Origin of the sequence: Exiguobacterium alkaliphilum (assembly GCF_018138125.1) — a bacterium.
Classification (GTDB): Bacteria; Bacillota; Bacilli; order Exiguobacteriales; family Exiguobacteriaceae; genus Exiguobacterium; species Exiguobacterium alkaliphilum.
Window position 1 is genome coordinate 1,674,494 of sequence record NZ_CP073101.1, and the last position, 56,543, is coordinate 1,731,036.

Here is a 56,543-nt window from a genome sequence, read left to right on the forward strand (position 1 = left end):
GAACGCGGCATACGGCCGTATCGTAAACGTCGCCTCGACACGGGCACTCCAGAACGAACCGGATTGGGAAGCGTATGGCGCATCGAAAGGGGGCATCGTCGCGCTAACGCATTCAATGGCCGTCTCGCTCGCGGGACGGCCCGTCACGGTGAATGCGATTAGTCCCGGGTGGATTCACACGTCGGACGAGGCGCTACGTGATATCGACCATCGCCAGCATCCGTCTGGGCGGGTCGGGACACCGACCGATATCGTCCGAGCCGTCACCTATTTGATTGACCGTGACAACGATTTCGTGAACGGGCACAACTTGATCGTCGACGGGGGCATGACGAAAAAGATGATTTATGAACCTTGATGTATTAGGACTATTACCCTAACTTTTAAAGCGCTGCATGCGTGAATATACCTAACGACGGGTATGTTACGGATGAAGCGCTTTTTCTAATACGAGGAGGGGTCCCGATGCATCGATTGGTTGAGGAGGCACTCAAATTCGCGGCCGCGCGACATGACGGTCAATTTCGTAAAGGATCACGTATCCCATATGTGACACATCCGGTCGCGGTGGCGATGATCTTGACCGAAGACCACCAACCGGTACCGGTCGTCGCGGCAGCGTTACTGCATGATGTGCTCGAAGACACGTTCACGACGAAAGATGAGCTCCATGAACAGTTTGGACCGGAAGTCGCACGGCTTGTCGAAGCCGTCTCTGAGCCGGATAAGAGCCTGCCTTGGGAGCAGCGGAAGCAGGCGATGCTCGAACGTATCCCTTCGCTCGAGTACGATGAGATCGCCTTACTCGTGGCGGACAAGTTACATAACCTCCGCTCGATTCGGCTCGATATCGATGTAGTCGGAAAAGGGGTTTGGTCGCGGTTTCGCCGGCCGCTACGTGACCAGTCATGGTACTATCATGAACTGTTAGAGGCGCTCCGACCGTTCCAATCGACGTCAGGACTCATCGAAGTGTACGAACAAGAGTTGAATCGTTTGTTTTACGGGACAGAAACGGAGCGCGTGCTTAAACTTCAAAAATTGTCTACCGTCGTCACGAACGGCTTCCAAGAAGAGGATTGGGTGCAAGAGGCTCCGACGCTCTATCAGACCGCTTTCGAGTTGGACGAGACGATGAGCGTTACTGAACGAAGTGACAGAAGTGGCGGTGATGACTCCATTTTGAAAGGGTTGACCGAGCTCTCGTATCGGACGGCATTGACGAGCGAAGACATCGTGAGATTGACGAAGTGAAACGATTGTCATCCGGGACGAAAAGTGCTATAGTCGGGTTGAACATAAGAAGGGGAGTAGCGACCACGTTCGTGGTCGGTGGGTCGTCATTACAGTGCAACGCACTCGGTCCATCGAGCTTCTTTTAGTCCGCAAGACCTTTTTATGGATGCTTTTTTGGCGTCCGTAAAAAGGTCTTTTTTGACGTTTAAAATCGAGGGGAGAAAACGCAATGGTATTTGTTTATTTTTTACTCGCGGCCGCCATCACGGTGTATGCAGCGATCAAACTGTCGACGTATGCAGACGTCATCAGTGAGAAGTCATCGATGGGAGGCGTCCTCGTCGGAACGCTTTTACTCGCAGGCGCGACGTCGCTACCTGAAGTGACGACGAGTATCTCGGCGGTCATGATCAACAACCCGGATATCGCCGTCGGGAATATGCTCGGCTCAAACTTGTTCAACATCTTCATCTTGGCGATGTTCGACCTGTATTTCCGTCAAAAACGCCTGTTCAACGAGGCGAGCCGCGACCACTTGTATACGGCTGGGCTCGGTCTCTTATTGACGGTGCTGACGATGATCGCCCTCGTCGTCCGTATCGATTTGACGTTTATCGGCATCGGGGTCGACGCCTTGTTGATCGCCGCCTTGTACGGGATTGGGATTTATTATATCGGCAAGCGGCCAAAAGCGCCGACGGCGACACCTGAAGTCGAACAAGAAGTCGTCGTCAGCACGACCGAGTCGATTACCGTGAAACGGGCCGTTATCGGTTTTGCCGTCGCCGCCCTCGTCATCATGGCGGCAGGAACGGCGCTTTCCATCTCCGGTGACCGAATCGCAGTCGTGACCGGCCTCGGCTCGAGCTTTGTCGGCAGCTTCTTGATCGCCGCCTCGACTTCGCTACCGGAAGCGGTCGCCGTGTTCGTCGCTTTGAAACTTCGAAACGTGAACTTGGCGTTCGGGTCAATTTTAGGGAGCAACATTTTCAACATGGTCATCATCGCCATGTCGGACGTGTTCTATCAGAATGGATCGATTTTGGCGGATGTCTCGGCGTCGCACTTGGTCACAGCCGTCGGCATCACGATTTTGTCAATCTTGGTCATGTATAGCGTGCTTCGCAAAGACGTCACGTCGAAAGTTCGTTATATCGTCCCGTCTGTGCTCGTCGTTCTCGTCTACTTCGTCTCGTCTTACCTGATTTTCATTGGTTGATGGCACGGTCGCTCTTGCGGCCGTGTTTTTTTTCATTGAGGCGTGACCGGGCATTTACGTGGGTATAGTAGGAGGGAAGGAGGGGTGACGATGCAAATGCATTCCGTTGAGCGGTTGAGTGAATACGTCCTCTTGATTCCCGCTTATAATCCCGATCAGGCACTAGTTGAATTGGTGCATGCGTTGAAACAGGAAGGTTTCCTCCACATCGTCGTCGTCAATGACGGGAGTGCGGAAACGTGCCTACCTGTGTTTGAGGCCATTGAGCCGCACGTATCTCGGCTTCTTGAGCATGAAAAGAACGCAGGAAAAGGTGCGGCCTTGAAGACCGGCATACGGTACATCGTCGACCGCTACCCAGAGACGTTAGGCGCCATCACGGTCGATGCCGACGGCCAGCATTTACCGTCCGACGTCCACCACGTCTACAGCGAAGGCGTCCTCTGGCCGCATCATCTGATTATGGGGTGTCGCGATTTTTCAGGGGAAGCGATTCCGTTTCGAAGCCGGTTCGGTAATCAAGTGACACGCCTCGTCATGACGATTGGGAGCGGACTTCGTTTGAAAGACACCCAGACCGGCCTTCGGGCCATCCCGGTCCGCTATGCGAGACAGTTGCTCGACGTCCCTGGCAACCGTTACGAGTTCGAGATGAACATGTTGACGTTCACGAAGCGGATGCACGTCCCGATTCATCAGACACCGATTCAGACCGTCTATGTGGACGAGAACGCCTCGTCGCATTTTCGTCCGGTCATCGACTCAATCTTGATTTATCGTATGTTTCTCGCTTATTCGTTATCATCTGTTGCATCGTTTTTAATGGACATCGGCGTGTACGCGCTATTGATTTTCCTATTGAATCCTTGGTTCGATACGGCGCACGTCATCGTCGCGACCGTCGTCGGTCGAGTCGTCTCGTCCTTATTCAACTATTTCGTCAACCGGAAAGTCGTCTTCAAATCGAAAGCGAGACGGGCGATGGTCAAGTATTTTGGCCTCGTCGGGGCACAGATGGCGGTCTCCGCTGCCCTCGTCTATGCGCTCTTCTTCGTCATTCGAGACGGCGAGGTCATCTTGAAAGTCGTCGTCGACAGCTTCTTGTTTATCGCCAGTTACTATGTACAAAAACGCTGGATTTTCAAACGATAAAGGCCCGACAGTTGTCGGGCCTTTATCAGTAGGCGAGCTTTCCGATTTTAACGGACGTATAGCGATGAAGCTCGCGCGGGTCGGCGATGCCGGTCTTCATCATCATGTCGCGCATGAGGAGCGCACAAACCCGTGCGTCCTCGGCAGCGTTATGATGCAGGAACGGCTCGTTCAAATACTCGGCCATCGTGTTCAGCTTATGGTTCGGGAGCTGGGGGTACAACTTACGGGACAACTTGACCGTACAGCCATACTCGATGCTCGGGAATGTATATAGGTCATATTTGGCGATCGCTTTTTTCAAAGCGCCCATATCGAACGAGGCGTTGTGGGCCATGACGAGATCGACCTTTTGGAGCGTCGGATAGAGCAGTTCGAGCACCTCGGGCAGTGTCGGGGCATCCCAGACATCGCTCGGCCGAATGCCATGGACACGGATATTCCCTTGGTCGAAGTCTTCTTCCGGGTTGACGAGAAGCTGGTTCGTCTCGACGACCTCGCCGGCGTAAAGCAAGCTCCAGCCGACCGAACAGATGCTTCGGCTGTCACGGTTGGCGGTCTCGACGTCGATGGCTAAAATAGAATGTGACATAATCGTTCCTTTCTTCTTACGAATTGAATCCACAAAAAAAGTCTAACATAACGTTAGACTGAAAAGTGATTAAGCGGCTGCTAAATTGCGGCATGCTTCGGCACAGCGGAGGCATGCCTCGGCGCATTGTTGGCAGTGGTCCATCTGATGGCGACCACATTCGACGGCGCACGTGTCACACACTTGCGCACAGAGGGCACCGATTGGTTTCGCGAACGCCGAATCGGTCTCGAGTGCGTTCAAGGCGAGGGCGCAGACGTCGGCGCATTCGCGCGTCAAGCGAATGCATTCTTTCACCATCAATACGTCTTCTTCTTGTAAACTTTTTGAAAAACAATGATTGCTCGTCCGCATGCAGTCGATAATCGCTGAAATCGTCTCTTCAATTGATTCCCGGTCCATGATAAGTCCCCCTTAGCAGAATAATGTATCTTTAAATCATTACCCGATACCGTATCGCTTAAACCGCGCCGGGACGACAAAAAAAGTCACTTCACGAAAGTGAAGTGACCTAGTAATGGAGCATAGCGGGCTCGAACCGCTGACCTCCACGCTGCCAGCGTGGCGCTCTCCCAGCTGAGCTAATGCCCCGTTCGAAAATTATTATATCATCCTAGTAAAACGTTTGGCAATGCCCTTTTTCAAAAAAGATTCAAAAGTTTAAACCGTTGACGCAATGGGAAAATCAACGATGATGTTATATTACGAAAGCAGGTGAATCATATGGGCATGATTTTATTGGCATTGCTTCCGGCACTCATGTGGGGGAGTATCCCGCTCATCGTATCGAAAGTCGGCGGGAAGCCGATTCAGCAGTTAATCGGGACGACGATGGGTGCGATGGTCATGGCGTTCGTCATCTTTCTCGTCTTCAATCCGGAGTTCACGACCCTTGCCGTCGTCACCGGATTCATCTCCGGAATCTTTTGGGCGCTCGGACAGTATCTTCAGTTCCAATCGTTCCAAATCTTGAGCGTCTCGAAAGCGATGCCGATCAGTACCGGGATGCAGCTCGTCGGAACGTCGCTCTTCGGGGTCATTGTGCTCGGGGACTGGGAGACGTCGACCGAGCTCTGGCTCGGATTTTCAGCGCTCGTCTTGATTATCATCGGGGCGACGATGACGTCGTATCAACAGAAGAAAGACTCGGATAGCGCCGGGGCGTTGAAGAAAGGTCTCCTCGTCCTCCTCGTCTCGAGTCTCGGGTATGTGACGTACGCCGTATTGACGAACTACTTTGAAGTCGACGGCATCACGGCGATCGTCCCGCAATCGGTCGGGATGTTCATCGCGGCGCTTCTCTTCAGTCTTCGTGAGAAGGACGTGAAACGGTTCGATCCGAAGACGTTCAAGAACATCTTGGCCGGGATCGCCTGGGGGATCGGGAACTTCGGTCTCTTCGTCTCGAGTGGAGAGGTCGGGGTCGCCACGTCGTTCGCCTTGTCGCAACTGAACGTCGTCGTCGCGACGCTCGGCGGGATTTATCTATTGAAAGAAGAGAAGACGTCGAAAGAGCGCGTCTTCGTCTTTATGGGCATCGGGCTCATCGTCGTCGCCGGCTTCATGCTCGGGATTGCGAAAAGTTAAAAGACGGGCGATTGCCCGTCTTTTATGATTGCCAAGCCACGTCGATGAACGCGTCTCGTCCAGATTTCTTCCGGTCTGCTTTATAGTGGTCCGGATTTTTTTTGTGGAAATCCTGATGATACTCTTCGGCCGGATAGAACGTGTCGGCCGGTAAAATCTTTGTGACGATCGGATCCTTAAATCGTCCGCTCGCGGCGAGTTCGTCGCGACTCTGCTCTGCTTTCACGCGTTGTTCCTCCGAATGATAGAAAATGGCCGGCGCGTATTGGCTGCCGCGGTCTTGGAACTGGCCGCCGTCATCAGTCGGGTCGGTCTGAATCCAATAGAGTTCGAGCAAACGTTCATAAGCGAACAGCGACGGGTCGAACGTGATCTCGACGACCTCGTAATGCCCGGTCGTGCCGGTCTTCACTTGTTCATACGTCGGATCGTCGACGTGTCCGCCCGTATAGCCGGATACGATTGATTCGATTCCGGGCTGTTCCTCGAACGGGGTGACCATGCACCAAAAACAGCCGCCCGCGAATGTTGCTTTTTCCATAAAAAACTCCCCCTGTACACGTATTGTCCAAATAAAAACGCCCATGTCATCGACATGAGCGTTCTGTCATATCGTCCAAGGCAAACGCCTTGCTGGAAGTAGCACCTTGCCGAAGCAGGTTGCTGTGAAGTCATAGAGCCAGGTCTCTCGTTCACTCAAGATATCGATATGTAGTTGGTGAAAGCATCATACCATCTGTCCGAAAGTGTCGTCAACGATTAGGTTTTCGCCGAAGTTGCAGCAACGTGGCCCCGACAATCAAGACGACGAGGACGATGGAGAGCGGTAGCGTATACGGGGCCTCCCCGGCATAGAGCTGTAAGAAGAACAAGACAAAGACGGACAACAAGACGAGTACGTACGAACGGTTCATAGTAACCTCCCTTTTCTTTCAGTTTACCAAGTTACACATTCGTTGGCGAACGAAAACAGGAAATCAAGTGGAAATAGCGAATACGAACGAGTGAGCAAAGGAGGAATCAACATGACTGAACCAAACCCATTTTTCGAACTCGATATCGAGACCGCCCATCTCGGATATAAGGAAGGAACGTTCACCGCGCGTAACGTGACGGCCTATTATTTGACCCGAATCGCCGCATTGAACGACAAGCTGAGAGCGGTCATTCAAGTGAACCCGGACGCTCTGTTCGAGGCCGAGGCGGCCGACCGGGCGTTCCGACGTGGTGATCGCTTGCCGCTGCTCGGCATTCCGGTACTGATTAAAGACAACGTCGAGACGGCCGGTCAGATGAAGACGACGGCTGGGGCCGTCGCCCTCGCGCATCACTTCGCCGGCCGAGACGCCCACCTCGTTCAAAGTTTACGCGCGAGCGGGGCCATCATCCTCGGGAAAGCGAACTTGTCCGAGTGGGCCAACTTTTTGACCGAGGGGATGCCGAACGGTTGGAGCGGGGTCGGGGGCCAGACGCTCAATCCATATGGGGACAAGCTCGATGTCGGCGGGTCGAGTTCAGGTTCGGCGTCCGCGGTCGCGGCGAACATGACGCTTCTCGCCGTCGGCAGCGAGACGAGCGGCTCGATTATCCATCCGAGCGTCCATAACGGCATCGTCGGCATCAAGCCGACCGTCGGTTTGATTAGCCGGAGCGGCATCATTCCGATCTCTCGGTCGCAGGACACGGCCGGCCCGATGGCACGAACGCTCCGGGATGCGGTGCTTGCCCTTGAGGCGATGGTCGGGGAAGACCCGGCTGACCCGGCGACGACGCACCTTCCGGCCGGTCCGCCGTATCGGACGTGTCTCGATGAACGCCAAGCGGTCGGGATGCGCGTCGGGATCGTCAAGATTGATCTGTCGGAAGAAGAACAGGCGCTCTATGATGAGGCGATCGCCTTGCTGAAACAGAGCGGCATCGAGGTCGTCACTGTCGAACTGCCGTCGACAACATCGCTCGACCAAGGCGATATCCTGTATCATGAGTTTAAGCTCGGAATCGAGGCGTATCTAGCCTCGACGACGCTCTCGTATAAGACGCTTTCGGATTTGATTAACTGGAACAGCAGTCATCCGGAGACGATTCCGCACGGACAGAAGACGTTCGAGAAAGCGGACGAACAATCGGGCCGCTTGATTGAGGCCACCTATCTGACACGTCGCCTCGACGACGTCCGTCACGCCAAGACGGACGGCATCGACCGACTGTTGGCCGAGCGGGCGCTCCATGCGCTCGTCTTACCGCATGACCACAATTATGACATGGCCGCGAAAGCCGGGCATCCGACGATTACGATTCCGTATGCCGTCAAACAGAGCGGCGCTCCGTTCGGGTTGTCGTTCACGGGGACGAGTTACGCGGAGCGCGATTTGATTCGCATCGCCTACGCGTTCGAACGTCATGTCACGCGGCCGCTTCCGCCGTTGTAAGAACGTTGCACCCTTCGACGCGGTCCGCTACAATGGGAATTATGCGGATTGAAGAAAGGACAGATTGCAATGAAACCATCTATATACGGGCTGACGTTTGATCAGCTGACGGACGTCTGTGTCGATTTTGGATACAGCGCCTACCATGCGAGACAGATTTGGGACTCGCTCTACATCGACCGGGTCAAGTCGATGGATGCCATCAACGTGCGTGAGGAAGTGAAAACAGCGCTCGCGGAGCGTTACGTCATCTCGACACAAGAGTTGTTCGTCAAACAAGAGGCGGGCGACGGGACGGTCAAATTCTTACTTAAACTCCACGACGGCCACTATATCGAGACGGTGCTCATGCGTCACAAATATGGTCGTTCGGTCTGTGTCACGACACAAGTCGGGTGCAATATCGGGTGCAGCTTCTGTGCGAGCGGTCTGTTGAAGAAGACACGTGATTTGACGGCAGGCGAAGTCGTCGAGCAGATCATGACCGTGCAACATTACTTGGACGAAGTCGGGGAAGGAGGCCGCGTCAGTCATATCGTCGTCATGGGAATCGGGGAGCCGTTCGACAACTTCGATCACTTAGTCGATTTCCTTCGTGTCGTCAAAGACGAGCGCGGTCTCGCCATCGCGCCGCGGAAAATCAACGTCTCGACGAGTGGGCTCGCCGATAAGATTTACAAGTTCGCCGACCTCGATTTGCGCATCAACTTGGCGCTATCGCTTCACGCGCCGAACGACGCGCTCCGGACACAGATCATGAAGATCAACCGGGCGTTCCCGCTCGACAAGCTCATGCCGGCCATCCGCTATTATGTCGAGAAGACGAACAAGCGAATCACGTTCGAGTACATTCTTCTCTCGAAAGTGAACGACTTGCCGGAACATGCCGAAGAGCTCGCCGACTTGATCGCGGACATCAAAGACAAGTCGTACGTCAACTTGATTCCATACAACCCGGTCAACGAGCATATCCAATATGAGCGCAGTACGTCGGAGGACATCATGGCGTTTTACGACATTTTGAAGAAACGTGGCGTCAACACGGGTGTCCGTCTCGAACATGGGACCGACATCGATGCGGCCTGCGGACAGCTCCGCAGCAAGCATATGAACGTGGAAGGTGCCAAATAAGTCGATTCTCCCGCTAACCTCAGCGGGAGTTTTTTTGTTGACGTCCGGACGCAGGACAGGATAAACAATTTTCAGAAATAGGACTAGAGACGTCCGGTCTAGGGAATAGTCTTTTGACATCACAGGAGAGAGTGGAGGCTATTTTATGGAGAACGTGAACGCGACATGTTGGATTCGAGTCAGAAATACGCTTGGGGAAGGGCCGTGTTGGGACGCTGAGTTGAAGCGATTCTACTGGGTCGACATAGAAGGGCACACGCTCTGGTGGTACGATGAGAAAGAAGATGAGCTCTCTTCAGCCGATATGGGCCAACAGATCGGCTTCGCCGTTCCGAAAGTGACGGACGGTGTCATCGTCGGATTGAAGGACGGTATCTATGAATGGGACGAGTCCTCAAAACAACTCGACAAGCTCGTCGAACTCGATGATGCGGACGGCGTGCTTCGATTCAACGACGGCAAGGCCGACCCGTATGGACGAATCTTTGCGGGAACGCTCCATTTGGAAGACGAGGAGAATGAGGCCACACTCTATCGGTTGGACCGCGACGGCACGACCGAAGAGATGCTCACAGGTCTGACCTTATCAAACGGTTTGACGTGGTCACCGGACCACAAATGGTTTTATCACATCGACACGCCGACCGAGACGGTTCGACGTTATCCATACGACTTGTCGTCCGGTACGTTTGGGGAAGGGGAGGTCGTCGTCGAATTTAAGGATGAGGACGGCTTCCCTGACGGCATGACCTCGGACGAAGAGGGTCATTTATGGATCGCCCACTTCGCCGGCGGTCGCGTCTCGCGCTGGAACCCCGAGACGGGCGAGAAAGTGCTCGAAGTCATGGTGCCGGCGCCGAACGTGACGTCATGCTGTTTCATCGGGGACGACTTGAAGCAACTCGCCATCACGACCGCGCGTGAAGGGATGGATGACGAGGCGCTCGAAACGTATCCGGATGCCGGGTCGGTGTTTAAAATCGATACGGAAGTGAAAGGGATGCCACTTTATCGTTTCGGACGTTAAGGAGGGAGAATCATGGTGAAACGCATGCTCGTTCGCGTAGGAATCGGTCTCGCGCTCGCGGCGGTGGCGCGAGTCGGGGTGAAGAAGTACCTCGACGACCGCGAGACGAACGATCATTCTTACCTCGAACCGAAATGGGACGAGACGCCGAGCGTCGACGCGGACAAAGATGAGGATGAGGTCGGCTTGACGCAGCTCGATTCGATTTATCGGGCCGAGTGGCAGGCGAACGCTTATCCACGCTCAGAGGCGGAACGGAAAGCACTCGAAGAATAGCCATGCCTGAAACACGCTCCTTGCGAGCGTGTTTTTTTGTTGACAAGATGGTCAATCCCGTTCATTATCTAAAAAGTAATGATTACTATTTGGGGGCTGTTAATGATGAAACGAATTCCAATCACCGTGTTGTCAGGCTATCTTGGGAGCGGCAAGACGACGTTAATGAACCATATTTTAAACAATCGCACCGGCAAGAAGTATGCCGTCATCGTCAATGATATGAGCGAATTGAATATCGATGAGCGTTTAATCGAACAAAGTGGATTTTCGCGGACCGATGAGAAGCTAGTCGAGCTGTCGAACGGTTGCATCTGTTGCACGCTCCGTGAAGACCTCCTCGAGGCGGTCCAAGAGCTCACGAACGACCGTGAGCTCGATGGGATCATCATCGAGTCGTCCGGCATCTCGGAACCGATTCCCGTCGCGCAGACGTTCACGTACGCCGATGATGCGCTCGGTATCGATTTGACGAGCCGTGTCTACATCGATGCGATGGTGACCGTCGTCGACGCTTACCGGTTCTTGAAAGATTTCAATTCCGGCGAGTCGCTCCATGAGCGGAAACAGGCGATCGATGAGACGGACGTCCGCGAAGTCGTCGACCTGCTCGTCGACCAGGTCGAGTTCGCCGATATCATCGTCCTGAACAAGGCAGACCGGGTATCCGAGACCGAGCTGAACGAGATGGCAGGTTTATTGAAGACGCTCAACCCGTCAGCAAAACTGTTGACGTCGGTCCATTCGAACGTCGATTTGACGGAACTGCTAGACGTCAACCTGTTCGATTTCGAGCAGGCGATGCATTCGGCCGGCTGGATCCAAGAGCTTGAGGCGGAAGAACACACGCCGGAGACCGAGAAATACGGCATCAGCTCGTTCGTCTATCGTCGGCGTCGCCCGTTCCACCCGGAGCGGCTCCACGCGTGGATTGAGCAGTTCCCAGAGGAAGTCGTCCGGGCGAAAGGGTTCCTTTGGATCGCCTCGCGCAACGACATCGCCTGCTTGTTCTCCCAGGCCGGATACGCCTCGACGCTCGAGCATGCCGGACGCTGGCTCGCGACGCTCCCGGAAGAGGAGCGGCGCTTGATGTTCGCGGCAGAACCGGAGCTCGCCGACGACTACATCGAACCGTACGGCGACCGCCAGACCGAGCTCGTCTTGATCGGGCAACGGATGGACCGCGCGACCGTCGAATCAGCGCTCGACGCCTGCTTGTTGACAGATGCCGAGATGGCGCTCGACTGGGCGACGCTCAAAGACACGCTCCCAGGGAACGGTGTCGTCACTTTCTCATAAACCGTTTACAAATCGAGAACGGTCGTCTATACTGTTCCTTGCATGACCAAACCGCATACATTGGACTACACTAGGGGTGCTTCGGCTGAGATGTGAGCATGGCTCCAATCCCTTATGACTCGATCCGGGTAATACCGGCGTGAGGAAGTGTGGCACTTTTTCTGATGGATTTTATTGGACGAGTGGCCGCATTCTCATGGATGCGGCTTTTTTGTGCATATAGAAAAAGGGGGAATACAACATGAACAACCAATGTGGAACGAGCCCGATCGTCGGGTTCCGCTTTACACTGAGCCCGATGACGTCCGATTTCGTCAGCGTCATCAAAGGGGCATTGAACGAGACGGACTTACAGAACGTCTGGCGTCACACCGACGACGTCTCGACGGTCATCCGGGGACGCAGTGAGCATGTGTTCGATGTGGCCAAAGCCGTCTTGTCGCATGCGACGAAGACAGGGACGCACGTCTCGATGAGCGGGACGTTCTCGGTCGGTTGCCCGGGTGACACGATGGGGGACAACTTGCTCGACGTGACGAGCGAGCCGGCGAACGGTAAGGTCGCGACCCAATACGTCTCCTCCCAGTTCGCACTTTATCCGCTCGGGGACCTGAATTATATGGACATCATCTATGAAGAGATCGATTTCGCGAAAGCGCGGGGCGTGTTCAACGAGTCGATGCATTACGCCTCCGGCATCCACGGCGACATCGAGCCGGTGTTCTCGTTTTATGAGGCGACGTTCGACCGGGTACGGGCGAAGATGAGCCACGTCGTCATGACGGTGACGTTCAGTGTGAACAGTCCGTCACATGAGGGACGACACGATGCTTAAATCGTGGAAGTTAAAAGAGATCGTCTTATTGTCAATTTTATCGGTCGTCTTCGCCGTCGTCTATTTGGCATTCGTCCACATCGGCAACTTGTGGGCCGGCCTGATTGGACCGATCGCCTATGAATGGATTTTCGGGATTTGGTTCATCGTCTCGATTATCGCGGCGTATATCATCCGAAAGCCCGGTGCGGCCTTTTTGTCTGAAGTGCTCGCGGCGACGATTGAGATGATGATCGGGAACGCCATCGGGCCACGCATCATTCTCGTCGGGATCATTCAAGGGCTCGGGGCCGAGGCGGCATTCGCCGTGACCGGCTACAAACGATACGACCTGTGGGTGCTCATGCTCGCCGGGTTCGGTGCGGCCGTGACGAGTTTCGCATATACATACGTCATGGGAGGCCTCGCAGCGCTCAGCCCGACGTACGTGGCGACGATGTTCGCCCTGCGCGCGACGAGCGGCATGCTCATCGCAGGTCTCGGTGGCAAAATCTTGAGTGACTTGTTGCTCAGGACGGGGGCGCTCGAAGGTTATGCACTCGCAAGGCAAGGACGCGTCCATGGTTGAGGCGGAGCAGTTGACGTTTCGTTATCCTGGCAAGTCGAAAGACGTGTTGGCAGACGTCACGCTCACGCTCCGGGATGGACGGACGCTCATCAGCGGGGCGAGCGGGTCGGGGAAATCGACACTGTTCGCCATGATGAACCGGCTCTATCCGGACAACTGTGACGGCATCGTGACCGGAAGGCTCGACTTGTTCGACCGGCCGTATGACACGTACGCGGCCGGCGAGGTGAATCGTCGGGTCGGCACCGTGTTCCAAGACCCCGACAGTCAGTTCGTCATGCAGACGGTCGAGGAAGAGCTGATCTTTACGCTCGAAAACTTTCACGTCCCCCGCGAGGAGATGATGGGGCGCGTCGAGATGATGTTACGGACGTTGCGGCTCGACAATTATCGACATCGCCACATCCATGACTTGTCTGGTGGCGAGAAGCAGCAAATCGCCGTCGCCTGTGCACTGATTGGCCGTCCGGAATGGCTCCTCCTTGATGAACCGCTCGCCCATCTCGACCCGGAGACCGCGGCTCGGTTCGTCCGTTGGCTCGACGGCGTCGCCCGTAGCGTCAACGTCGTCGTCATCGAACATCGCCCGTACGTGTGGGGCGATTTCTTCGACCGGCAAGTCGAACTTATGGAGGGGCGAATCGTCTACGATGGACCGTTCGAGATGCGCCCCGACTATACGTTCGCACCGATTACGAGCGAAAAAGGGGAACACAACTTATTTCACATACCGAATTTAAAACGAAAAGAATTCGAACTCGCAGCGAGTGACTTGACCGTCGCCGAGGGAGAGGTCGTCGCCATCCTCGGTCGTAACGGGAGCGGCAAATCGACATGGCTCAGGAGTCTCGCCCGGAACCATCGCGACGTCGGGCTCGTCCCGCAATCGCCGGCACACCTGTTCGTCACGAGCGAGGTGGCGCACGAGCTCGCGTACGGACACGATCACCCGATTGAAGACGTGTTGACGCGGCTCGGTCTCGAGCGATTACATGACGCCCATCCGCTCTCGCTCAGTCACGGACAAAAGCGCCGACTCGCGATTGGCGTGATGTTGCTCTCTGGGAAACGACTCATCGCGTTCGATGAACCGACCGCCGGACAAGACGAGGCGTCGCTCGGTGCGCTTTATGACTTGATGGAAGAACGGGCACGTGACGGTCAGGCCGTGCTGTTCGTGACGCACGACCTCAACTTCGCCCGGGCTGCGAATACGTATTATTTGATGCACGACGGGAAGTTGAACGGTCCGTATGACGCATCGCTTTGGGAGCAGCCGGAACTCCTTCAGGCTCATGGGTTATGGATGGAGGGGATGGGATGACGTTTCATGAGATGAACCCGACGCTCAAGTTTTTGACCGTGACGTGCCTCATGTTCGGTCTCGCCTTCATGTACAACCCATGGACCCCGCTGCTCGTCTTTACCGGCACGCTCCTCCTGCAAACACTGTTCGCCGACGTGAGCTGGCGGCGGTGGGGACTGTTCATGATCCCGTTTCTATTGACCGCGATCGGGACACTCTGGACGACGCTCGTCTTCGGAAGAGAGGCGGGTGGGGCGGTCGTGTTCACGCTGTTCGGCAACGACGTGACGGAAGAGAACGTGCGCCTTGCCGTGACGCTCGCCTTGCGCGTCTTGGCGTTCACGGCACTCTCACTGTTGTTTACGCTGACGACGGACCCGAAGCGTTTCGTCTACAGCTTGATGCAACAAGGCAAGCTATCACCGAAGATCGCCTATAGCGTCTTCGTCGGATTTCGGTTCTTTCCGATTTTAAAGAGCGAACTGATCCAGCTCTATGAGACGCACGCGCTCCGGGGCGTCCGGCTCGAGACGCGACTCGACCACGTCCGACATGTCCCGAAGCTATTGATTCCGCTCCTGGCCGGTTCGATCCGCCAAGCCGAACGGATCGCCTTCTCGATGGAGGCGCGCGGGTTCACGGGGGAACGCCGCAGCACGTACGAGGTCGTCCCCGTCACGCGGAACGATTTCGTCTTGGCCGCATGTTTAGTCCTCTTGTTCGTTGTGAGTATGTGGGTGGGGATCCGTTAAAAAAACAGGACGACTCACTCGGAGTCGTCCTGTTTCGTTTCTTTGACGATACGGAACTTCGGTTTGATTGATTCGTTGTTGAACGGCTCGAGCACGGTGTTCTCGTTAGCCATTCGAATCTGTTGCGGTTCACCTTTGGCGGTCGTCCCGATACAGAACATGTTCGCCTCGTGGTCGGCGAAGAGCGTCTTATACGCGGTCGCGTGATGCATGAGCCGACCGGGCGATCCCCAGCCGACGATGACCATGCCCATGCTCTGTTCGACCTCGTCGAGCGTCTCCTCGACGTAATGGAAGTTCGTCTCGTCGAGTTGAGACTCGACGTAAGGCAGATTGTCGTTTATGGCGAGCGTCGGGACGAGACTGATGACGCGCACTTCCCGAATCGGTTTGTCGAGATGGTTGCGCATGAGCATGTAAGCCCGTTGCGTCGTCGTCCCAGACAAGAACGCGTCACTCATTCGAGGGGAATAGATGATGACGGCGCAAATCACGCCATCGACGACATCGGTGAACTCATAGGAGCGCATATAGCGTTTCGTCTTGTCGTCATTGAAGACCGACTTGACTCGAATCGTCACTTCCTCGATTTGTGTATTCATATCGTTTCCTCACTTCAACTAAAGATCAACGGTCACGTCAGACTCGCGAACCATTCCAAGTAACGAATTGCGTAGCGTGCGACTTGCTGCTTCGTCGACTTCGCGTCACCGGGAAGGAGTGTGACTTCGTCTTGATACTGTTCATAGTAGGACATGACGTTGTCTACGTACTGTTCGCTGCGATTATACTCGAAGATGGCCGAACGGATCGATTCGGTCGAATCGGTCGATCGGCCGCCGTGTTCACTCAAGTAATACGCGGCCGCATGGGCCGAATCGATTAAGCTGTGTGGGTCGGCTTGTCCGTCATTGTTTCCGTCACGGCCGAGCCCGCCGTATTGCTCAATCAACGTCAAATCCGTCAAGTCGACCTCGTCCTCAGGGACGTCGCCTTTTTGATCGTCCGTGTCATATTGCCAACCGAGCCAAGTCCGGGGCATGAACTGGAACGGACCGATCGCACCGACCGATGACCGCATCGAGGCACTGTGTGAAAAAATCGTCTCGACGCGATGGACGGCGGCGAGTAGGCGCCAATCGACGTCATACGTGTCCGCGGCGTCTTCATAGACCGAGACATGATCCGACGGGACACCGTGATCTCCATAGTAGGCGCGGTAAAGGGCGTTGTTCACTTTGTCATCTTGACCGAACCAGCCGATTGCGACGAGGAACAACACTGTCACAAGCATGATACTGGTCAGTCGCAGCATCAATCGTTTCAAGATACCGCCTCCTAGCTTTCTAGACAATACCCGAATAGTGTAGCATATAGCTAACAGGAAGGACAGGAGTGGATATCGATGCTCGAACGAATCGTCTTTACCGTCATTCTCGCCTACTTATTGATCATTCAGCTGTTCAACGCCCGATTGATGAAATCGATGATCACGTCGCTCGGTCGGGGACGCGTCTACGAGGAGGCGATCAAGTCCGCATGGGGCTTGACGCTGTTGCTCGTCGCACTCGTGTTCTTGTTCAACGTGCCGGGTGATGCGGTTGGCCTTGCCTTCATGCCCGACGTGACCGATGCACGGGCGTGGAACTATTTCGTCTTTAGCTGTGTCCTCATGGGCGGCCTCTTCGTCTTCTATTTGTCCGTCTTGACGTCGGCGCGGCTTCGGGCACGGCTTCGTCCGCACTATGAGCTTGAGATTGAAAAAGTGTTGTTGCCACGGACAAAGGAAGAGGCACAGGCTTGGAAAGCCGTCTCGGTCACGGCCGGGATCACGGAAGAGTTTATCTTCCGCGGCGTCTTGATTTATACGCTCGCGCTCTATGTCGACCTCTCGGACGGATCGCTCGCCTTAGCGAGCGGCGCCTTGTTCGGTCTCGCCCATGCGTATCAAGGCGTCCGTGGTGTCATCGTGACCGGCGCCGTCGGCTTCGTGTTCGGCTACTTGTTCCTCGCGACAGGTTTACTTTGGCCGGTCATGGTCTTGCATGTGTTACTGGATCTGATTGCTGGCCCGATTCACGTCGCCGAGCCAAAAAATTCGTGACGGCGGCCTCGTAGGCGTCTCGGTCTTTTAAGATGCAGTTCGTATGCTCGGCATCGTGGATAAGCGCGAGCTCGTTGCGCCGGTTGAGGGCGTTCATTTCGATGGACATCCACGTCGGGACGAAATCGTCGCGCGTCCCGTGGACGAACAACACCGGGGCGCTCGTCTCGGCGAGCGAACGCTTCGGACTGACTTGGTGCATCAAAAACCCGGCTCGGCTCCAAAGGAAATAGTTGATTCCGGGGAGCAATAAGTCGCCTGGCAGCCGATGTAGGTTGTTCAATTGATGACGCATCAGTTGGCGCATGTCATCGAACGGACACTCGGCAATCAAGAAATCGACATCCGTGAGCGGTCCCGCCTGTAAGATGGTCGCCGCACCCATCGATACGCCGTGAAGGCCGACCTCATCGACCGTCTCATGGGTCCGGAGCCAATCGACCCAGTCGACGATATCGTGTTTCTCGTGATACCCGTACGAGGCGTAGACGCCCTCGGACTCCCCGTGTGATCGCAAGTCGACGGCGAGCAGGTTATACCCGAGCCGGTGGAACATGGCCAAGTGCGGTGCCATGAAACTGTGCGAAGCCGTGTAGCCGTGGACGAAGACGATCCATTTTTTTGCCTCGCCATTCCGGTAAACCCGGCCGTAAAGGCGATAGCCGTCCCGAGATTGGAGCGAGACGTGTTCGAACGGCACGTCGTGATAGAACGATTGATCTTCGGTCGTGTACGGGGCGAGCAGCATCTCCGGTGTCTTCCGTTTCCCTCGCGTCATCCGTTTGAAGGCGTAATAACTGATGGCATAGTAGCCGGTGAACAGTGTCGCGAGCCCGTATTTCCATTTAGCTTGCATGAACATCGCTCCTTTCTCCATCATTGTACCCGAAACGTGACGTTTCGTTCACGTACGAGTTGCGTCTCCGGGCACAAACGTGACGATTCCGCGACCGTTCCGGTAAAAGACGTTCATTGCACGCTGCACGGATGGGGATTATGCTTAGCCGGTAGAAGAAAAGGAGGGCTCAGTGTGACGCGTGAGGGGATGTATCGGCTGATTCAAGCGTGTGTGGAAGGGGACATCGACTATGTGACGGAGGAGGGCATCTCGATCATCCAGCGCGGCGAACATGGGACGAATCAGCTGTCACCCGTACTCGATGCCTTGATGGACCGATATTTGGACGGGGCAGGGCGCGACATGCAACTATCGGTCCGGTCGCTCGTCACCGCTTCGGGCGTGGGACCGGACGAGACGGTGCGTGCGCTTCTCGCCCTCACGGACGTGTATCTCGTTTCGAACCACATCGAAGAACGGCTGCTCACGGTTCGTCACATCGAGCTCGACTCGTCGAAAGGGATGACTGTGCACGTGACGCTCTGTGCCTGGTTGGCGTTTCATCTGGAGATGGTTCGAGAAGCGGCCCAGCTCCGGGTCGGTACATGACGAAAGGGAGTGGCGATGTTGCCACTCCCTTTTTAAACTGGATTCAACTGTCCGTCACGCAAGCGGAGGACGCGGTCGCACACGTCGAGCATCCGTTCGTCGTGCGTGATGACGATGACCCGTTTGTTGCGTTCATGAGCTGCGTCGGCCAGGCGTTCCATGACGAGACGGCCGTTCGGGTAGTCGAGGCTCGCCGTCGGTTCGTCGGCCAAGATGAGTTTCGGGTCGTTGATGAGGGCACGGGCGACGGCGACCCGTTGCCGCTCCCCTCCGGATAGCCGGTTCGGTAACTCGTTTGAGCGATGGCCTAACCCGAGGTCCATCAGGAGGGCCATCGCGTCGCCTTCGGTCTCGCTTTCGGCTTGGACGAGTTCAAGCTGCTCTCGTACCGTCAAATACGGGACGAGTTGCGCGTCCTGAAACACGAATCCGATCTCGTTCAACCGCAACTTCCGCCGGGTTTCCTCGTCGAGCGAGAAGACGTCGACCGTGTCGAACGACAGACTGCCCGCATCTGGACGCTTCAACAAGCCGAGGATTTGCAGCAACGTACTCTTGCCGCTGCCGCTCGGCCCGATAATCCCGATGCACTCACCCGGTGAGACGGTCAAGTCGACACCGGTTAAAATCGGTTGCACATAGGCGTGATGAATGTTGGTTAACTTCATTTGATGCGACCTCCTAACGCGTCGGCAGCATCGAGCCGACGAAGTGTCTGTAACGGTAACACCGTACCGAGTAACGAGATGATGAGGAAGAGGGTGCTATAAAATGCCACGTTCGACCATTCGAACTGGAACGGGACCGCTTCGGGTACGACACGCGTCATAAGCAAGGTCACAAACATCGCGATGGTACTCGCTGCTACGACCGTGACGAGCACTTGCCAGACAAGCGCCGCACCGATCGTCCGTGACCGAATCCCGATCGCTTTCAAGATGCCAAGTTGCGGTAGTTTCTGTAACGTCACCATATAAAAGAATGCGGTCAGGATGAACGCCCCGATGATGAGGAGGAACGCACGCATCATATCGAACGTCCCTTGCTCGGCGGAATAACCGGGCACAGATTCGATGATATCTTGTTTCGAATGACGAGTGAGCGATGTGACCTCGTCTCCGAGCCAAGCCGAGACGTAAGTCGGCCCGCCCGCGGTCTGTTGATACGCGTCCCACGTCTCCATCGTCGTCCAGACGACGGGGCCGTGGCTGAATCGTCCGTCTGTCACACCGATAATCGTGAAACGGTACCCACTGACGAAGTCCTCGACCGTATCGCCGACCGCATACGTCTGTAAAAAGCTAGGGTCGACGAGCACTTCTCCGACAGAAAGATCGAGTGTCGGCCCGATGGTCGAGTCTGTCGGCAAGGCGAACAACGTCGCATCTTGCTTCGTTCCGTTCACGAACGTGAGCGGTTTCACGGCGAGCGGGGTCACCGCGTCGATTGGCGTCTCTTCGATGAATGAACGCGTCAACTGTCCGTCCGCGTCGTCTGTCAGTTGGAACGTGTCAATGTCGAGTTCGCGCACGCTTGCCCCGTTGTCATAGGCGAGCCCGTCCGCGAGCCCGGTGATTAGTGTCGTCAACAAGACGATTGCGAGTGTGATCAGGAGGATGAGTCCGTACTGACCACGTTTTCGCCACATTTCTTTTAGTCCGAGTGTCATTATAAAAAGCCTCCTTCATGTCGATGAAGGAAGCATACCGAACGAATATGAACGGAACATGAACACGTCACAGTTGAATCGTGAACGTCGTCCCCGATCCGGGCGTGGACTCGACTTGAATCGTGCCGCCGTGCAAGCTGACGATGTCGTGGACGATCGAGAGTCCGAGCCCGGTCCCGGCCGTCCCACGTGACGCGTCACCTTGGAAGAAACGTTCGAACAGGTGTGCCCGCGTCACATCATCCATCCCGTGCCCATCGTCTGAGACGATGATTGTGACACGTTCGTCTCGTTTCAACTTGATTCGGATGGTCCCGCCTTCGCGCGAGGCGTGAATCGCGTTTTGAAGCAAGTTCATCCACACTTGCGCCAGCAAGATGGGGTCACCTTTCACCGTCATGTCGTCGAGGTCGGTGACGACGGCGATCCCTTTTTGGTCGAGTTGGAACGAGAGCCCGCGAATCACGTCTTCGATTGACGTGGTGAGCAGAACATCTTGCTCGAGCGAGATGTCGGCCTCGTCGAGCCTGGCGAGCAGGAGCAGTTGTCTTGTCAACGACGACAGCCGCGTCGTTTCGTCACGGATGATTTCAGCGTACGGTCGGGCCTTCTCGTCGGTCAACTCGACGAGCGTCGAGGCGTAGCCGGTTAACGACGTGAGCGGGGACTGGAACTCGTGCGAGACGTTGGAGACGAAACGTCGTCTTGCTTGTTCGGACGTCTCAATCGTCCGGGCCATCTCGTCAAACCGGCGAGCGAGGACGCCAATCTCGTCGGAACGCTCGAGCGGCAAGTCGCGCGGTGTCTTTCTAGAGGCGACCGATGCCGTCGCGTCGGTCAACGATTTGACGGGCTTGACGATCGAACGTGTCGCGACGGCGATCAAGAGAAATGCGAGTCCGGTCAAGAGGGCGAAGAACAACCCGACGAATAGATGCAACTCTCGGATTTGAGCCGATAGGTCCGGCCGTATAAAGACGGCGTCGACACCGTCCGGGCCCTCTAGTGGAAACCCGTACGTATTGACGACTTCATTGTCGAACAGTCCGAGCAAAAACAAATGGAACGGGTAGTCGCGCATCCCTTCATAGACGGTTCCTTCCCGTACCGAGGTGACGGTCCGCTCATCGATTGACTCGTCGCGGAACGAGCCACCGTACCGCATGACCCGACCGTCGGCTTTGACGACGTGGAGCTGATACCCGGTGCGGGCAAGGAACGTATAGAGGGCGGACTCGTCCTGGTCTGTATGATTCGAGAAGTAGCCGACGGCGGTGCTCGCCGCCTCGCTCGTCTTCTCACTATAGGTCGGTTGCCACCATGTATAGTACGCGACGTTACTGATGAGCAGGGCGATCGCGCCGGAGAGAAGTAAAATCATAAACACGGTCAAGACGATACGCGTATAAAGGGTCCTCATTCGATCACCTCGAACGTATAACCGACCCCGCGCACGGTCCGAATCGAGACGACGTCACTTCGTAAACGGGTCCGCAGCCGTTTGATGTGGACGTCCACGGTCCGGTCGTCGCCGTCGAAATCGAGCCCCCAGACGTGTTCGATCAGCTCTTCCCGGCTGAACACGCGGCTCGGGAAGGCGGCGAGCTGATAGAGCAGCTCGAACTCACGTTTCGGCAGATGGATCGTCTCGCCGGACAGCTCGACCCGATAGTGGCGTAAGTCGAGCGAGAGCGGGCCGGCGTGAATCGAGCTCGCGGCCGTCCGTTCGTATCGTTTCGAGATCGCCTGTAGACGGAACAACAGTTCATCCGGAATGAACGGTTTCGTCATATAGTCGTCGGCGCCGTGTTCGAACCCAATCCGTTTGTCGTCCCATTCACCGAGCGCGGTCAATAAGATGACAGGGATGTCGAGCGTCGCCTTCATCCGGCGGCACAGTTCCCGTCCATCCATACCCGGTAACAGGATATCGATGACGGCCGCGTCCGGCGGGTCGGCCATGAACGCTGCTTCGGCCATAAACGGGTCCGTGACGAGCATCGTCCCGTGCCCGGCGCGGCGAAGGGTCTCGTCGACTAGACGGAGGATATGTTCATCGTCTTCAACAATCATAATCTGCATTGGTCTCGTCCTTTCTATCCGTACAAAAAACGGCAGCGGCCAACGCCGTTACCGTCTCATTCGTTGTCAAGTCGTGCCCAAGTTACCGTGAAGTGCGCGCATCGCTCGCAAGAAGGCGTCCTTGAAGTATTTGTCTTCTTGCGTCTCAAGTGTCTCAATCGCGGTCTTGTCCCCGGTGCTCGCCTTGACGAGCAAATTGATGAAAGCGCCCCAACGCTTCACGTGCTCTGGCTTCGGATGGTTCATCGCGGTCGTCAACGTGAACCAGTACGGCTTGTCCCGGCGCTGCAACGTGGCAATCAGTTGTTTCGCCGCTTTCGCCTCGTCCTCGGTCGGCAGTGTCGCCGTGGCGAACCAACCGATGAGCGAAGCGCTCATCGATTCAAGCGATTCGCGCAACGCCGGATCGATCGCTTGGCGGCCGAAATCGGTCAAGTTGACGAAGACGAGCCGGTCTTTCAAGTCCATATGGGTGATCCACCCGCTCGCCGCTTTTAGTTTTTCTTTGTCTTTCGACTGGGCCTTGAACGTGAACCCGTTCTGTTTGCCGATATAAATCCGGAACTGCCCGCGGTCGACGTGCTTGTCGACTTTGAACTCGACGTCTTGCCCGACTTGATACGGCTGATTCTTCTTGTTCAGCGTCTGCCCTTTTTTCAGCTCGGGCCGGCGGACGATATAACGGAGTGCCTCCTGTTCGGTCCGGTCGTCGAGCGTCCATAGGTTGTGGGGCGTCACGTTCTTGAACCGGTGGCGCCGGACGTAAATGTATTGGTCGAGTGCGTCAATCGCATCGGCGACCGTACGCTTCCCTGATAAATAGTCGTCCGCGATGTCGCGTAACGTGAGCGATTCGAGACGGTCGATGTGACCGTTGTACGGGACGGTCCCGATCACGAACAAGGCCGTCGCGATCAGCTCGCTTTCTCGTGGGGTCAAAGGACGTTTAGCCATGGTGCACTTCCTCTCTACGGTCGTATACGTCTAGTATAGCAAAAACCGTTTTCTTCATGTAGATTGAATGAACCGAATGGAAAATTTGTACAGGCTGACAGGATTTCGGCGCATTTCTCCGAATATTTGTTAAGATAGAGTTAACAATGGGATGTGGAGACGAGGTGATGAGATGAAGCTGTCGATTGAGTCTGGCGACTATATCGTCTTAATCGAGATCAATAAAGAAGTGTTGAAGTGTACGTCACTTGAAGAGGCGACGTTCGCAGAGCGGGACCGCTATGAACTCGTCGGCCGGATGAGCGAGCGGTTGCCTGCCGAAGTGATCGTCCCGTCCGTCATCGACTATATCCGGTTCGGAAGCGGGTATATCGGGGACACGATCATCTGGAACAAAGAGACGGAATCGTTCTTCTGCCAACAGTTCGAGACGATTGACGGGTCGCCTCTCGGAGAGGACTTGGAAGGGTTCACCCCGGACCCGTATCGCACGGAGCTGGCGCGGTATTATACGTATTTGACGATCGGAAAAATCGTCGACTTCGAGATGGAGCATCCCGACAAACTTGACTATTGGTGAACTGTCGGAAAAATGTCATACTCTTTTTTTATGAAAAAAGGGAAATCGTATCGTAAATTTGAGATAATGGTCCCATCTTATGAAGTGTGAATGGAGCGTAAGGCGATGAAGAAAATGATTTTACTGACGGCGTTGGCATTACTCGTCCCGACGACAGCCTGGGCCGCCAAACCTGTCATCTTGGAGAAACACGGCTACGTCGTCGCGGAGCCGCGCGTCGGAAACCAATATTACATCAAACAGACCGGGACCGACTTGACGTGGAACACGACGAGAGGGTCGGGCGATATCGTCGTCGCGCTCATCGACTCATCGGCCGACCGTAGCCATCGGGAGCTGTTGAACGTGCCGCGTGTCGTCAACTCGATGAAAGGGCCGTATAGTGTCGACTATCACGGTACGCACACGGCCGGCATCATGTCAGGCCTTCACAACAAGTACGGTATCGCCGGTCTCGCCCCGAACGTCCGCTATCACTTCTATAACGTCTTTTATGGGAGAAACTCAGAGTTCACGGATTCCTGGACCGTCGCCAAAGCCGTCGATACGGCGGTCGCGAAAGGGGCGACGATCATCAACTTGTCGCTCGGCGGCCAAGACTACGACCGGGTGCTGGCCGATTCGATTAAACGGGCCCGGGCGAAAGGTGTCGTCATCGTCGCCTCGTCTGGCAATGACGGCGCGACGAAAGTCTCGTTCCCGGCCAATATGAAAGAAGTCATCGCCGTCGGTGCCGTCGATTCGAGACATCGGCTCGCCGCGTTCTCGAACATGGACAGCCAAGTGAAGGTCGTCGCACCGGGTGTGAACGTCCTATCGCTCGGCTTGAAGAACAGTTTTATCTTTATGGATGGGACGTCGATGGCCGCGCCGATGGTGACGTCGGGAATCGCGCTCGTCAAATCGGTCAACCCGTTTCTGACACCGACCGACATCGACGGGTTGATTCAAAAGATGCCGCGCGTGAGCGGGAAGTCGTATACGGAACTGAACACGAAACGGTTGCTTGATGCGACCCCGCGCCCGGTGAGCGTGTCTGCTCCGGCGACATTGACGAATCGATACGTCCAAGAAGCCAAACTCTCCGTCATGAACCGCCCGAACTTGAAGACGACGTACACGCTCTATCAAGGCACGCGCAAAGTGAAGACGCTCCCGGCGAACGGGGGAGCGTTCACGATGTACGCCGGCGGCGACTGGTTGCCGAATGGTCAATATCGGCTAACGGCCGTCGTGACGGATGGAAAGTATAAGCGCACGTCGAGCCGAAACGTCACGTATGTCAATCCAGTTAAAACGAATGTGACGGTGAAGGCGACCGACGAGGCGACGTTCTCGGTGACGACGACACGTAAAGGCACGGTCACCATTCTCGACGCAAGCGGCAAGACCGTGTACGAAGCGCTCCATGTTCCGGGCACGTTCCCGGTCCGCGGCGATACGACCAATAAATTGACGGTCATCCTGAAACCGACCGACCTCACCGAACGCATCGTCTCGACGACGTTCACACCGCCACCGCCACCACCAGAAGAGGCGACGGAAACGATTGAAGCAACATAAAAAACCACCACCTGGTCCGACACGTCGCACTTGGTGGTGGTTTCATATATTAGTCGATGGTAATGGGCTCACCAATCCAACGAATGCTCGCTTCTAGCACGTTCCCGTTATCATCGATATGTTCAAAACTTAACTTCCCGTCGGCGATGATGTCGCACAAGCCGGCGCGGACGAGATCGCTCCAAGCACGACGCGTCTGAATCGATGCATCATACATCGGAATCGATTCAGGGAAACGTTCATGGAGATGGGCCAAGTTGTGATGATCGAAATGATACGGCCGCTTAGACATCTCATTCGGTGCTTTAATGTCGAACGGCTCGAACCCTTGGACGAGTCGATTTTTACGATAGAAGGCGAAGACGCCGTTGTTCAGGTGGAGCGCTTTAATGTCATCGATTTCAATCACATAGGTCAGCCGTTGAATCCAACCGTTCTTTGCATCTTGACGCATCAAAATCCCTCCTTGTTCAATGGAACACGCCTTATTTTAGCGCTGACGGCCATGAAAATCAAGTTCAGGTTGTCGGTTGTCAACGAGACGTTTATCGGCTACAATGATTGAGGTGACTATGAGGTCTGGACAATCGCGGGGCGCAAGCTTTGAGGAAAGTCCATGCTCGCACAGCCTGTGATGGCTGTAGTGATCGTGCTACACGAAACGATAAGTGTAGGCAACGCAAGTTGACGGCAGAAGAAGCACCTAAGTCCTCGGATATGGTGCAAGCTTCTTGAAAGTGCCACAGTGACGGAGTCTGTCCGGAAACGGTCAGAGTGGAACGAGGTAAACCCCACGAGCGAGAAACCCAAACTATGGTAGGGGAACTTCCCGACTGGAACCGAACGGGACGGAAGGCGCCAAACGGCGCAGATAGATGATTGTCACTCCATCGTGCCAGGGAGACCGCTACGAGCACCGGAGTACAGAACATGGCTTACAGGGCAGCATAGTCTCTCATTAAACATCGACCAGGAGTTCAAGCAATCCTACTTGAGCTCCTTTTTACTTGACCATTTTAGGACGAACACATAGAAAGTAGGGATACGATGGCAAAACGTAAATTAATCGCCACCGCAGCGATGGGAATTGAGGCGCTCGTCGCCAAAGAAGTGCGCGACCTCGGCTACACGTGCGAAGTCGAGAACGGACGCGTCTATATCGACGCGGAGATGGAAGACATTCCACGCTTGAACTTGTGGCTCCGGACGGCCGACCGCGTCAAGCTCGTCGTCGCTGAGTTCAGAGCGACGACGTTCACGGAGCTGTTCGACGGTGTCGTCGAATTGCCGTGGACCGACCTCATGCCGTGGGACGCTCGCTTCATCGTCGACGGCCGCTCGGTCAAATCGAAGCTGTTCTCGATCCGTGACTGTCAAAAGATCACAGAGAAGGCGATCGTCGACGCGATGCAACGCGGCTATAACAAACCGGGCGAGTGGCTCCCGAAGACGGGCGCCTATTACCCGATCGAAGTCGCCTTGTTGAAAGATGTGGCGACGATCACGATTGACACGTCAGGGGATGCGCTCCACCGTCGGGGCTACCGTGAGCTCCACTCACAGGCACCGCTCAAGGAAACGATGGCCGCGGCAATGATTCAGCTGACGAACTGGAAGCCGGACATGCCGTTCTATGACGTCTTCACCGGTTCGGGGACGCTCGCGATCGAAGCGGCGCTCATCGGCCGCAACATCGCACCGGGCCTCAACCGTGAGTTCTGCTCACAAGACTGGCCGTGCGTGCCGAAGAAGGCCTGGTACGAGGCGATTAACGAGGCGAACGAAAAAGCCGAGTGGGACAAACCGCTCAAAATCTACGGCATCGACCTCGACCCGCGTATGGTCAAGCTCGCCAAAGACAACGCGGAGCTCGCCGACGTCCGTGACGCCATCACGTTCGTCCACAGTGACGCGGCCGCGTTGAAGCCGAAAGAAGAGTACGGTGTCATCATCGGGAACCCGCCTTACGGTGAGCGTCTGCAAACCGAGGACGAGATTATCGACCTGTACGAGCGGATCGGCCGTCAGTTTGATAAGTATCCGGGCTATAGCGTCTACATGTTGACGAGCTATGAGGACTTCGAGAAGGCGTACGGCCGCCCGGCGACGAAACGCCGCAAGCTGTATAACGGGAATATCGAGACGCAGTACTATCAATATTATGGTTTACGTCCGAAAAGACGCTCAACAGAGCCGTTTTTAGGGGGTAAGTAATCATCCATTGCACACTTATTGCACACTATTTATTTTTTTCTGCCGCAGACACAAAAAAACCGCTCCCTAGAGCGGTTTTTTTACGTCCTCGATCATAGTAGAGAAGAGCTCGGCCGTATCTCCTTGAGTAGTGTGCAATACGTGAGCGTAGATATCCATCGTCGTTTTGGCGTCGGCATGACCCAATCGTTCCTGGATAACCTTCGCATGGACACCGGCCTTGATGAGCAGCGTCGCATGGGTATGTCGTAACTCACGCATCGTGATCTCAGGAATCTCGGCCGTTTTGACGGTCAGGGTATGGCGTCTCCGTAACCCGGAGTACCAGACATAGGCGCCCTTGATGCCGAGGCAGACAAGGTCCTCGTCGTTGCGCCATCCGAACTTGACCATATCATACTTCTGCCTGAGCCGAGACTTCTCGAGGAAGCGGATCAACTGGTCGGGGATGGTGACGACCCGGACCTTCTTCCCTTTGGTCTGCTCGAACGAATAGCCGCCTTTCGTCTCGATGGCGGTACGCGCTATCGTGATCTGTTTGCGTTCGAAATCGATGTCCGACCAACGGAGCGCCGTCGCCTCTCGGGCACGCATGCCGGTATAGGCGATCAGGTGGACCGCTGTACGATAACCGTTCGCCATCGTCTCATCCGCCGTCTCGAGGTAACGTCTCAGCTCGTCTGGCGTGAGCGTCTTGTATTCCTTCAATCCCTCCGACAGTTTCTCGACGGCAGCCATCGGGTTGTCGCCTTTGTAATAGTCCAGACGGCGCGCCCAGGAGAAGAAACCGACGTAGACACTCCGGCGAATGTTGACGGTGTTCGGCTGTAGGCCGGCGTCGAGATATTCACGGAGCAGACGTAGACAGTGTTGCGGTTTCACGTTGTCCATGTTCAGACGTTTGAACCAGCCCGGCACGTTTTCGACGAAGCTGGTGTACGAGTGGTACGTCGTCTTGGCCATCGTCGTCTTGATGTAAAACTCGAGCCAGTCATCGAGTACCTCGCCGACACGTCCCTTGGGCCGCACCTTGAGGAATTCTCCTTCTTTCTGCGCCCGGATTTGATCGGCGACCCAGTATTCGACGATTTTTTTACGTTCGTCGGAAAAATAGCGCTGCACGCGCTTCCCTTCCTCGTTGAACCCGAGGGAGAGTCGCACCTCCCATTTACCGGTCTTTTCGTTTTTTTTGATATTTGCCATGATATTCACTCCTTAATGTTTATATGTGGGATTATATAGTTAAAAAAATGCTACAATTAGAAAAATATCCAATTAAAAGGAGTAGAAATAATGGATGAAATAAACTATTTACTCAGAAAGCTTGATGAACATCATCAAGTCGTTTCTGAGAAAGTAAAAAATTACGATTTCGAAAACAAAGTGTTTGATTATGAGTTAGAGCATACTTTATCTTACCTATTCGGCGATATGATGAGAATTTTAGATTACATAGCCTTTGATATTTTTGAAAATAAATACGCCATTTTACAAGATGATTCAATGTCAGAAAAAGTAGACAAGGAACGAAAACGAGTTTATTTTCCGATTAGTGATTCTGAAAAAAACTTTGAAGAAAAATTACTTGTAAAGAAGGTAAAGGCATTAGATAAGAATATCTATCAATGGTTAAAGCAAAAGCAATCTTTTAGTGATAAGTCAAATAACGTTATTGGGTACGTAGGGAAATTAAATAACGATCAGAAGCATAGAAAGTTGCAGGTAAGTGATGCGCATAAAAGTGTTCATGTATCAAAATTAAAAATAGAAACTGGCAATGCTAGCGTTCAATTTGAAAATGTTACTTTCAGTGGTCCTACCGACATGAATATAATCGGGAGTGATAATGGCCCTATTCCTATTGAACACCTATCTACTGTCAGTGTAGATTACTACTTGGTTTTTAGTGGTACGAATCATATTTCTGCAATTGAACTAATTAATCGAAGCTATGGAAAAATTAAAACAATCGCTTTAGAATATTTGGATTTAAATCAGAAGTGAAAATAAATCCATTTAGTGAAGTCTGAACTGAACCCTGAATGATAGACACTTGATAAAAAGTGCTCATTCAGGGTTTTTTGCGTGCGGTCGAATCGATATAATGAACCTATTCATTCAGACGGGGGAACGCATCCATGAGTAAAATCATCTTCAACGAACATCAGATCAGACAGCTCGAGTTAAATCCGAACGTGGAGTCGGTCTCGGACCGATCGATCCAGTACACGGGCGACTTCAAGCTACGGGCCGTCCTTGAGAATCAGGAAGGGAAAGGCCCTTCCCAAATCTTTGAGGAGGCCGGTTTCGACCTGACGGTGATTGGGCGTGTGAAGGCGAAGTCCGCCCTAGGACGCTGGCGCAAGACCTATCATACCTATGGCACGGAGGGACTGTTGACCGACCGTCGCGGGAAATCGAACGCGGGCGGGCGTCCGAAGCAGGATGACTCGCTCGAGCGACGACTCGCCAAGGCCGAGGCGCGCATCAAATACCTGACGGCGGAGAACGAGCTGTTAAAAAAGCTAGAGGAGCTCGAGGGGCAGGTGAAGCGAACCGACTGACACCGACGGAGCGATATCAGGTCATCAACACCGTCCTCCGGACGTTCCGTCTGAAGAACCTCGTCCGTCCACTTTGCGAAATCGCGGGTGTGAGCCGCAGCCGCTACTATGCCTGGCTCAAGCGTGCGGAAGAAGACTCCCTCCGGGAAGAGCGCGACTACGCGGACTATCTTCTCCTGAAACAGCTCCATGATCGCAGGCACGGGAGGATCGGGTATCGCGGGCTCTATATGGAGGTGCTCGACCTCATCGGGTCACCGATGAACCATAAACGCATCCTTCGGCTGATGCGGAAATACGGGATCGTCACGAAAATCCGCACGAAAAACGCATATCGGAAGCTCGCCAAGGCGACACAGGAGCACAGGACGGTACCGAATCGTCTGAACCGTCAGTTCGACCAAGACGAGCCGGGCAAGGTTTTCGTGACGGACATCACCTATCTCCCGACACGAAAGGGCCAGAACGTCTATCTCTCGTGTGTGAAGGACGTGGCGACACGTGAGATCGTGGCGCACCATCTGTCGACGAGCCTTCACATGGACCTCGTCTTTCAGACGACGAGGAAGCTCGAAGAGCACCTCAACGGGAACTTACATCCCGAGGCGATGATCCATTCGGACCAAGGGTTCCACTATACCCATCCCGCCTATCAGTCACGGATTCGCGGGCTGGGATTGGTCCAGTCCATGTCACGTCGGGGGAACTGTCTCGACAACGCACCGATCGAGTCCTTCTTCGGACATCTGAAAGATCATGTCGACCATCGATCGGCACTGGACCTCAGCGAGGTTCGTTCGATGGTCGACTCCTACATCGACTATTACAACAGCGAACGCAAGCAATGGAACCTAAAAAAGATGACCCCGGAGCAATACCGGGGCCATCTGATCGCCGCATAGAATTCGAGGCACTTTTTATTAAACTGTCCGTAAAACAGGGCTCAGTTCACGAGTGGAGGGATTTTTTTTGCCACTAAGATTTGGTTGGCAAGAAAAATAGGGTAAGTGTAGCACTTGATTCTTTGTATCCGAAAGTTGCTTTTCCATGAGAATAATAAATGTCAAATTTTGTTTTGGTTTCGTCATGCGTACCTAATTGAGCTTCCGTTTTATAAGTTATATACAAGGAGAATCTGTAATTATTTGATTGTTTGTCATCTAAGAAGCAATGTAATAGTAATGCTTGGATATATGCAAATACAGGAAAATCATAATACTGATTTTCATTCAAAGCTACCCATGGTGTGGTTATATGGACTATGTCGAAATTTCTAATACTAGACCGGATTTGTTTCACCCCATCTATTAAGTTTTCGTCCACCTGAAGCCTTTGAGTACCACTTTGATCTTCAGGTAGAAAATCCATTTTATAAGAATATGTATCAAACCCTAAGTGCGAATAATTTATTGATTTTTTTTTGGCAATCAATTTATCGACATCGTCTAATTCAATCCAAGCTCGAATGTAATAGGCATTGCCTTTTCCTACGTTCTTTACTTTTAGTTTCACGTCTCCATAAAGAGGAGATTCTCCAAATCTAGTAACTGTAATGGGATCTTGGTGAATAGTCAAAGTATCAGGAAGTAATTTTGGAGTTAGACTATATTCATACTGTTCTTTCAAAAGTTTAGTTTGCTCTTCAGTGTGCTTAGTAGCTTCTTTAGCAGCTTGTGAAGATTGTTCTGCACTCTTCGCCGCCTTGCTGCTAATAAAAACTGCACAAAGTGTCAATCCTGCCGCTACTATACCAACCAAGTCTGTAATTCCAAAAGAAGGGTTCCAATCAATTAGACCGAGCAATACATCTATTCCCATCATAGTGCCCCCAGTTTACTATATTTCATATTTAACATAGTAACACACTAGAAAACCTGATTTAGACATTTGCAGTTAGCTCGGCTTCGAGTTCATCACTTTCTAAAATTACAGATTCAATAAAGTCCTCCCTATATATCACTTTTTGATTTTCAAACCTTCCGCTAAACCTCAAAAAAATCGAGAACAATTCCCCACGACTTTTAACGTGTAGGTGAACTTTGTAGGACAGGATTTTTTCGATGCTAAATATGACGTCTCTGGTTCCAAGCATATACATTAACTTATTGGCCACCCAATTCAATTCTTCAGGAATGGCTCTTCTGATATGTTTCTTTGGCCTTGGAATAATGATCACCTCACTCTGAGCATAGTCTCCAGATTGAAAATAGTCATGTGTCCATATAAATAAATCAGGGTATGATAAATGACATAAGAAAAAGCCCTCATTTTATAGAGAGCTCGCTTTCTCATTTGTGTGATTCGGAATATCAAATTGGAGTTGAGTCCGTTCTTCTATTCGGGATGTGAATTCAGTTCGGATCACGCGTTCCCCCCTAGACGTTACTCGCATACCTTCAACAAATTTCAAAATTTCAGAGATCTCTTCTTTGGTGCCGATGATAGCTAGTTGCATGTTCCGATTCCTCCCCATGCCGCAAACAGGTGATGTGTTAATGCTAAATTACCCTCGTAAACAATCAATAAAACGAAGTATTAACCATGTGAACCTTTGATATGAGAAGGATTTATGGATAGCCAAATGTTTTCTGGAAATTTTGAAATTTCATTAATCTAAGAAATCAAAATCAATATTGAAGTTAATGGAATAATGACCATTAATTTTAATAACGTGTACATTTGATAGTTTAATTTTGTATTTTCTATAGTTGAAAGTGTTGGTATCTATTTCAACGCTAGTTTTATATTTAATCACTAATTGCATATCGGTTGTCTGATTAAATCTTGATTCATATAACATTCTATATATATGATCAGACAAGATGGCTAAAACGTGTGGTGGAATTTCAATGTTCATGTCTTCATTGCTTTTTAAGACCGGGGTGGTGAACTTTGGTTCGTTATCTATAAAGACCATATGCGACTGTTTATACAATCTGGGATCATCTAAAGATAAAGATGGTTTTTTGGATATAAATAGCATTTTTTGAATCCTGTTCTCAGGACTAGGCAATTTAATCGTAAAGTAATAATTGTGTTTAAAAAAACCGTGATAGGATTTGGGAGTTTTTAAATTATCATAATTAGCTATTTTATTGAGAGGAATTTCGATCCACGCTTCAATATCGTAAGCATTTCCATTAAAAACGTTAGTTAAGGTAAGTTCAATTACTGAACTCCATTCTTTAAATGAATCACCTGTTTCAGTCGGGATTTTTAAAAAAGGAATTTGAAAGTTACGTCTATTTGGAATCAGTTTTGGCTTATGGGTATTTTCATATTCGAGCACGAGTAATTTTGTTTGCTCTTCAGAATGAAGAATTGTTTGTCTGGTGAGATCGGTTGACTCTTTTGCGCTTTCAGCAGCGATTTTTGAATATCGAACTGCAGTAAAAGTGACAATAGCAAGAAAAACATTTACTAAATCTGCAATTCCAATCTCTTGTTTCCAATCTAAATATGAGCTTATCCACAACAAAACCTTTGAAGTTGGAAAAACTAAGATAATAAATATAAAGCTAAAAAATAGAGTTTGCTTTTTAATGTGAGTTAACTTTTTATACAAATTATATGTCTCCTCTAGAAATAATTAGCTATCTTAGCAATAATTTAATATGTATTAAGTCATCATTTTAACTATAGTTGTAATAGTAACAAATAAAATAACAACTTTCCTCAATAGATTAAATAATATTGCACAGTAGAATGAAATCATACTATTGCACACCTCATTGCACACTAAGTGGATAATTTATGATGTTATCCCAATCATTTTATTTCATACGTATAGCGAGAGATGGTGATGGATAACTGATGGAACGATACAAACAGTATTATCAATACTTCGGGAAGCGTCCGCCGAGACGTCCGGTCGAAGCGGCCACAGAAGAGTAATAAAAAAACCGCCACATGGGCGGTTCGAGACCGTCGACACGTCGACGGTCTTTTTTGTATGTGAGACAGGACGGACGTCAACCCTGTAAATAGAGCGCTAACATCGATTCGACCCAGTCGAGCTCGTCACCGTCGTACACAAGGTTCCCGTTCGCGATCAATTGCGCCATGCCATGGACCGTACTCCACATGAGGACGATCTTGTCCGGATAGTCAGACGTGTCGGTCGGTGTCGTAGCCAAATAGTTGAGCGCACACCTCCGGAACACGTTGAACGCTTCGACCGAAGAATCAATGGCCGGGGGTCCGATTTTGATGGGGACGGCTTGGTCAGAGGAGAAGATGAAGTACCGGTATGCCGGATGCTCGACTTGTCGTTGCCAGGAAGTGCGGCCACGCTCTATGCACAGACGTCGTCGAGCGGACGACATGTCGATGTGTTGGTCAACAATGCCGGTTTCGGTGACTATGGTGATTTTACAGAGACGGACGTGCAAAAGAATCACGATATGTTGCAAGTGAACATCGTCACGTTGACGGCACTCACCCGTCTGTATACGCCGGCGATGCTCGAGCGTCGGCATGGAGGCGTCATCAATTTGGCCTCGATTGTCGCCTTTCAGCCTGGCCCGTTGATGGCGGTCTATTATGCGTCGAAGGCGTACGTGCTCTCCTTCACCGAGGCGTTGGCCTCTGAGCTCGCCGTGACCGCGCTCTGTCCTGGGCCGACGGAGACCGGGTTCGCCGACGTCACCGGTCTCGAGAAATCGGTCCTGTTCGAGCGGTTCCAGCCTGTCCCGGCAAAAGACGTGGCCGAGTTCGGCTACAGGGCATGGGAAAAAGGGAAAGTCGTCGCGATCTATGGGTTACCGAACAAGTCGCTCGTCTTCGGGGAGCGGTTCTTGCCGCGGGGTGTCACCTCGAACTTGATGAAATGGATGCAAAAGAAAGCGGTCTGACGAGACGAAAACGACGCCCCAGTTAGGAGGGGCGTCGTTTCATGAACGGTTCGTCACTCGCCGACCATGCCGTCGTTGTCGTTGTCACGCATGTACGGATAAAGCCAATGGTCACGCGTGATCGGCATCGTGAAGCCGGCGTCTTTCGCCTCTTTTATCGTCACGTGTCCGTTGCCGTTCGTGTCGACGGTCGAGACGTCGCCTTCGTCTGCGGGCCGAGCGGTCTGTGGCGACTTCTCGGTCAATCCGAGTGCCGCGTTCACGTCGTCCGGGTTGACGTTGTCGAATCTGTCGACGATGATGTTCCCGTTCAGCGTGTATGTATACTGATAGTGAGACGGGATATGGGTCGAAGGGGTTGAATAAGTGATGAGCGCCTCGAAGTCGGTGACGCCGCCCGCGTTGCGAATCATCGTCTCCATATAGGCTTGGTCCCCGTGCCGGTTGAGCGTGCTGTTTTGGGGAGTGATGTTATAGGCGTTCGAGACGCCTCCGAGCGAGTCGGCGATGACGTGGCCTTCATCGAGCTCGGGAAGCTCCGTGCCCGGTACTTTCGCCTCGTCCGCATAGTAGCGTCCCGAAGCGTTGACGTCCTCCGAGGTATCGTCTTGCAAGACGATCTCATCGGCGATGACGCGTACGAGCTGACCGAATTCATTCGTGAACGCCCAATACGTCCGGTCGCCATAGCCGACATCGACGACGACGTTCGCTCTCCGCTCGCCGGATAAATCACCACCGTCGACTTCGATCAGCTCGAACCCATCGAAGTGTTCAGGCGAATCGGTTTGTTCGGGCGTCGTCGTTTCGATTGCTTGAGACTCGGTCTCGATCGGTGTCGATGTGACGGAGTCGGTCTCGGCGGCACAGCCGACGAGGAGCAGGAAGCCGAGGGGGAATGCGAGAATCGTTTGATAAGATGTCATATGTTGCCTCCTACGATAAATGATGTATCCGTCTAGTGTAGAAAGGATTGTGACGTTTGACAAGCGATTGCACCTTACCCGACGTCGACGTCGGATGTTGGAGGCTGCCGCATGGTACAATCGAAAACGAGGCGTCGAGAAGCGGCATGGCCCGGACGTGTCGGGGAGGCGTTTCAATCATTTCGATACAGGCTATACATACGTATACATCGTGAGAGGAGACGAGTCATGCAGACATATACCGTTGAATACGCGTTTCAAGACAAAGAGCAGACGACACGGACGTGTGAGGTCCAGCTCGACCGCACGCCCGATTTGAACGACAACGAGCAATTGGCCCAGATGTATCAGATCGTATCGGATGCGATCCGTAAACCGATCACAAGCTTTGAAATTTTAGCGGTTCGCTGACACATCACCCCTGGGCATGAGCCCGGGGGATTTGTTTGGTCGACCGAAAAGGAGAGGTATCACGATGAAATTGATTGTCGTAGGAATAGGGGCCGTCGCAAAGAAGGCGTACCTCCCGGTTTATGCTGGACTCGACGGGGTGGAGGTGCATCTCGTCTCACGGGATGCAGCCAAAGCCGAGCAACTTGTTGCAAAGTATCGGTTCAACGGTCATTCTCGCTCGCTCGAGGAGGCGCCGCTCCAAGACGCGGACGCCGTATTGATCCATTCGGCCACGGCCGCCCACGTCAGCCAAGTGACGTACGTGCTCGAACAGGGGCGACACGTGTTCATCGACAAGCCGGTGACGTTCACGTTCGAAGAGACCGAGCGCCTCGCCCGTCTCGCGGCGTCACAAGGCGTCGAACTCGTCACCGGGTTCAATCGTCGCTTCGCCACGGCGACGTCTGCATTAAAAGAAGTCGAAGACCCGAACATGGTGCTGATTCAGAAAAATCGGACGTACAATCCGTCGACGCTTCGAGAGTTCATCGTAGAGGATTTCGTCCATGTCGTCGATACGCTCCGTTACTTGACGGGGCGCCAACCGATCGAGGCGCTCACCGTCCGACCGCGGTTCGAAGGTGACACGTTAAAGCAGCTGCAGATCCAGTTCACAGCGGGCGGCATCGAGGCGATCGGCATCATGAACCGAGACAACGGCTGTACAGAGGAAGTGATGGAAGTGATGTCTTCGCGGCTGAAACGAGTATCTCGCGACGTCGAGCGCGTATACGACCATACCGCGACTGGTGTCCTCGAACACGCCTTAAACCCGTGGGAGTCGAATCTGGACCGCCGCGGGTTCACGTCGATGATTGAGTCGTTCTTGGCTCTCGTCGCCGGAAAACCGAACGAGTCGGTCCGGGCCGAGGACAGCCTCGAGACACATTTGATTTGTGAACGGATCGTCGAGGCGGTCAAGCGCCGCTGATTCGTTTTCCGCTGTCAGAGAGCGGGTAAGAACTCCTTAAAGAGGAGGGATGTAACGTGGACTTTCAAGATGTCGTCTCACAGGCGAACGATTTGCTATGGACGTATGTCCTCATTTTTGTGTTGATTGCCGGTGGGATTTTCTTCACGATTCGGATGGGCTTCGTCCAATTCCGGATGCTGCCGGAGATGTTCAAGTTGTTGTTCGTCAAAGGATTGAAGCATGAGAAAGGGCAGGTATCCTCGTTCCAGGCGTTCGCCATCGGGACGGCCGCCCGCGTCGGTACAGGGAACATCGCCGGTGTCTCGACGGCGATCGCGCTCGGAGGGCCGGGTGCCGTGTTTTGGATGTGGCTCATCGCTTTGATCGGTTCGGCTTCGGCGTTCGTCGAGAGCACGCTCGCCCAGGTGTACAAAGTGCATGACGGGAAGGCGTGGCGCGGGGGACCGGCGTATTATATCGAACGCGCGCTCGGCCAGCGGTGGCTCGGCATCGTCTTCGCAATCTTAATTACATTTTCATTCGGATTCGCGTTCAACTCCGTTCAAGCGAATACCATCGCCTTGTCCGTCAACAACGTCTTTGACATTGACACTGTATGGGTAGGTCTCATCCTTGCAGTCGTGACAGGCATTGTCATCTTCGGCGGGATTCGCTCGATTTCGACACTGTCGGGGATCATCGTTCCAATCATGGCCGGCGGCTACATCCTGTTGGCGCTTTGGGTCGTCTTGACGAACCTTGATGTCGTCCCGGCCGTCTTTTCGGCCATCTTCTCTGAAGGTGTGCTCGGGTTCCAACAGTTGTTCGGCGGCGCGGTCGGTGCGGCCGTGCTTCAAGGGATTAGACGCGGTCTGTTCTCGAACGAGGCCGGCATGGGATCCGCTCCGAACGCGGCCGCGACGGCCGAGGTCAGTCATCCCGTGAAGCAGGGGCTCATCCAATCGCTCAGCGTCTTCGTCGACACGCTCTTTATCTGTACGGCGACGGCGATGATCGTCTTGATTTCAGGTGTGCCGGGCTCAGAGGAGCTTCAAGGGATCGAGCTCGCCCAAGAGGCGCTCTTGACGGAGATCGGCCCGGTCGCGACCTCGCTCATGACGATCGCGATTCTCTTGTTCGCCTTCAGCTCGATTTTGGCAAATTACTATTACGGGGAGACGAACATCGAGTTCATCTCGGAACGCAAAGTCTACCTCGTCATCTATCGGATCGCCGTCGTCGGGATGGTCATGTTCGGTGCCGTCCGCTCGGCCGTGCTCGTCTGGTCGATCGCCGATATCTTCATGGGCATGATGGCGCTCGTCAACATGTACGCCATCTTCCGATTGAGCAAGATCGCCCGGGTGCTGCTCGACGACTACGTCGCCCAGAAGCGGGCCGGGAAAGATCCGCATTTCAACCGGGATAACGTCGACTTGCCGGGCAAGGAGCACGTCGAGGCGTGGGAGCCGAAGCGTGAACATATCAGTTGAGCCGAAGCAAGGGCCATCATCCGGTCCTTGCTTTCAATCGATTATAAAATATTTATTTCAATTACCGAATTTATTTTTAAAAAACACTAAAGAAAAGAATTAGGGTCATGCTACACACATTCAAAATTGTATTCAAGCGTTTTTTCGTGGAACGGTTCTTCGACCAGGCGGCGATGCTCGCGTATTATTTCATCTTGTCGACGTTCCCGTTCCTGTTGTTCGTGCTAGGGATCGTCGGGCTTTTGCCGTTCTCGAGTGGGGATGTGATTGAGGCGCTCGCCCTCGTCATGCCAGAGACGAGCTTCGAGCTGTTAGAAGGCAACATCGAATCCATCTTTGACGACTCAAGGCTTGGTCTCGCCTCGATTAGCATCTTGCCGGCGCTATGGATTTCATCGATGGCGGTTCAGTCGCTCGTCCGTTCGTTGAACGATGCCTATCGATTGATTCGAAACAAATCGTTCTTGCGAGGTGCGCTCCAAGATATCGCCGTGACGCTCGCGCTCATGTTCGTACTTCCGTTCTCGCTCGTCATCCCGGTCGTCGAGGCGGCGCTCCGTGAAGTGTCGACGCACATCATCTTCATCGAAGATATCGTAGCCACCTACGCCCAGATTTGGTTTTATTTCCGCTGGATTGTCGGGTCGCTCGTCTTGTTCAGTGTGTTCTTGCTCGTCTATAAATGGTTGCCGAGTCACCGCGGGACGATTCGCGACAGCTGGGGTGGGGCGGCGTTCGCTACCATCGGTATCTTGACAGTCTCGAACGTGTTCAGCTACTATTCACAGTATGCAAACTATGAGCGGTTCTATGGCCAACTCGGGGCGTTCATCGTCTTGCTCATTTGGTTCTACTTGGCTGCTTCCGTCATCTTGATCGGCGGGCTGCTCAACGCGACGCGCATCGAGCGAAAAGAAAAATCCGATTAACGTGTAATTCCAAGTTAGCATTCTTCGATACGGGGAATGGTATTCGTAAGATCGCATCTTTTAATCGGAGGTGGGAAACATGGATATGCAACGGCTCGTACACAATCGTCGTTTCATCGATCAATCATTGTTTTACCTCGCCTTACAATTATGGAAGTGGATCATGTTGCTACCGGTCTTGTTCTATTTAGACGTCTCGATGCGTGTCGCCCCGTTTTCCCAATATGTGATGGTCAGTCTTTTGCTCTACGTGGCATTTCGGGTCGTCCAGTATGTGATCGCGAGCCGAGCCTCTTTAATGGAGCTGCTCGAATTCGGGTATGGCGTCTTATCTCTCGTGCTCGTCACGTCACTGCTCATTGAAGTAGCCGCTTCCCCGACGGCCATCGCGTTTCTCGTCGCCGTCTTTCTTGTCCACCCGACACTCGCCTTGCATCATTACCGTGATTTCACAGAACGCAAATGGCTCAACAAGCAGTTTCGTCTATTCAGTCCGATGCTCAAGCAAGGTGAGATCCCGGTCCATGTGCTCGTCTTGACGGAAGATGAGATCGTGATCACGGCCGAGAGTGGGAAAGAGTTTACGTATCGTCATATTTATTGGGGCGGCTTCTATATCGAAAATGTCTCTTAAGGTGGTTGTTTGATTGGAAAATGTAATCGTCATCAGTTTTTGGATCGTCGCGTTCATCGCGTTCTTCAAAGGGGCGTATGACATGTTTCGAGAGTACCGGACGACGAAACAACGTTCGGTCCTTTACTTTTTAATCGTCTTGGTCTTGACTTGGTTCTGGTTCAATCCGTATGAACTGACCGCGCTACACCCGTTCGTCCTCATGGCTTATTATTGGAACCGGAACCGGACGCTGCGGAACGTCATGCTCGTCCTTGTAATCGTCCCGTTCCTCATCCGCGTCTGGTTACTCGCTACAAACATGTAACCGACATAATAAAAAAGCTCGTCCCGATAGTAAAACCGGGACGAGCTTTTTGATGCTTATTCTTCTTTAGCGGCAGCAAGTTCTGCCTCCATCGCTGAAAATTCACGATTGATTCGTTTTTGTTCACGTTGGTTCGTGAACGTGCTGACGAGGACGATGGCAAGCATACTGAAGAAGAAGCCTGGTACCATCTCGTAGATGACGCTCGACAATCCAGTGACGATCCACAAGATGACCGTGATGGCACCGACGAGGATTCCGGCGAGCGCACCTTGGCGTGTCATCTTCGTCCAATAAAGCGACAAGAGAATCGCTGGACCGAAGGCTGAACCGAAACCGGCCCATGCATAACCAACGAGCGTCAAAATCGTGTTCGACGGGCTAAGCGACATGATCGTCGCGACGATCCCGACGAGCAAGACACCAATTCGTCCAGCGAGGACCATTGTCTTCTCGCTCGCATCTTTATTGAAGAACTTACGATAGAAGTCTTCTGTCAACGCAGATGACGTGACGAGCAGTTGTGACGACACCGTCGACATGACCGCCGCGAGAATCGCAGCGAGCAAGAAGCCTGTGATGAACGGGTGGAACAAGACGTCCGAGAATTGGATGAACACCGTTTCCGGGTCGGCGAGGGCATTGCCTTGACCGCGGAAATACGCGATTCCGACGAGTCCCGTCATAACGGCACCGATAATCGATACGGTCATCCAACCCATCCCGATGCGACGAGCCGTCTTGAGCGATGGCACGTCCTTGATGGCCATAAAGCGGACGATGATGTGCGGCTGACCGAAGTAACCGAGTCCCCAAGCGAGGAGACCGATGATGCCGAGCGTCGTCGTCCCTTTGAATAAGTCGAACAGGTCCGTGTTGATGGCCGTCGCCGTGTTGACGGCGTTCGTCATCCCACCGACGTCAGTCAATGCGACGATTGGGACGAGGACGAGCGCGAGGAACATGATGACACCTTGCGCGAAGTCCGTCCAGCTGACGGCCGTGAATCCACCGAACAGCGTGTACAAAATGACGACGCTAATCGTGACGATGACACCTGTCTGATAGTCGATGCCGAACGAGCTTTCGAACAACTTACCGCCCGATACGAGTCCGGCCGACGTGTAGAACGTGAAGAAGATGATGATGACGGACGCAGACAAGATCCGTAGCCAGTTCGAGTGATCTCGGAACCGATTCTCAAGGAAATCTGGAATCGTGATCGAGTCGTTCGCCATCTCAGTGAAGACGCGAAGACGCGGAGCAACCAACAAGTAGTTCAAATAAGCTCCGATGACCAATCCAACGGCTAACCAAATTGCTGATAATCCCGTGGCATACATTGCCCCCGGTAGTCCCATTAACATCCACCCACTCATATCTGACGCTCCGGCCGACATGGCGGTGACACCTGGCCCCATCTTGCGGCCACCTAACATATAATCCGATGAGTCGGTCGTGCGTTTATACGCGACATAACCGATTGCGAGCATCATCACGAGGTAAAGCGCGATGGATACCCATTCTTGCCATAACATTGTATTACCTCCTGTACGCGATTCAAATATGGTTCAATCGTCCGTTCGGACAATGTGGTTTCATTCCCACAATGTGACGAAAGCGGACGGTAAAGACGAACTTATGACTAACCTTAACGGACCTCGGAAGTCATTGCAAACTGCAACCTTTTCATAAAAACGGCTCTAAATCGCATAATACCAAGGCATGAGCCTTGCTTTTTTCACGTATAAAGTTTAAATTTTCTGAATTTTCGTCACCTTGTCGAGACGTCGTTGTCATCTCGTTGTAACAAAAGTGGTGGATATCCGATGAAAAAATAAAATGGGACGGCTCATTCGAGCAGTCCCTTCATTAACTATGTATGTTCTATTCGAGCGTCCGACCGAAGGCGATTCGTTCGACCGTCCGCATCGTCGGGAACGTTTGACCCGACTTTGCTTGCATCGTCACGAGCGCATACTGTTTGCCCGCTTGTTCCATCAAAAAGACCATCGTGTAGCCTGACTCGTCCGTATATCCCGTCTTCGTCGCCGTCACTAAATCAGAGTAATGGATGCTGCGCTCGTTCACGGCCGAACCGAGGTGATACCACCAACGACGTTTGCCGTTCCCGTCCTTGTCCGTGAACTTTGCCTCGTACTCATATGTGCCGGCAATCTCGACGAGCTCTGGATAACGAGCGAACACATAAGCAATCTTCGCCATGTCATGAGCTGTCGTGTAGTGGTCCGGGTCAGAGTAGCCGTGGGCATTCATGAAATGCGTTCCCGTCAAACCGAGGACTTCCGCCCGAGCGTTCATCCGTTCGACGAAAGCGGTCGTCGTCCCGCTCACATACTCGGCAAGGCTGTTGGCCGCATCATTGCCCGACTCGAGCAACGTCGCATAGAGCGCTTGGCGGACGGACAACGTGTCACCGACCGCGAGGTGTGCGATATGACTGTCCCATGGGATGTCGAGTGTCGACGGTTTGATCTCGACGAGTGGAAGGTCGAGTTCGCCGGCGAGACTTGCTTGCTCATAGGCGAGGAGTGCCGTCATCAATTTCGTCGTGCTCGCCGGATAAACACGGGCCTCCCCTTGTTTATCGAGTAAAATGACGCCGTCTGTCAAATCGACGAACGTCATCGCGCCGACGAGGATCTCTTCATCGTCTACTTGTTCCATGACGTCTAGTCGCCAGTCGCTCATCGGGATATTGGGAAACGTCGGACCTTGACTGACCGGTTCGACGACAGGAGCCTCGATTGAAGGTTGGACGGGCGTCTCCCGTTTGAACCCGACAAGGGCCGGGATTAATGCGACGATTGCGAGCAAAATCAAGCCAAAAATGATTCGTCGCATCATATATGTTTGTTGTTTATGTCTCCGTGTTCGATTCACTCTACATTCGCCCCTTTATTGTTTACTTTTCTACCATAATGGATATCAAACAAATAAATCGTCAGAAAAATCAAGAAACAGGTCAATATTTTTTTACAGATTATACGAGCAGGAAAGCCCATACCGGGCATAGCCCGCCTTTAGGCATGGGATGAACGTGAGTTCGGATGTGAAAAACATCCGACATTCGGGTATATATATCCCATAGACAAGTACAAGTCTCTAAAACGCCCGTGTCCATCGCTCCTTGAGAATCGTATCCGGTTCGGTCACGAAACCATGTGACCGGTAAAACGATGCCTGTCGTCATGCAAAAGACGCTAAAACATCAGGTGGACACACCTGTAACGACCTGTGGTTGATGGTAACAGTCAATCAGCCTGAGAACCTATATGGTCTGTCTCAGGAGGGGTGATGGCACACCCTCATCTGAAGGCTTGAGCAAAACAGAAATGGACTGCGCTCGCACAAGCACTTCAGAATCCCACTGCTTTAGCTGTGGGAGTGTCAAAAGGCTCAGGATTCCGTTCCATAAATGTAAACCGTGTCGAAATCCATATGCGGAGATAGGCAACGGCTGACGAATATAATAAAGTAGTGATGTAAGGATAAATGAACAGGGGTGGTCATGACATGGAATTGACAAAGCAGTGGCGCGAGCATTTTAAACAGTTGCGCGCCTTCGACGAGGCGATCTCGTTACTTTATTGGGATATGCGGACCCAAATGCCGGAACAGTCGGCACCGTTACGGGCGGAGACGATCGGGTATCTTTCGACCGAGGCGTTCAAGCGTCAGACGAGCGAATCGTTCAAACGACTGCTCGACGAGATGGAAGGGGCAGATGGATTGACGCCAATCGAGTCCCGCTCGCTGTCTGTCGCCAAGACGCAATATGAACGCAATGCGAAGATTCCGCCTGAAGAGTACCAGGCGTACGTCACGCTCGTGTCAGAAGCGGAGACCGCTTGGGAGAAAGCGAAAGAACGGGATGACTGGGGGATGTTCGCACCATATTTAGAAAAGATTGTCGCGTATCAACGGAAGTTCGCCGATTATTTCGGGTATGCGTCACATCCGTACGACGCGTTGCTCTATGACTTCGAGCCAGGGATGACGGTCGCGCAACTCGACCGATTGTTCGAAGGACTGCGCGATGAGCTCGTCCCGCTCATCCGTCAACTGAAACAGGCGGGGGCGCCCCTCGACTGGTCGATGGACCAGAAGGCGCAAGAACGAATCTGTCACGACTGGATGCGGGTCGTCGACTACGATTTGAGCCGCGGTCGTTTGGATGCGACCGTCCATCCGTTTGAGATTACGATCAACCGTCGGGACGTCCGCATCACGACGAAATATGATGAGGCCGACTATCGGAACGCCTTGTTCGGTACGATGCACGAGGCGGGGCACGCGACGTATGAGCAACAAATCGATGCCGCACTCGACGAACTCGGACTCGGCGGTGGTGCCTCGATGGGCATCCACGAGTCGCAGTCGTTGTTCTTCGAGAACTTCGTCGGCCGAAGCGTCGCTTTCTTGAAGAGCGTCTACCCGAGCCTACAAGCCGAGCATCCGCCGCTTTCGTCCATCGATTTCGAGACGTTCTATGCCGGGGTGAACGAGGCGAAACCGTCACTCATCCGAATCGAGGCCGACGAGTTGACGTACAGCCTTCATATCATCATCCGGTATGAGCTCGAGAAGGCGCTCATCCAAGGCACGTTGTCCGTTGCCGAGCTGCCGGCGGCGTGGAACCGCCTCTATAAAGAGTACCTCGGTGTCGACGTCCCGAGCGACGCGAAAGGCGTGCTTCAAGACGTGCACTGGGCGGGCGGTTCGTTCGGTTACTTCCCGAGCTATGCCCTCGGTCTCGTCTATGCGGCCCAATTGACGGAGACGCTACGGGCCCAACACCCAGAGCTCGACACGTGGATTGCGAGCGGGGAGTTCGGTCCGATCAAGCAGTGGCTCGAGACGAACGTGCATCGCCACGGCAAATCGCTCACACCGAACGAGTTGATTCGGGAAGTGACGGGGGAAGACATCTCGGTCCGTCCGCTCGTGCGCTATTTGACGGCCAAATATGGCACAGTGTGAGCCGATGAAGCTATACGCCCACCGTGGGGTAATGGCGCACTACCCAGAGAACACGATGTCGGCGTTCAAGGCCGCTATCAAGGTCGGTGCGGACGGCATCGAGACGGACGTGCACATGACGCGGGACGGGGAACTCGTGCTCATCCATGACGAATCGCTCGAGCGTACGACGGACGGACGTGGCCGTGTCGTCGACAAGACGTTCGCCGAGCTCCGGACAGCTAACGCGGCGTTCCGGTTCGGGGGAGAGGAACCGATTCCGACACTCGAAGCGTTCCTCAAGTTGGTCAAGCCGACACCGCTCCTCGTCAACCTTGAGCTGAAGACGGATGTCGAGCACTATCGGGGCATCGAGCATCGTCTCATCGAAATCGTTGAACGGACCGGTTTTCCAGCCGAGCGTCTTATTGTCTCTTCCTTTAATCACGAGACATTACGACGTTTACGCGAGTTGACGACCGAATATGAACTTGCCGCCCTGTCCTCAAAACGGATAACGGACCCGGTCTCCTATTTGAAACAGCTCGGGGCGAATGCGCTTCATCCGAGCGTCCGCGCGTTAACCGACGCCGAGATCGAAGCATTGGTCGAAGCAGGAATCCGTGTCCGGCCGTACACGGTCAAGACGGAAGAACAATTGCATCGCTTCAGCAGGCTCGGCGTCGACGCGTTATTCGTCAACGACGTCGAATGGGCCCGAGCACATTTGACCCCGTGACAATGTATGTCACGGGGTTTTTATTTAATCGAGACAGGGAAGTAACAATATTGTAAAGAAAGCGGTAACACCCGAAGAAAGCGTCACAGCACATTCGAGACACACTGTCGCCTTTACGCCATCGTCCCGTTGTCTTAAGTTTAAGATGTCACCAGCTACATAGCAATCAGATGTAGCACGCTATGCAGCACTACACCAAATCTGTTGTACGTAGTCCATCGGTCACACTTAAGGGGAAAAGGGAGGAAATTTCACATGAAGAAAATGATGTCTCTACTCGGAACGCTCGCTCTCGCGTTTGCACTCGTCTTACCAGTCAGCGCGGACGGTCACGACGGCGATGCGATGGTCCGGGTGCTTCACGCTTCACCTGATGCTCCGGCGGTCGATGTGTATGTCAACGGCGAAGTCGCGGTCGAAGGCGCAGAGTTCAAAGCGCTCACTGACTATTTGACACTACCAGCCGGCGACTATAACGTCGAAATCAAACCAGCCGGTGACGCTGAGACGGTCGTCGTCGCAGCGGATCTCTCACTTGAAGCTGGCAAATTCTATACCGCTGCAGCGATTGGACAACTCGAGAACATCGAAATCGCAGCGATGGAAGATGACGCCAACTTCGAAGATGGCAAGTCGAAAGTCCGTGTCGCTCACTTCGCACCAGACGCGCCAGCAGTCGATGTGGCACCGAAAGGCGGAGACCCGCTCTTCTCGAACCTCGAGTTCAAAGCGGTATCTGACTACGGTACACTTGACGCCGGAACGTATGACCTCGAAGTTCGCCCAGCCGGCGCAACGGACGTCGTGAAGGCGCTCGACGGTGTCGCCCTTGAAGGTGGTAAGAACTACACGGCATTCGCGATCGGACTCCTCGAAGGTGAACCAGCGTTTGAAGTATTGCTCGCAGCAGACGGCGGGGAAATGGCTGGAGCTCCTGAGACTGGACAAGGCGGACTCGCCCAGACTGCTTCGATGAACTGGTTGCTCGCAGCAGCAGTCCTCGGTGCGGCAGCGGCTGGCTTCTACGTCTTTCGTCGTAAGCAGCAAGACGCCTAAGCTTTTACTGATTGGATCGTTCGCGTTTCTCTCGATGGCCGCTGAGGTCGATGCGCCGGACAAAGAGTTCCGACTCCCAACCGTCGGATTCGCCGAACCGCTCGTCCTCGCCTCGACCGAGGTCAGTCGGCAGTCGTTTCACCGGGAAACGTTCATCCCAAAACGACTCATCATCCCATCCATTGATGTCGATGCGACAATCGAACCGGTCGGGAAAGACCGACTCGACCGGATGGACACGCCGGATGACGTCAATGCAGTCGGATGGTATCAATACGGCGCACGTGCCGGCGCAATCGGCAACGTCGTCTTATCCGGACATTTGGACGATCTCCAAGGTCCGGCCATCTTCAGCGAACTCGCCACGTTACAACTCGGAGAGACGGTGACGCTCCAACGTGACGAGCGAGTCGCACAGTACGAGGTCGTCTCCGTGAATCGATATCGGCTCGAGGACGTGCCGCTCGCTTCCATCTTTGCGGCCACACAATCCGAACGGTTGCAACTGATCACCTGTGCAGGGCCTTATGACCCTGAACGTGGGTATCGCGATCGAATCATCGTGACGGCGAAGCTCATACGAAATTAAATCGATGGCCCGGAGTGATTGCCACTCCGGGCTGTTTATTGTTAAATGCGGTGTCGTCACTTTTATTCAGGACGCGGAACGGGGAAGATAACGATCAAATCATTTAGAAAGTATGTCGCATCGGTCGGTCTTTGGCTTATGATGTACCTTCTCGTCTATATCGCCACAGAACAGGCCGCTTGGAGCTTGTTCCTTGCGAGTGCGATCTATGGAATCTGGTTCAACGTAACCAAGAGATCAGTCAGAAGGCAGGCACGCGCGATAAATCGAGAGCTAAGAGGAATGCGCCTTCGCAACGAGGACGATTTGCATAAAGAGGCTAAACGTAGGTGGGAAGAAAAGAAACGGGATCGAGCGACGCATGAAAACTAAATAATAGATTTGACACTCCCACGATTGAAACCGTGGGATTCTGAAGTGCTTGTGCGAGCGCAGTCCATTTCTGTTTTGCTCAAGCCTTCAGATGAGGGTGTGCCATCACCCCTCCTGAGACAGACCATATAGGTTCTCAGGCTGATGGACTGTTACCATCCACCACAGGTCGTTGCAGGTGTGTCCACCTGATGTTTTAGCGTCTTTTACGTGACGACAGGCATCGTTTTACCGGTCACATGTTTTCGTGACCGAACCGGATACGATTCTCAAGGTGCGATGGACACGGGCGTTTTAGAGACTTGTACTTGTCTATGGAATATATATACCCGAATGTCGGATGTTCTTCACATCCGAACTCACTTTCATCCCATGCTTAAAGGCGGGCTATGCCCGGTATGGGCTTTCCCGTTCGTAAAATCTGTAAAAAAATAAGCCATAAATCCATCATTGGGATGGGTCCATGGCTTATTTTGATGTCGTCGTAAACCGTTACGCGTCCATACGGTCGAGCAACTTCGACAAGACGATGAGCTCTTCGTCAGAGAAGTCCTCGAACACGTCCATCAAGTACTCGATTTTCATGTCTTCTAACGTCTCGAACAAGGCGCGGCCTTCTTCAGTCGCTTGGAGTTCGACGACGCGGCGGTCGCGCTCGCTCCGTTCACGCGAGATGAGTCCTTTCTTCGTCAACTCATCTGCGAGTGCCGTGATCATCGAGGCCGAGAACTGGAACTCGTTCGAGAGTGCCGAAGCGATTTGGGGACTCGTTTGGCAGAGTGACCGAAGGATGAAAAATTCGTTACGCGTCAAATACTGTGAGAACATCGCCCGGAGGTTTTTTTTCACTCCACGATAGTTCATGCGGATCCCGCGTTCGGCGTCAGCGACGAGCTGACGGCGGGATGCTGTCTGTACAGGGGTTGTCATCCTCGGAAGTACCTCCTACTTAAAATCATTATTTGCATATATTTCAGTACATAAAAACATTCTACAATAAAAACATGAAGTCTGTAAAGTTATGTCGGCTCTTCCCGGATCCGTAATTGTTGGATGATTTCGTCATAATGTTTCAAGTCTGGATAGAAGCGACGGAAGAAAAACTCAATCTGTTGGTCGTCCCCTTCCACGAGCAGTTTGGCGAGAACCGCATAGACGACACCCATCCCTTGACGGGGAAGGAGCGAAGACGGGAGAAGCGCCGAACAGTTCACGGCCCGGTTGAAATACAAATCGAGCGTCTCGCTCAAGTCGTGGAACGTGCGAATCTGGGCGTAATGGAACATGCGCGTCAGCTCGATGATTGTCGACAAGTCCGTCTCGAGCAACCAGTCGCTCTGGAAGATGGCGTTGTCGAGCTTCTCGACCGTCGGATCGTTCGCGATATAATAGTTCAAGTTGTCACGGGTGATCGTCACTTCTTCAGGGGAAGCGATGATTCGTTCGACCGTCTCCTGTTCGAACGTCCGGAGCTGTTTCCGGATATTGACGAACTCTGAATCAGCGATCTCGAGGAGCCCGGCTACGCGGCTGAAGCTACGCTTGATTTCTGGGGGGACGGCGTTCGGGTTCTTATAGCCGAGGTCGTGCTCAATCTCGGCCCAGGCGTGTTGCAAGATTGAGCGGACCTGAATCTCCGCTTCTTTCTCCTGATAGCGCTCATATTCACCGAGCGCGAGCCGCTTGTCGCTCAACCCGACGACATAATGGACGGATAAGTAACCGAACTCGTTCGCATCGAGCAGCGTCGATTTGTCAATCGACTGTTCCCGGTCGATCCGAAACTCTTCTTCGAGGATTTGCGCGACGGCCTGGACATCGTCATGAAAATACGTGACGATCCGTAGCCCGGCCAAGTCCTGTACGTCCCGAAGTGACCGATATTGATACGGTTTCCTGGATAGTTTTGCATAGAGGCTCTCGGCCTCTTTCGCCCGAGCGACGATGGAATGGAATTGGATCCCGGCATTGTCGAGCAACTCACTGAGTAATTGCTTCAGTTTGGCCGCGAACGCCTCGTAGTCCTCTTTTTCATTCAAGTAGTCGAGCATGATCGCATTCATGTCTTGTTTTGGCATCCATATCACTCCTTGTCTCATTGACATAAGTATAGCATCATTGATTTGAGCGTACATACTGAGGAGTCAGCGAGGAGGAGAGACATGAAAGCGCATCATACGTTTCGCTCAATCGAGCGTGAGAAGCTCGAGATCATCGCTTCGCTATTGCAGCAGGCCGGCTATCGGATCACACGAATCACCCCGAGACAGGGAGAGCTGGCGTTCAAGGCGACACGGGACGGCGTTCATTCGGGAGAAGACGAGCAGGCACGGGTCGGTCAACTCGTCGAACATTTCAACATCGAATCTTGGTCCGTCACGTTCACATGAACCATCCTTCAAACAATCCGTCAGAAATCGGGTTTTAGCGCTCATTTTTTGGGAATAGTATATTATTAGATTTTGACTGTGAACGTTTAGGAGGATGAAGGATGTTAGAAACGAGAATCGTACGAGATATGACGTCGGTCGACCATGAAGTGAACGGGATGGTGTCGGGCGGCTGTGTGAACGAGCACATTTACTTATTTGCCAAAGATGAAGAATTGACGCTCCGTCTCGCCGCCGAGGCCGGTGTCCAGCCGTATCGGATCACCGAGAAAGGACTTTGGGAGTCGCTCATGTCCAAGTTCACGAAAAACTCGGACGACCGCATCGAGCAGCTCGAGAGCCTCGGCTTGACGAAACAGATGGTCGAATCGCTCGAAGGCGAGATTCAAGACGGAAAAATCGTCCTCGTCTGTGACAAAACGTAAAACAGGATGGAACTGACTTGTGTCAGCTCCATCCTGTTTTATTTCGTGTCGTAATAGGCGTCAACGATACGCTTCAGCGACCGGACGTTCAAATCGAGCGGCTGAAAACCGGCCGCGGCGAGCAACTGTTTCGTGTTCGCGTCGGTGAACCGGATGTCTCGGTCTAGGTAGGGGTTGAACACTTTCACCATCTCGTTGAACGTCTCCTCGACCGTGCTGAGCGACGACGTCGGTGCCTCTGTGATTTTCAAGTGGGGGAAAGCGAGCGCCTCTTTCATAAATTCGAGCATGTCCGCATTTCGTGGTGGCGTGTCGTTCGTCACGTTATAAATCGTGTTCGGACGCGCATGTTCGATTGCGGCAAGCAGGACGTCCGCGACGTAGTCGACCGGGACGAGATTCGACGTCCCGCTCTCCGACCCGACGAGCCGAATCGGGCCAGCCGGAGCCCCACGACGTTCGAGCCGACGTTTGAACACCTCGAGGGCGCGCATGTAGCCGTACATCGTGAACTTCGAATCGGCTTCTCCTGTCTTCGAGTCGCCGACGATGATGGCAGGTCGGAAGATCGAGACCTCGAGTTCGTGGCGCATCGCCCAGACGGCCTGTTCGGCGTGGGCCTTGCTCTCTTCGTATGGATTATGGAACGTCTGGTCCGTATAGAGCGTCTCGTGGCCGATTTCTTTTGCTCCGAGCGTGTAGGCCGTGCTCACATGGAAAAAGCGGCGACACCCGAGTGCTTTCGTCAAACCGAGCACTTGTTTCGTGCCGGTCAAGTTCGTCTCGAACAGCTCATCGCGAAGTTCTTCGTCGAATTTTACGAGTGCGGCCATATGCAGCACGAGGTCCACCTTCCCATGATTTCGCTCGATAAACGTCTCGTCCGCACCGAGGAGCGGCGCCGTCAAGTCACCGGCGAGCACTTCGATGGCCTCACGTTCTTTTGACGTAAAAACATGGGTGACTTTTTCGGGGGAGCGGGCGAGGACATAGAGGTGATGGCCTCGCGCAATCAACTCTTTCGCGAGCCGTCCCCCTAAAAATCCAGTCGCACCTGTCATAAAAATGTTCACAGCGTTCTTCCTCTCTCGTTCAGTCTTTCTCCATCATACCAACAAGGAAGGTTTCAAGCTACTTTGATTCGTGTTTTCAAATTTGGGGTTTAACAATTTTTAAAGTGGGTTATGGACTAAAGAGAAGCGTACGAAACGGTACGTCATGACAGTGATGACCTGTCAAATAACTTAAGTGAGGTTTTTTAGAATCATGGCAAATCTATTCGGAACTGATAAGGATAGCTACAGGAAGCAACAAGCAGAGATTGAGAAAACGGTCGAAGAGAAAGGGATCACGCAAATCCATCTCTACTTCTCGGACGTCCTCGGCGATTTAAAGCTATTGACGCTGTCTGCAAAATTGTTGCCCGAAGTCTTTGAAGGGAAAACGATGTTCGACGGTTCATCCATCGACGGGTTCTCTTCCATCAAAAACTCAGACTTATTCTTACGCCCGGATTTAGATCGTCCACGGTACGAAAAAGACGGTGAAGAGAGCATCCTCGCCTTCTTCTGTGACGTTTGTACACCTGATGGGGAGCGGTATGAATTCGATCCCCGGAACGTCTTGAAAGATGCGCTCGAGCGTGCTGCCCGGGATGGCTACTCGATTTTTGTCGGGGCTGAGCCGGAATTCTTCATCTTTGACGAGAACGGTGAATTCTATGACGAGGCTGGATACTTCTCGACCCGCTCAGAAGACAAAGGTTATGAGGTACGACAACATATCGCCAATCGCCTAAGCGAGGTCGGTTTCAATATCGAGGCGGTCCACCACGAAGTGGCACCCGCCCAGCACGAGATTGGCATCAAATATGACGATGCGCTCCATACAGCGGACAACATTCAATTCTTCAAAGAAATCGTCCAGCTCGCCGCACAAGAGAAAGGCGCGAAAGTGTCGTTCTTACCGAAACCGCTCCGCGATGTAAACGGGTCGGGGATGCACTTGAACATCTCGGTCTGGAAGAACGACAAAGATGGAAAACCGACCGAGAACGCGTTCGAGGAGCCGGATGCAGATTATGGATTGTCGACGACGGCCCGTCACTTCATCGAAGGGATTTTGAAGCATGCCCGGGCGACGGCCATCTTCACGAACCCGCTCCCAGAGTCGTATGAACGACTCGTCCCAGGTTTTGAGGCGCCGGTCAATATTTGCTGGAGCCCGTCGAACCGAAGCTCGATGATTCGAATCCCAGCATCGCGCGGCAGTGCGACACGCGTCGAAGTGCGAAACCCGGACCCAAGCGCGAACCCGTATTTGGCACTCGCGGCCCTTATTTATGCAGGTCTCGAAGGAATCGAGCAACAAATCGAACCGTCAGCACCGAACGAAGACGACTTGTTCGAATACTCGGCGAAGCAAATCGAGAGCCAAGGCATCGCCTCGCTCCCGGCGACGTTCCATGAGTCGATCCAATCGCTCAAGTCGGACAGCTTCCACAACTATTTCAACGAAGATTTGATCGATCGTTACTTGTCGCTCATCCAAGTGCGCAAGTAACAAGTAAAGACGCCATTCCTCTTAGTTGAGGAATGGCGTCTTTTTAGTGGATCCCGCGCATATAGCGTTTGATGACCGGTGCAAGGGCGAACAAGATGAGACTGAGGACGATAGCGGCGCCACCGATGACCCCAAAGTAAATCATCTCGTTTTCTGGTGAGTAGAAGCGGACGAGCTGGGCGTTGATCCCTTGGGCCGCCGCGTTCGACAAGAACCAGAGCGACATCGTCTGGGCCGAGAAGGCCGCCGGCGCGAGTTTCGTCGTCGCCGACAGTCCGACCGGCGACAGGCTGAGCTCGCCGAGGACGACGATGAAGTAACTAAGGACGAGCCAGAGCGGATTGACGAGCGTATTCGGCCCACCGAAGTAAGCCGGTAGCAAGATGACCAAGAAGCTGAGTCCGGCGAATAGAATCCCGAACGCGAACTTGACCGGGATGCTCGGCTCACGGTCGCCGAGCCGCACCCAAACCCAAGCGAACACCGGCGCAAGTAGGATGATGAAGAGCGGGTTGAGCGACTGGAACCACGCCGCCTTCAGTTCGAGGCCGAGGAAGTTCAAGTTTGTGCGTTGATCGGCGTAGTTCGCGAGGATCGTCGCCCCTTGCTCCTGGATCGCCCAGAACATGACCGAGGCGATGAAGAGCGGGATATAGGCAAGGATACGTGACCGTTCGATTTCGGTCGTTTTCGGGCTCCGATACATGACGATGAAATAAATCGTCGGGATCGTAATCCCGAACACACCGACGAGTCCGATGAACGTATTGATTGTGAACAGACCGCGCGGAATCAAGACGGCGAGCAGCCCCCCAATCACAAAGACGGCGATGGCCGAGTATGTGATTGCGTTCTTCCGTTCTGATGGGGTCAGTGGGTTCGGCACATACGACCCGGCGAGGCCGAGGTTGCCTTTCTTCGTGACGATGAAGACGACGAGCCCGATGAACATCCCGACGGCGGCGAGGGCGAAGCCCCAATGGAAACCGTAATCGGCCTGCAAGTGTCCGACGAGGAGCGGGGAAATGAACGCCCCGAGGTTGATGCCCATATAGAAGATGCTGAACCCCGCGTCGCGGCGACGGTCGGTCTCATGATACAAGTCACCGACGATGCTCGATACGTTCGGCTTTAAGAGACCGGTGCCGATGACGATCAACCCCATCGAGATGAACAAGAACGTCAGGCTGCCAGGAATAGACAAGACGATATGGCCGAGCATGATGAACACGCCGCCGTAGAAGACGGCACGCGACGTACCGAAGACGCGGTCGGCGAGCCAGCCACCGATGACGCCGGACATATAGACGAGCGCCCCATAGACTGACATGATGGACAAGGCGAGGTTGCGGTCAAGGCCGAGGCCGCCCTCATACACCTCGTAATACATGTAGAAGACGAGGATGGCCCGCATCCCGTAATACGAGAAACGTTCCCAAAACTCGGTGAAGAACAAGGTGAACAACCCTTTTGGCTGTCCGAAAAATCCTTTTTGTGGCACACTGTCCACGATATTCTGTTTATTGATTCTTTCCATGAAAGATTCCTCCCAACTTTCATATCATAAAAAGAACCGTTATGTTTGTAAAGTAAAAATGAATCTCTGTTTCAAAATTTAATCCGTTTGAAATGAAACTAAAAAACACACTAACCAACAAGGTTTAGTGTGTTTTTTCGGTCATGCCGTCTTCTGTTTCGCTTCTGCCGCCCGGACGCGGCGCCCGAGTTGCCAGTAGATGAGTCCGGAGACACAGCTGGCGGCGCCGACGAGGAGCAGCGCCACGTGCCCGGCGCCCCGGTTGAAGAACAAACTCGCGAACAGCGGCGCCGTCACACCGCCAATCAACCACTGGATGCTGGCGGCACCGTTGTAGGCCCCGCGCATATTCTCGGGCGCGATCATGGCGATGAACGTTTGCTGGACAGGCGACATGATCATCTCGCCGAGCGTGTAAAACGCATAGACGGCGAGGAGGACGGAGACGAGCATGAGATATGGCGTGCCGAGTGAATAGAGGAGACGCGGGACGACGGCGAGAAGCATCATGCCGACACCGAACACGGTCGCCCCGGCGAGCATGACGTTCCCGAACGGCTTCTGGCCGAGCTTCGAGGCGATCGGGAACTGGAACAAGACGACCATGATGCCGTTCAAGGCGAGCAAGTAAGCGAACGGATTTTGCCGGTCCGTGAACGTCGGCAGCGACTCACGCAAGAAGAGCGGCAACATGCTCTCGACAATGGCGAAGCCCATCGAGATGAAAACGCCGGCAAAGATGAACACGAGAAAGACGCGATCTTGTGAGAAGACGCGGAGCACGTCCTGGTTGGAT

Annotated in this window: 60 protein-coding genes, 1 tRNA gene, 1 other RNA gene and 2 riboswitches (2 of these 64 running past the window's edge); of the genes, 36 read left to right on the forward strand and 26 right to left on the reverse strand. The window is 53.4% G+C overall.

What is annotated here, in order from left to right:
• From KB235_RS08625 to KB235_RS08640, 4 genes are all read left to right on the forward strand, one after another.
• Positions 1-358: the 3' portion of an SDR family NAD(P)-dependent oxidoreductase gene (locus KB235_RS08625; RefSeq protein ID WP_211779390.1), read on the forward strand. Its footprint begins 347 nt before the window's first position; the window shows 358 of its 705 coding nt (coding positions 348-705); the start codon falls outside the window, past its left edge; its stop codon occupies positions 356-358.
• A 107-nt stretch (positions 359-465) separates the two neighbouring features.
• The gene (locus KB235_RS08630) at positions 466-1,254 is read left to right on the forward strand and encodes an HD domain-containing protein (RefSeq protein ID WP_211779391.1); all 789 of its coding nucleotides are present in this window, start codon (positions 466-468) and stop codon (positions 1,252-1,254) included.
• Positions 1,255-1,465: 211 nt separating this feature from the next.
• Positions 1,466-2,455, forward strand: coding sequence for a sodium:calcium antiporter (locus tag KB235_RS08635; protein ID WP_034814906.1), 990 nt, complete (start codon positions 1,466-1,468; stop codon positions 2,453-2,455).
• A gap of 90 nt (positions 2,456-2,545) precedes the next feature.
• On the forward strand, positions 2,546-3,607 hold the full coding sequence (locus KB235_RS08640; protein WP_211779392.1) for a bifunctional glycosyltransferase family 2/GtrA family protein: 1,062 nt from the start codon (positions 2,546-2,548) through the stop codon (positions 3,605-3,607).
• A gap of 25 nt (positions 3,608-3,632) precedes the next feature.
• Here KB235_RS08640 and KB235_RS08645 read toward each other — a convergent pair whose 3' ends face one another.
• The 3 genes from KB235_RS08645 to KB235_RS08655 all read right to left on the reverse strand — a co-directional run bounded on the left by KB235_RS08645 (position 3,633) and on the right by KB235_RS08655 (position 4,790).
• Complete coding sequence (locus tag KB235_RS08645) at positions 3,633-4,199, reverse strand: 3'-5' exonuclease (RefSeq protein ID WP_211779393.1); 567 nt, start codon at positions 4,197-4,199, stop codon at positions 3,633-3,635.
• Positions 4,200-4,268: 69 nt separating this feature from the next.
• Positions 4,269-4,601 carry a four-helix bundle copper-binding protein gene (locus KB235_RS08650; RefSeq protein ID WP_034814908.1) on the reverse strand — a complete coding sequence of 111 codons (333 nt, stop codon included), beginning with the start codon at positions 4,599-4,601 and terminating at the stop codon, positions 4,269-4,271.
• Between the two features lie 116 nt (positions 4,602-4,717).
• Positions 4,718-4,790: transfer RNA gene (locus tag KB235_RS08655), tRNA-Ala, on the reverse strand.
• Positions 4,791-4,922: 132 nt separating this feature from the next.
• Here KB235_RS08655 and KB235_RS08660 point away from each other — a divergent pair.
• Entirely contained in the window at positions 4,923-5,786 is an 864-nt protein-coding gene (locus tag KB235_RS08660) for a GRP family sugar transporter (RefSeq protein ID WP_034814909.1), read from the forward strand.
• Between the two features lie 22 nt (positions 5,787-5,808).
• On the opposite strand, the gene msrA is transcribed toward KB235_RS08660, so the two are convergent.
• Complete coding sequence (gene msrA / locus KB235_RS08665) at positions 5,809-6,327, reverse strand: peptide-methionine (S)-S-oxide reductase MsrA (RefSeq protein WP_034814910.1); 519 nt, start codon at positions 6,325-6,327, stop codon at positions 5,809-5,811.
• 66 nt (positions 6,328-6,393) lie between these two features.
• Positions 6,394-6,494: riboswitch (SAM riboswitch) on the reverse strand.
• A 44-nt stretch (positions 6,495-6,538) separates the two neighbouring features.
• Positions 6,539-6,700 (reverse strand): hypothetical protein, encoded by a 162-nt coding sequence (locus KB235_RS08670; RefSeq protein WP_034806550.1) that lies wholly within the window; start codon positions 6,698-6,700, stop codon positions 6,539-6,541.
• Positions 6,701-6,811: 111 nt separating this feature from the next.
• Here KB235_RS08670 and KB235_RS08675 point away from each other — a divergent pair, with 111 nt between their 5' ends.
• From KB235_RS08675 to KB235_RS08715, 9 genes are all read left to right on the forward strand, one after another.
• Positions 6,812-8,215, forward strand: a complete 1,404-nt coding sequence (locus tag KB235_RS08675; RefSeq protein WP_211779394.1) for an amidase family protein — start codon at positions 6,812-6,814, stop codon at positions 8,213-8,215.
• Positions 8,216-8,284: 69 nt separating this feature from the next.
• Positions 8,285-9,346: a dual-specificity RNA methyltransferase RlmN gene (gene rlmN, locus KB235_RS08680; protein ID WP_034814967.1), complete on the forward strand. Its 1,062-nt coding sequence runs from the start codon at positions 8,285-8,287 to the stop codon at positions 9,344-9,346.
• Positions 9,347-9,491: 145 nt separating this feature from the next.
• Entirely contained in the window at positions 9,492-10,373 is an 882-nt protein-coding gene (locus KB235_RS08685) for an SMP-30/gluconolactonase/LRE family protein (protein ID WP_034806553.1), read from the forward strand.
• A gap of 12 nt (positions 10,374-10,385) precedes the next feature.
• Positions 10,386-10,649, forward strand: coding sequence for a hypothetical protein (locus KB235_RS08690; RefSeq protein ID WP_034806555.1), 264 nt, complete (start codon positions 10,386-10,388; stop codon positions 10,647-10,649).
• A 105-nt stretch (positions 10,650-10,754) separates the two neighbouring features.
• The gene (locus KB235_RS08695; protein ID WP_211779395.1) at positions 10,755-11,948 is read left to right on the forward strand and encodes a GTP-binding protein; all 1,194 of its coding nucleotides are present in this window, start codon (positions 10,755-10,757) and stop codon (positions 11,946-11,948) included.
• Between the two features lie 62 nt (positions 11,949-12,010).
• A riboswitch (TPP riboswitch) is annotated at positions 12,011-12,111 on the forward strand.
• Positions 12,112-12,189: 78 nt separating this feature from the next.
• On the forward strand, positions 12,190-12,783 hold the full coding sequence (locus tag KB235_RS08700) for a YkoF family thiamine/hydroxymethylpyrimidine-binding protein (protein ID WP_211779396.1): 594 nt from the start codon (positions 12,190-12,192) through the stop codon (positions 12,781-12,783).
• A complete protein-coding gene (locus KB235_RS08705) occupies positions 12,776-13,351 on the forward strand; it encodes an ECF transporter S component (RefSeq protein ID WP_211779397.1) in 576 nt (191 codons plus the stop codon). The genes KB235_RS08700 and KB235_RS08705 overlap by 8 nt, the downstream gene beginning before the upstream one ends.
• Positions 13,344-14,675, forward strand: a complete 1,332-nt coding sequence (locus KB235_RS08710) for an ABC transporter ATP-binding protein (RefSeq protein WP_211779398.1) — start codon at positions 13,344-13,346, stop codon at positions 14,673-14,675. The genes KB235_RS08705 and KB235_RS08710 overlap by 8 nt, the downstream gene beginning before the upstream one ends.
• A complete protein-coding gene (locus tag KB235_RS08715; RefSeq protein WP_211779399.1) occupies positions 14,672-15,409 on the forward strand; it encodes an energy-coupling factor transporter transmembrane component T family protein in 738 nt (245 codons plus the stop codon). The genes KB235_RS08710 and KB235_RS08715 overlap by 4 nt, the downstream gene beginning before the upstream one ends.
• A 14-nt stretch (positions 15,410-15,423) precedes the next feature.
• Here KB235_RS08715 and KB235_RS08720 read toward each other — a convergent pair whose 3' ends face one another.
• Together KB235_RS08720 and KB235_RS08725 are read right to left on the reverse strand one after the other, a co-directional pair.
• Positions 15,424-16,011: a DUF1643 domain-containing protein gene (locus KB235_RS08720; RefSeq protein ID WP_211779400.1), complete on the reverse strand. Its 588-nt coding sequence runs from the start codon at positions 16,009-16,011 to the stop codon at positions 15,424-15,426.
• A 32-nt stretch (positions 16,012-16,043) separates the two neighbouring features.
• A complete protein-coding gene (locus KB235_RS08725) occupies positions 16,044-16,736 on the reverse strand; it encodes a lytic transglycosylase domain-containing protein (protein WP_245175450.1) in 693 nt (230 codons plus the stop codon).
• A 78-nt stretch (positions 16,737-16,814) separates the two neighbouring features.
• Here KB235_RS08725 and KB235_RS08730 point away from each other — a divergent pair, with 78 nt between their 5' ends.
• Entirely contained in the window at positions 16,815-17,513 is a 699-nt protein-coding gene (locus KB235_RS08730) for a CPBP family intramembrane glutamic endopeptidase (protein ID WP_211779401.1), read from the forward strand.
• On the opposite strand, the gene KB235_RS08735 is transcribed toward KB235_RS08730, so the two are convergent.
• Positions 17,443-18,369 carry an alpha/beta hydrolase gene (locus KB235_RS08735; protein WP_034814972.1) on the reverse strand — a complete coding sequence of 309 codons (927 nt, stop codon included), beginning with the start codon at positions 18,367-18,369 and terminating at the stop codon, positions 17,443-17,445. The two genes, KB235_RS08730 and KB235_RS08735, sit on opposite strands and share 71 nt — an antisense overlap.
• 174 nt (positions 18,370-18,543) lie before the next feature.
• Here KB235_RS08735 and KB235_RS08740 point away from each other — a divergent pair, with 174 nt between their 5' ends.
• A complete protein-coding gene (locus tag KB235_RS08740; RefSeq protein WP_211779402.1) occupies positions 18,544-18,960 on the forward strand; it encodes a hypothetical protein in 417 nt (138 codons plus the stop codon).
• 32 nt (positions 18,961-18,992) lie between these two features.
• Here KB235_RS08740 and KB235_RS08745 read toward each other — a convergent pair whose 3' ends face one another.
• From KB235_RS08745 to KB235_RS08765, 5 genes are all read right to left on the reverse strand, one after another.
• A complete protein-coding gene (locus KB235_RS08745) occupies positions 18,993-19,628 on the reverse strand; it encodes an ABC transporter ATP-binding protein (RefSeq protein ID WP_211779403.1) in 636 nt (211 codons plus the stop codon).
• Complete coding sequence (locus tag KB235_RS08750) at positions 19,625-20,629, reverse strand: ABC transporter permease (protein ID WP_211779404.1); 1,005 nt, start codon at positions 20,627-20,629, stop codon at positions 19,625-19,627. Before KB235_RS08750 ends, KB235_RS08745 begins: the two co-directional genes overlap by 4 nt.
• A 67-nt stretch (positions 20,630-20,696) precedes the next feature.
• Positions 20,697-22,049, reverse strand: coding sequence for a sensor histidine kinase (locus tag KB235_RS08755; RefSeq protein ID WP_211779405.1), 1,353 nt, complete (start codon positions 22,047-22,049; stop codon positions 20,697-20,699).
• On the reverse strand, positions 22,046-22,711 hold the full coding sequence (locus KB235_RS08760; RefSeq protein ID WP_211779406.1) for a response regulator transcription factor: 666 nt from the start codon (positions 22,709-22,711) through the stop codon (positions 22,046-22,048). Before KB235_RS08760 ends, KB235_RS08755 begins: the two co-directional genes overlap by 4 nt.
• Positions 22,712-22,777: 66 nt before the next feature.
• Entirely contained in the window at positions 22,778-23,665 is an 888-nt protein-coding gene (locus tag KB235_RS08765) for a hypothetical protein (RefSeq protein ID WP_034814930.1), read from the reverse strand.
• 172 nt (positions 23,666-23,837) lie between these two features.
• Here KB235_RS08765 and KB235_RS08770 point away from each other — a divergent pair, with 172 nt between their 5' ends.
• Both KB235_RS08770 and KB235_RS08775 read left to right on the forward strand, forming a co-directional pair.
• On the forward strand, positions 23,838-24,245 hold the full coding sequence (locus KB235_RS08770; RefSeq protein ID WP_034814932.1) for a hypothetical protein: 408 nt from the start codon (positions 23,838-23,840) through the stop codon (positions 24,243-24,245).
• Positions 24,246-24,350: 105 nt separating this feature from the next.
• A complete protein-coding gene (locus KB235_RS08775) occupies positions 24,351-25,808 on the forward strand; it encodes a S8 family peptidase (RefSeq protein WP_246514154.1) in 1,458 nt (485 codons plus the stop codon).
• 49 nt (positions 25,809-25,857) lie between these two features.
• On the opposite strand, the gene KB235_RS08780 is transcribed toward KB235_RS08775, so the two are convergent.
• Positions 25,858-26,262, reverse strand: a complete 405-nt coding sequence (locus tag KB235_RS08780) for a hypothetical protein (RefSeq protein ID WP_034814935.1) — start codon at positions 26,260-26,262, stop codon at positions 25,858-25,860.
• Positions 26,263-26,383: 121 nt separating this feature from the next.
• On the opposite strand from KB235_RS08780, the gene rnpB reads away from it, so the two are divergent.
• Together rnpB and KB235_RS08790 are read left to right on the forward strand one after the other, a co-directional pair.
• An RNA gene (gene rnpB / locus KB235_RS08785) (RNase P RNA component class B) lies at positions 26,384-26,751 on the forward strand.
• Positions 26,752-26,855: 104 nt separating this feature from the next.
• Positions 26,856-28,022: a THUMP domain-containing class I SAM-dependent RNA methyltransferase gene (locus tag KB235_RS08790; RefSeq protein WP_211779408.1), complete on the forward strand. Its 1,167-nt coding sequence runs from the start codon at positions 26,856-26,858 to the stop codon at positions 28,020-28,022.
• Positions 28,023-28,088: 66 nt separating this feature from the next.
• Here KB235_RS08790 and KB235_RS08795 read toward each other — a convergent pair whose 3' ends face one another.
• Complete coding sequence (locus KB235_RS08795; RefSeq protein WP_211779409.1) at positions 28,089-29,225, reverse strand: tyrosine-type recombinase/integrase; 1,137 nt, start codon at positions 29,223-29,225, stop codon at positions 28,089-28,091.
• Between the two features lie 90 nt (positions 29,226-29,315).
• Between KB235_RS08795 and KB235_RS08800 the strand changes: the two genes are divergently transcribed.
• Both KB235_RS08800 and KB235_RS08805 read left to right on the forward strand, forming a co-directional pair.
• Positions 29,316-30,026: a hypothetical protein gene (locus KB235_RS08800; RefSeq protein WP_211779410.1), complete on the forward strand. Its 711-nt coding sequence runs from the start codon at positions 29,316-29,318 to the stop codon at positions 30,024-30,026.
• A 134-nt stretch (positions 30,027-30,160) separates the two neighbouring features.
• A protein-coding gene (locus KB235_RS08805) for an IS3 family transposase (RefSeq protein ID WP_420842133.1) occupies positions 30,161-31,488 on the forward strand; the annotation gives its coding sequence in 2 pieces (ribosomal slippage) (positions 30,161-30,539 and positions 30,539-31,488; 1,329 coding nt in all).
• A 73-nt stretch (positions 31,489-31,561) separates the two neighbouring features.
• On the opposite strand, the gene KB235_RS08810 is transcribed toward KB235_RS08805, so the two are convergent.
• The 3 genes from KB235_RS08810 to KB235_RS15825 all read right to left on the reverse strand — a co-directional run bounded on the left by KB235_RS08810 (position 31,562) and on the right by KB235_RS15825 (position 34,749).
• On the reverse strand, positions 31,562-32,404 hold the full coding sequence (locus KB235_RS08810) for a hypothetical protein (protein WP_211779411.1): 843 nt from the start codon (positions 32,402-32,404) through the stop codon (positions 31,562-31,564).
• Between the two features lie 790 nt (positions 32,405-33,194).
• Entirely contained in the window at positions 33,195-34,151 is a 957-nt protein-coding gene (locus KB235_RS08815; protein WP_211779412.1) for a hypothetical protein, read from the reverse strand.
• Between the two features lie 406 nt (positions 34,152-34,557).
• On the reverse strand, positions 34,558-34,749 hold the full coding sequence (locus KB235_RS15825; RefSeq protein ID WP_211779413.1) for a TetR-like C-terminal domain-containing protein: 192 nt from the start codon (positions 34,747-34,749) through the stop codon (positions 34,558-34,560).
• A gap of 57 nt (positions 34,750-34,806) precedes the next feature.
• On the opposite strand from KB235_RS15825, the gene KB235_RS08825 reads away from it, so the two are divergent.
• Positions 34,807-35,439 (forward strand): SDR family NAD(P)-dependent oxidoreductase, encoded by a 633-nt coding sequence (locus tag KB235_RS08825; protein ID WP_211779414.1) that lies wholly within the window; start codon positions 34,807-34,809, stop codon positions 35,437-35,439.
• 53 nt (positions 35,440-35,492) lie between these two features.
• Here KB235_RS08825 and KB235_RS08830 read toward each other — a convergent pair whose 3' ends face one another.
• Positions 35,493-36,365, reverse strand: a complete 873-nt coding sequence (locus KB235_RS08830; protein ID WP_211779415.1) for a DNA/RNA non-specific endonuclease — start codon at positions 36,363-36,365, stop codon at positions 35,493-35,495.
• A gap of 228 nt (positions 36,366-36,593) precedes the next feature.
• Here KB235_RS08830 and KB235_RS08835 point away from each other — a divergent pair, with 228 nt between their 5' ends.
• The 6 genes from KB235_RS08835 to KB235_RS08860 all read left to right on the forward strand — a co-directional run bounded on the left by KB235_RS08835 (position 36,594) and on the right by KB235_RS08860 (position 41,094).
• A complete protein-coding gene (locus KB235_RS08835; protein WP_034814943.1) occupies positions 36,594-36,776 on the forward strand; it encodes a hypothetical protein in 183 nt (60 codons plus the stop codon).
• A gap of 64 nt (positions 36,777-36,840) precedes the next feature.
• A complete protein-coding gene (locus KB235_RS08840) occupies positions 36,841-37,749 on the forward strand; it encodes a Gfo/Idh/MocA family protein (protein ID WP_034814945.1) in 909 nt (302 codons plus the stop codon).
• 56 nt (positions 37,750-37,805) lie between these two features.
• On the forward strand, positions 37,806-39,224 hold the full coding sequence (locus KB235_RS08845; RefSeq protein WP_211779416.1) for an alanine/glycine:cation symporter family protein: 1,419 nt from the start codon (positions 37,806-37,808) through the stop codon (positions 39,222-39,224).
• 107 nt (positions 39,225-39,331) lie between these two features.
• Entirely contained in the window at positions 39,332-40,153 is an 822-nt protein-coding gene (locus KB235_RS08850; RefSeq protein ID WP_211779417.1) for a YihY/virulence factor BrkB family protein, read from the forward strand.
• Between the two features lie 79 nt (positions 40,154-40,232).
• The gene (locus KB235_RS08855) at positions 40,233-40,787 is read left to right on the forward strand and encodes a hypothetical protein (protein ID WP_211779418.1); all 555 of its coding nucleotides are present in this window, start codon (positions 40,233-40,235) and stop codon (positions 40,785-40,787) included.
• 13 nt (positions 40,788-40,800) lie between these two features.
• A complete protein-coding gene (locus KB235_RS08860; RefSeq protein WP_211779419.1) occupies positions 40,801-41,094 on the forward strand; it encodes a hypothetical protein in 294 nt (97 codons plus the stop codon).
• Positions 41,095-41,150: 56 nt separating this feature from the next.
• On the opposite strand, the gene putP is transcribed toward KB235_RS08860, so the two are convergent.
• The gene (gene putP, locus KB235_RS08865; protein ID WP_211779420.1) at positions 41,151-42,632 is read right to left on the reverse strand and encodes a sodium/proline symporter PutP; all 1,482 of its coding nucleotides are present in this window, start codon (positions 42,630-42,632) and stop codon (positions 41,151-41,153) included.
• Between the two features lie 349 nt (positions 42,633-42,981).
• Complete coding sequence (locus KB235_RS08870) at positions 42,982-43,998, reverse strand: D-alanyl-D-alanine carboxypeptidase family protein (RefSeq protein WP_246514156.1); 1,017 nt, start codon at positions 43,996-43,998, stop codon at positions 42,982-42,984.
• A 633-nt stretch (positions 43,999-44,631) separates the two neighbouring features.
• Here KB235_RS08870 and KB235_RS08875 point away from each other — a divergent pair.
• The 4 genes from KB235_RS08875 (at position 44,632) to KB235_RS08890 (ending at position 48,461) form a co-directional block, all read left to right on the forward strand.
• Positions 44,632-46,098, forward strand: a complete 1,467-nt coding sequence (locus tag KB235_RS08875; RefSeq protein ID WP_211779421.1) for a carboxypeptidase M32 — start codon at positions 44,632-44,634, stop codon at positions 46,096-46,098.
• Positions 46,085-46,816 (forward strand): glycerophosphodiester phosphodiesterase, encoded by a 732-nt coding sequence (locus tag KB235_RS08880; RefSeq protein ID WP_246514158.1) that lies wholly within the window; start codon positions 46,085-46,087, stop codon positions 46,814-46,816. The genes KB235_RS08875 and KB235_RS08880 overlap by 14 nt, the downstream gene beginning before the upstream one ends.
• A gap of 255 nt (positions 46,817-47,071) precedes the next feature.
• Entirely contained in the window at positions 47,072-47,872 is an 801-nt protein-coding gene (locus tag KB235_RS08885; RefSeq protein WP_211779422.1) for a DUF4397 domain-containing protein, read from the forward strand.
• 34 nt (positions 47,873-47,906) lie between these two features.
• Positions 47,907-48,461: a class F sortase gene (locus tag KB235_RS08890; protein WP_245175454.1), complete on the forward strand. Its 555-nt coding sequence runs from the start codon at positions 47,907-47,909 to the stop codon at positions 48,459-48,461.
• An 864-nt stretch (positions 48,462-49,325) separates the two neighbouring features.
• Here the strand turns inward: KB235_RS08890 and KB235_RS08895 are convergent.
• A complete protein-coding gene (locus tag KB235_RS08895; RefSeq protein ID WP_034806634.1) occupies positions 49,326-49,763 on the reverse strand; it encodes a MarR family winged helix-turn-helix transcriptional regulator in 438 nt (145 codons plus the stop codon).
• 89 nt (positions 49,764-49,852) lie between these two features.
• Positions 49,853-50,911: a GTP pyrophosphokinase gene (locus KB235_RS08900; RefSeq protein ID WP_246514160.1), complete on the reverse strand. Its 1,059-nt coding sequence runs from the start codon at positions 50,909-50,911 to the stop codon at positions 49,853-49,855.
• A gap of 84 nt (positions 50,912-50,995) precedes the next feature.
• Between KB235_RS08900 and KB235_RS08905 the strand changes: the two genes are divergently transcribed.
• Positions 50,996-51,223: a hypothetical protein gene (locus KB235_RS08905; RefSeq protein WP_211779423.1), complete on the forward strand. Its 228-nt coding sequence runs from the start codon at positions 50,996-50,998 to the stop codon at positions 51,221-51,223.
• Between the two features lie 101 nt (positions 51,224-51,324).
• Positions 51,325-51,648, forward strand: a complete 324-nt coding sequence (locus tag KB235_RS08910; protein ID WP_246514162.1) for a YflT domain-containing protein — start codon at positions 51,325-51,327, stop codon at positions 51,646-51,648.
• 38 nt (positions 51,649-51,686) lie between these two features.
• On the opposite strand, the gene KB235_RS08915 is transcribed toward KB235_RS08910, so the two are convergent.
• On the reverse strand, positions 51,687-52,721 hold the full coding sequence (locus KB235_RS08915) for an SDR family oxidoreductase (protein WP_211779424.1): 1,035 nt from the start codon (positions 52,719-52,721) through the stop codon (positions 51,687-51,689).
• A 193-nt stretch (positions 52,722-52,914) separates the two neighbouring features.
• Between KB235_RS08915 and KB235_RS08920 the strand changes: the two genes are divergently transcribed.
• A complete protein-coding gene (locus KB235_RS08920; protein ID WP_211779425.1) occupies positions 52,915-54,210 on the forward strand; it encodes a glutamine synthetase family protein in 1,296 nt (431 codons plus the stop codon).
• 43 nt (positions 54,211-54,253) lie between these two features.
• Here the strand turns inward: KB235_RS08920 and KB235_RS08925 are convergent, their stop codons facing one another.
• Together KB235_RS08925 and KB235_RS08930 are read right to left on the reverse strand one after the other, a co-directional pair.
• Entirely contained in the window at positions 54,254-55,747 is a 1,494-nt protein-coding gene (locus KB235_RS08925; RefSeq protein ID WP_211779426.1) for a peptide MFS transporter, read from the reverse strand.
• A 141-nt stretch (positions 55,748-55,888) separates the two neighbouring features.
• On the reverse strand, positions 55,889-56,543 hold the 3' portion of the coding sequence (locus tag KB235_RS08930) for an MDR family MFS transporter (protein ID WP_211779427.1). Its footprint extends 590 nt past the window's final position; only the last 655 of its 1,245 coding nucleotides appear in the window; the start codon falls outside the window, past its right edge — the gene reads right to left on this strand; the stop codon is at positions 55,889-55,891.

Bases quoted from the DNA above. Each gene is read 5' to 3' on its own strand.
- KB235_RS08630 (WP_211779391.1), top strand. From the start codon at position 466: ATGCATCGATTGGTTGAGGAGGCACTCAAATTCGCGGCCGCGCGACAT.
- KB235_RS08635 (WP_034814906.1), top strand. From the start codon at position 1,466: ATGGTATTTGTTTATTTTTTACTCGCGGCCGCCATCACGGTGTATGCA.
- KB235_RS08640 (WP_211779392.1), top strand. From the start codon at position 2,546: ATGCAAATGCATTCCGTTGAGCGGTTGAGTGAATACGTCCTCTTGATT.
- KB235_RS08645 (WP_211779393.1), bottom strand. From the start codon at position 4,199: ATGTCACATTCTATTTTAGCCATCGACGTCGAGACCGCCAACCGTGAC.
- KB235_RS08650 (WP_034814908.1), bottom strand. From the start codon at position 4,601: ATGGACCGGGAATCAATTGAAGAGACGATTTCAGCGATTATCGACTGC.
- KB235_RS08660 (WP_034814909.1), top strand. From the start codon at position 4,923: ATGGGCATGATTTTATTGGCATTGCTTCCGGCACTCATGTGGGGGAGT.
- msrA (WP_034814910.1), bottom strand. From the start codon at position 6,327: ATGGAAAAAGCAACATTCGCGGGCGGCTGTTTTTGGTGCATGGTCACC.
- KB235_RS08670 (WP_034806550.1), bottom strand. From the start codon at position 6,700: ATGAACCGTTCGTACGTACTCGTCTTGTTGTCCGTCTTTGTCTTGTTC.
- KB235_RS08675 (WP_211779394.1), top strand. From the start codon at position 6,812: ATGACTGAACCAAACCCATTTTTCGAACTCGATATCGAGACCGCCCAT.
- rlmN (WP_034814967.1), top strand. From the start codon at position 8,285: ATGAAACCATCTATATACGGGCTGACGTTTGATCAGCTGACGGACGTC.
- KB235_RS08685 (WP_034806553.1), top strand. From the start codon at position 9,492: ATGGAGAACGTGAACGCGACATGTTGGATTCGAGTCAGAAATACGCTT.
- KB235_RS08690 (WP_034806555.1), top strand. From the start codon at position 10,386: ATGGTGAAACGCATGCTCGTTCGCGTAGGAATCGGTCTCGCGCTCGCG.
- KB235_RS08695 (WP_211779395.1), top strand. From the start codon at position 10,755: ATGAAACGAATTCCAATCACCGTGTTGTCAGGCTATCTTGGGAGCGGC.
- KB235_RS08700 (WP_211779396.1), top strand. From the start codon at position 12,190: ATGAACAACCAATGTGGAACGAGCCCGATCGTCGGGTTCCGCTTTACA.
- KB235_RS08705 (WP_211779397.1), top strand. From the start codon at position 12,776: ATGCTTAAATCGTGGAAGTTAAAAGAGATCGTCTTATTGTCAATTTTA.
- KB235_RS08710 (WP_211779398.1), top strand. From the start codon at position 13,344: ATGGTTGAGGCGGAGCAGTTGACGTTTCGTTATCCTGGCAAGTCGAAA.
- KB235_RS08715 (WP_211779399.1), top strand. From the start codon at position 14,672: ATGACGTTTCATGAGATGAACCCGACGCTCAAGTTTTTGACCGTGACG.
- KB235_RS08720 (WP_211779400.1), bottom strand. From the start codon at position 16,011: ATGAATACACAAATCGAGGAAGTGACGATTCGAGTCAAGTCGGTCTTC.
- KB235_RS08730 (WP_211779401.1), top strand. From the start codon at position 16,815: ATGCTCGAACGAATCGTCTTTACCGTCATTCTCGCCTACTTATTGATC.
- KB235_RS08735 (WP_034814972.1), bottom strand. From the start codon at position 18,369: ATGCAAGCTAAATGGAAATACGGGCTCGCGACACTGTTCACCGGCTAC.
- KB235_RS08745 (WP_211779403.1), bottom strand. From the start codon at position 19,628: ATGAAGTTAACCAACATTCATCACGCCTATGTGCAACCGATTTTAACC.
- KB235_RS08750 (WP_211779404.1), bottom strand. From the start codon at position 20,629: ATGACACTCGGACTAAAAGAAATGTGGCGAAAACGTGGTCAGTACGGA.
- KB235_RS08755 (WP_211779405.1), bottom strand. From the start codon at position 22,049: ATGAGGACCCTTTATACGCGTATCGTCTTGACCGTGTTTATGATTTTA.
- KB235_RS08760 (WP_211779406.1), bottom strand. From the start codon at position 22,711: ATGCAGATTATGATTGTTGAAGACGATGAACATATCCTCCGTCTAGTC.
- KB235_RS08765 (WP_034814930.1), bottom strand. From the start codon at position 23,665: ATGGCTAAACGTCCTTTGACCCCACGAGAAAGCGAGCTGATCGCGACG.
- KB235_RS08770 (WP_034814932.1), top strand. From the start codon at position 23,838: ATGAAGCTGTCGATTGAGTCTGGCGACTATATCGTCTTAATCGAGATC.
- KB235_RS08775 (WP_246514154.1), top strand. From the start codon at position 24,351: ATGAAGAAAATGATTTTACTGACGGCGTTGGCATTACTCGTCCCGACG.
- KB235_RS08780 (WP_034814935.1), bottom strand. From the start codon at position 26,262: ATGCGTCAAGATGCAAAGAACGGTTGGATTCAACGGCTGACCTATGTG.
- KB235_RS08790 (WP_211779408.1), top strand. From the start codon at position 26,856: ATGGCAAAACGTAAATTAATCGCCACCGCAGCGATGGGAATTGAGGCG.
- KB235_RS08795 (WP_211779409.1), bottom strand. From the start codon at position 29,225: ATGGCAAATATCAAAAAAAACGAAAAGACCGGTAAATGGGAGGTGCGA.
- KB235_RS08800 (WP_211779410.1), top strand. From the start codon at position 29,316: ATGGATGAAATAAACTATTTACTCAGAAAGCTTGATGAACATCATCAA.
- KB235_RS08810 (WP_211779411.1), bottom strand. From the start codon at position 32,404: ATGGGAATAGATGTATTGCTCGGTCTAATTGATTGGAACCCTTCTTTT.
- KB235_RS08830 (WP_211779415.1), bottom strand. From the start codon at position 36,365: ATGACATCTTATCAAACGATTCTCGCATTCCCCCTCGGCTTCCTGCTC.
- KB235_RS08835 (WP_034814943.1), top strand. From the start codon at position 36,594: ATGCAGACATATACCGTTGAATACGCGTTTCAAGACAAAGAGCAGACG.
- KB235_RS08840 (WP_034814945.1), top strand. From the start codon at position 36,841: ATGAAATTGATTGTCGTAGGAATAGGGGCCGTCGCAAAGAAGGCGTAC.
- KB235_RS08850 (WP_211779417.1), top strand. From the start codon at position 39,332: ATGCTACACACATTCAAAATTGTATTCAAGCGTTTTTTCGTGGAACGG.
- KB235_RS08855 (WP_211779418.1), top strand. From the start codon at position 40,233: ATGGATATGCAACGGCTCGTACACAATCGTCGTTTCATCGATCAATCA.
- putP (WP_211779420.1), bottom strand. From the start codon at position 42,632: ATGTTATGGCAAGAATGGGTATCCATCGCGCTTTACCTCGTGATGATG.
- KB235_RS08875 (WP_211779421.1), top strand. From the start codon at position 44,632: ATGGAATTGACAAAGCAGTGGCGCGAGCATTTTAAACAGTTGCGCGCC.
- KB235_RS08880 (WP_246514158.1), top strand. From the start codon at position 46,085: ATGGCACAGTGTGAGCCGATGAAGCTATACGCCCACCGTGGGGTAATG.
- KB235_RS08885 (WP_211779422.1), top strand. From the start codon at position 47,072: ATGAAGAAAATGATGTCTCTACTCGGAACGCTCGCTCTCGCGTTTGCA.
- KB235_RS08890 (WP_245175454.1), top strand. From the start codon at position 47,907: ATGGCCGCTGAGGTCGATGCGCCGGACAAAGAGTTCCGACTCCCAACC.
- KB235_RS08895 (WP_034806634.1), bottom strand. From the start codon at position 49,763: ATGACAACCCCTGTACAGACAGCATCCCGCCGTCAGCTCGTCGCTGAC.
- KB235_RS08900 (WP_246514160.1), bottom strand. From the start codon at position 50,911: ATGCCAAAACAAGACATGAATGCGATCATGCTCGACTACTTGAATGAA.
- KB235_RS08905 (WP_211779423.1), top strand. From the start codon at position 50,996: ATGAAAGCGCATCATACGTTTCGCTCAATCGAGCGTGAGAAGCTCGAG.
- KB235_RS08910 (WP_246514162.1), top strand. From the start codon at position 51,325: ATGTTAGAAACGAGAATCGTACGAGATATGACGTCGGTCGACCATGAA.
- KB235_RS08920 (WP_211779425.1), top strand. From the start codon at position 52,915: ATGGCAAATCTATTCGGAACTGATAAGGATAGCTACAGGAAGCAACAA.
- KB235_RS08925 (WP_211779426.1), bottom strand. From the start codon at position 55,747: ATGGAAAGAATCAATAAACAGAATATCGTGGACAGTGTGCCACAAAAA.